Annotated in this window: 25 protein-coding genes and 1 riboswitch (2 of these 26 cut by a window edge); of the genes, 14 read left to right on the top strand and 11 right to left on the bottom strand. The window is 67.6% G+C overall.

Annotation, left to right across the window (positions count from 1 at the left end; all coding sequences use genetic code 11):
• A protein-coding gene (locus AC07V5_RS24130) for a hypothetical protein (protein WP_495118267.1) crosses the window boundary here: on the top strand, positions 1-1,048 show its 3' portion. It extends 203 nt beyond the left edge of the window; only the last 1,048 of its 1,251 coding nucleotides appear in the window; its start codon lies off the left edge, out of view; it ends in the stop codon at positions 1,046-1,048.
• A 27-nt stretch (positions 1,049-1,075) separates the two neighbouring features.
• Here AC07V5_RS24130 and AC07V5_RS24125 read toward each other — a convergent pair whose 3' ends face one another.
• Positions 1,076-3,163, bottom strand: a complete 2,088-nt coding sequence (locus AC07V5_RS24125) for an ATP-binding protein (RefSeq protein WP_495118266.1) — start codon at positions 3,161-3,163, stop codon at positions 1,076-1,078.
• A 584-nt stretch (positions 3,164-3,747) separates the two neighbouring features.
• Between AC07V5_RS24125 and AC07V5_RS24120 the strand changes: the two genes are divergently transcribed.
• The 3 genes from AC07V5_RS24120 (at position 3,748) to AC07V5_RS24110 (ending at position 9,188) form a co-directional block, all read left to right on the top strand.
• The gene (locus AC07V5_RS24120; RefSeq protein WP_495118265.1) at positions 3,748-4,515 is read left to right on the top strand and encodes a DUF6602 domain-containing protein; all 768 of its coding nucleotides are present in this window, start codon (positions 3,748-3,750) and stop codon (positions 4,513-4,515) included.
• A 10-nt stretch (positions 4,516-4,525) separates the two neighbouring features.
• The gene (locus AC07V5_RS24115; protein WP_495118264.1) at positions 4,526-7,831 is read left to right on the top strand and encodes a P-loop NTPase; all 3,306 of its coding nucleotides are present in this window, start codon (positions 4,526-4,528) and stop codon (positions 7,829-7,831) included.
• Positions 7,832-8,060: 229 nt separating this feature from the next.
• On the top strand, positions 8,061-9,188 hold the full coding sequence (locus tag AC07V5_RS24110; protein ID WP_495118263.1) for an ABC transporter substrate-binding protein: 1,128 nt from the start codon (positions 8,061-8,063) through the stop codon (positions 9,186-9,188).
• Between the two features lie 345 nt (positions 9,189-9,533).
• Here the strand turns inward: AC07V5_RS24110 and AC07V5_RS24105 are convergent, their stop codons facing one another.
• A complete protein-coding gene (locus tag AC07V5_RS24105; protein WP_495118262.1) occupies positions 9,534-9,716 on the bottom strand; it encodes a hypothetical protein in 183 nt (60 codons plus the stop codon).
• A 238-nt stretch (positions 9,717-9,954) separates the two neighbouring features.
• On the opposite strand from AC07V5_RS24105, the gene AC07V5_RS24100 reads away from it, so the two are divergent.
• A complete protein-coding gene (locus AC07V5_RS24100) occupies positions 9,955-11,145 on the top strand; it encodes a hypothetical protein (RefSeq protein ID WP_495118261.1) in 1,191 nt (396 codons plus the stop codon).
• Positions 11,142-12,272, top strand: coding sequence for a HupE/UreJ family protein (locus AC07V5_RS24095; protein ID WP_495118260.1), 1,131 nt, complete (start codon positions 11,142-11,144; stop codon positions 12,270-12,272). The genes AC07V5_RS24100 and AC07V5_RS24095 overlap by 4 nt, the downstream gene beginning before the upstream one ends.
• Here AC07V5_RS24095 and AC07V5_RS24090 read toward each other — a convergent pair.
• On the bottom strand, positions 12,170-13,018 hold the full coding sequence (locus AC07V5_RS24090; RefSeq protein ID WP_495118259.1) for a DUF4198 domain-containing protein: 849 nt from the start codon (positions 13,016-13,018) through the stop codon (positions 12,170-12,172). The two genes, AC07V5_RS24095 and AC07V5_RS24090, sit on opposite strands and share 103 nt — an antisense overlap.
• A 99-nt stretch (positions 13,019-13,117) precedes the next feature.
• Between AC07V5_RS24090 and kynB the strand changes: the two genes are divergently transcribed.
• The 3 genes from kynB to kynA all read left to right on the top strand — a co-directional run bounded on the left by kynB (position 13,118) and on the right by kynA (position 16,120).
• Positions 13,118-13,786, top strand: a complete 669-nt coding sequence (gene kynB, locus AC07V5_RS24085; RefSeq protein ID WP_495118258.1) for an arylformamidase — start codon at positions 13,118-13,120, stop codon at positions 13,784-13,786.
• Between the two features lie 250 nt (positions 13,787-14,036).
• The gene (gene kynU / locus AC07V5_RS24080) at positions 14,037-15,290 is read left to right on the top strand and encodes a kynureninase (RefSeq protein WP_495118257.1); all 1,254 of its coding nucleotides are present in this window, start codon (positions 14,037-14,039) and stop codon (positions 15,288-15,290) included.
• A complete protein-coding gene (kynA, locus tag AC07V5_RS24075; RefSeq protein ID WP_495118791.1) occupies positions 15,287-16,120 on the top strand; it encodes a tryptophan 2,3-dioxygenase in 834 nt (277 codons plus the stop codon). Before kynU ends, kynA begins: the two co-directional genes overlap by 4 nt.
• A 1-nt stretch (position 16,121) precedes the next feature.
• Here kynA and AC07V5_RS24070 read toward each other — a convergent pair whose 3' ends face one another.
• Positions 16,122-17,246 carry a PEP-CTERM sorting domain-containing protein gene (locus AC07V5_RS24070; protein WP_495118256.1) on the bottom strand — a complete coding sequence of 375 codons (1,125 nt, stop codon included), beginning with the start codon at positions 17,244-17,246 and terminating at the stop codon, positions 16,122-16,124.
• Positions 17,247-17,670: 424 nt separating this feature from the next.
• Here AC07V5_RS24070 and AC07V5_RS24065 point away from each other — a divergent pair, with 424 nt between their 5' ends.
• From AC07V5_RS24065 to AC07V5_RS24045, 5 genes are read left to right on the top strand one after another with little or no spacing between them, the layout of a single operon-like run.
• Positions 17,671-18,312, top strand: a complete 642-nt coding sequence (locus tag AC07V5_RS24065; protein WP_495118255.1) for a PEP-CTERM sorting domain-containing protein — start codon at positions 17,671-17,673, stop codon at positions 18,310-18,312.
• Between the two features lie 14 nt (positions 18,313-18,326).
• Entirely contained in the window at positions 18,327-18,902 is a 576-nt protein-coding gene (locus tag AC07V5_RS24060) for a sigma-70 family RNA polymerase sigma factor (protein WP_495118254.1), read from the top strand.
• Positions 18,899-19,636, top strand: coding sequence for an anti-sigma factor (locus tag AC07V5_RS24055; RefSeq protein WP_495118253.1), 738 nt, complete (start codon positions 18,899-18,901; stop codon positions 19,634-19,636). The genes AC07V5_RS24060 and AC07V5_RS24055 overlap by 4 nt, the downstream gene beginning before the upstream one ends.
• Before the next feature lie 37 nt (positions 19,637-19,673).
• Entirely contained in the window at positions 19,674-21,491 is a 1,818-nt protein-coding gene (locus tag AC07V5_RS24050) for an aminopeptidase P family protein (protein WP_495118252.1), read from the top strand.
• A complete protein-coding gene (locus tag AC07V5_RS24045; protein ID WP_495118251.1) occupies positions 21,491-22,414 on the top strand; it encodes a DUF3616 domain-containing protein in 924 nt (307 codons plus the stop codon). The genes AC07V5_RS24050 and AC07V5_RS24045 overlap by 1 nt, the downstream gene beginning before the upstream one ends.
• On the opposite strand, the gene AC07V5_RS24040 is transcribed toward AC07V5_RS24045, so the two are convergent.
• The 7 genes from AC07V5_RS24040 to AC07V5_RS24010 all read right to left on the bottom strand — a co-directional run.
• Entirely contained in the window at positions 22,404-23,588 is a 1,185-nt protein-coding gene (locus AC07V5_RS24040) for an MFS transporter (protein ID WP_495118250.1), read from the bottom strand. The two genes, AC07V5_RS24045 and AC07V5_RS24040, sit on opposite strands and share 11 nt — an antisense overlap.
• A gap of 13 nt (positions 23,589-23,601) precedes the next feature.
• Positions 23,602-23,676, bottom strand: a riboswitch (S-adenosyl-L-homocysteine riboswitch).
• Between the two features lie 62 nt (positions 23,677-23,738).
• Positions 23,739-24,572, bottom strand: coding sequence for an efflux RND transporter periplasmic adaptor subunit (locus AC07V5_RS24035; RefSeq protein ID WP_495118249.1), 834 nt, complete (start codon positions 24,570-24,572; stop codon positions 23,739-23,741).
• Positions 24,569-26,557, bottom strand: a complete 1,989-nt coding sequence (locus tag AC07V5_RS24030; protein WP_495118248.1) for a preprotein translocase subunit SecA — start codon at positions 26,555-26,557, stop codon at positions 24,569-24,571. Before AC07V5_RS24030 ends, AC07V5_RS24035 begins: the two co-directional genes overlap by 4 nt.
• Before the next feature lie 661 nt (positions 26,558-27,218).
• Positions 27,219-29,402, bottom strand: coding sequence for a PqqD family peptide modification chaperone (locus tag AC07V5_RS24025; protein ID WP_495118247.1), 2,184 nt, complete (start codon positions 29,400-29,402; stop codon positions 27,219-27,221).
• On the bottom strand, positions 29,390-31,231 hold the full coding sequence (locus AC07V5_RS24020) for a hypothetical protein (RefSeq protein WP_495118246.1): 1,842 nt from the start codon (positions 31,229-31,231) through the stop codon (positions 29,390-29,392). Before AC07V5_RS24020 ends, AC07V5_RS24025 begins: the two co-directional genes overlap by 13 nt.
• 57 nt (positions 31,232-31,288) lie before the next feature.
• Positions 31,289-31,885 carry a PEP-CTERM sorting domain-containing protein gene (locus tag AC07V5_RS24015; RefSeq protein ID WP_495118245.1) on the bottom strand — a complete coding sequence of 199 codons (597 nt, stop codon included), beginning with the start codon at positions 31,883-31,885 and terminating at the stop codon, positions 31,289-31,291.
• 29 nt (positions 31,886-31,914) lie between these two features.
• Positions 31,915-57,671, bottom strand: partial view of an Ig-like domain-containing protein gene (locus tag AC07V5_RS24010; RefSeq protein WP_495118244.1) — the 3' portion only. Its footprint extends 15,709 nt past the window's final position; 25,757 of the gene's 41,466 nt are visible here — the last part of the coding sequence; its start codon lies off the right edge, out of view — the gene reads right to left on this strand; its stop codon occupies positions 31,915-31,917.

The raw sequence follows: 57,671 nt of genomic DNA, 5'->3' as shown, positions 1-57,671 counted from the left end.
TGCGCCACAGATCGGCGGCTGCGACGTCTTTCCGGCCACCGCCGTGTTCAACACCCGCATCGACGACGCACAGCGCTTCCCCGTGCACGCCAGCAGCGCGACGTGGATCAACAGCATCGGCACCACCCGGGCCTTCCACCCCGACTGGGGGACCAGCGAAAACCAGCAACAACCCGCCGACTACTACGGCATTCCGTACAACGTGGTGGACGGCAGCACCGCGGCCACGGCCACCACCGGCTGGCCAACGGTCTCGTTCAACCCCACCGACCCGCGTGCCGGCAATGGCGCCGGCGCGCCCGACGAGAGCGACTGCGCCGCACCGGTAGGTGGAGGCTACGGCCTCGTGCGCGACTGCACGACGCTTACCGCGCCTAACCGCCGCTTCCCCTTCCCGCTCGACAACCTGCTCAAGGCCGAGGGCGGCGCCTGCAATGACGCGCAGCAGTGCGGCGACCGCCACGTGCTGGTGCTGGAACAAGGCAGCTGCCGGCTGTGGGAGAGCTACGCCAGTTACAAGCTCAACGCGCAGTGGTACAGCTATTCAACCGCCGCGTGGGACATGAAGAGCAACGCGATGCGGCCCGACACCTGGACCTCGGGCGACGCTGCCGGCCTGCCCATCCTGCCGCTGCTGGCCAAGGCTGCTGAAGCCAACGCGGGCGAGATCCACCATGCCTTGCGCGTCACGCTGCGCGACAGCGTGCTCGCACGCAGCTACGCGTGGCCCGCCCGCCACCGTGCCGGCGGCGAAACGGCGGGCGGCGTTCCCTTTGGCGCCCTGCTGCGCCTGAAGGCCAGCTTCGTGCCGCCGTCGGCGTGGAGCGCCCAGGCCAAGGCCGTCGCCGTGGCGATGCAGCGCTACGGCCTGTACGTGGCCGACATCGGCTCGGACCTCTACGTGCAGGGCGAACCCAGCGCGCAGTGGCAGGACGCCACGATCTCCAACCTCAAGACCCTGCAGGCGTCAGACTTCGAGTTCGTCGACCTGCGCGCCATCACCGGCGACAGCCGCTTCAACGGCAACTCCTTCCAGGGCAGTTGGTAACGCCTGGCGGCGCGGCGCCTCAACGGGTCAGCCGCGCGCCTTGCCCGCCAGCAGCGCATCCACCGTGGCGTAGTCCACCGGCTTGACGAGATGGTGGTCGAAGCCGGCCTCCATCGATCGCTGCCGATCGTCCTGCTGACCCCAGCCGGTGGCGGCAATCATCAGCACATCGCGCCCCCAAGGCAGCGCGCGCACCTTGCGGCACAGCTCGTGGCCATTCAGCCCAGGCATGGCAATGTCCACCAGCATGACTTGAGGCAGGAACTCCTGCGCAATCGCAAACGCCGCGATGCCGTCCGCGGCCGTTCGCACCTCGTTGCCGTACAAGGCCAGCAGCTCCGACAGGCTTTCCGCGGCGTCCACGTTGTCATCGGCCACCAGCACCCGCAGGCCCCCAGCCGCAAAACCGGTGTGCGCCGAATCAGCAGGTTGGGCCGACGAAGCCGCCTGCCCGGCCAGCGGCAGCCTCACGACGAACTCGCTGCCCTGGCCCTCGCCGGCGCTGTGGGCTTCAACGCTGCCGCCATGCCGCTCCACCAGCTGCCGCACCAGCGTGAGCCCAATGCCCAGGCCGCCGCCAACGTAGTCGTGCGAGCGCTGCACCTGCGCGAACATGTCGAACACGCGGTCCAGCATGTCGGGCGCGATGCCGATGCCGTCGTCCCGCACCGACAGCACCGCCACCCCGGCCTCGCACTGCAAGCCCACCTCGATGTGGCCGCCGCGCGGCGTGAACTTGGTGGCGTTGTTGATCAGGTTGGACAGCACCTGGATCAGCCGCGTCTCGTCGGCCTCCACCACGCAGTCGCTCTCGGGCAGGTGCGCCACCAGGGTGTGGCCGGCCTGCTCCACGCCCGGGAGGCTGGTGTCCACCGCATGGCGCACGATGCCGATCAGCGACAGCGGCTCGCGCTTGAGCTCCACGATGCCGCGCGTCAGGCGCGACAGGTCCAGCAGGTCGTCGATGAGCCGCACCATCTGCGCCATCTGGCGCTCGATGATGTCGCCGCTGGATTCCAGGATGCGCTCGTCGTGCCGCGCGCGGCGCTGCAGCGTCAACGCATTGCGGATGGCCGCCAGCGGGTTGCGCAGCTCATGCGCCAGCGTCGCCAGGAACTCGTCCTTGGCGCGGTTCGACTCGGCCAGCGCCTGCGCCAGCTCGCGGTACTTCGCCTCGCTGGCGCGCAGCGCCACGTCGGCCATCTCGCGGTCCGTCACGTCCGCACCCTCCACGAAGATGCCCGTCACGCTGCCGTCGCTGCCCTTGATCGGCTGGTACACAAAGTCCACAAAGCGCTCGGCCCCCGGCGTGCCCGGGCTGCCTTGGTAGCTGAACTTCGCACCCTTGGCGATGTAGGCCTCGCCACTCGCGTAGACGCTGTCCAGCAGGAGCTGATAGCCCTGCTCGACCGCTTCCGGCAGCGCCTCCGCCAGTGTCTTGCCCACCACGTCGCGGTTGCCCACCAGCTTCAGGTAGCTCGGGTTGGCAATCTCGAAGCGGTGGTTGGCGCCGCTCAGCAGCGTCATGAACGACGGCGCCTGCTCGAACAGCTGCCCCAGCTGGTCGCGCTCCGCGGTCATGCGTTTGTTGGCCAGCACCTGTTCCGTCGTCTCGGTGCACACCACCAGCACGCCGCCGATGCCGTGCGGGCTGTGCTCGTCGTCGATGGGGCTGTAGCTGTAGGTCCAGTACACGTCCTCACGCCGGCCATGCCGCGTGATGGGCACCAGGTGGTTGACGTTCCACGTCGCGCCGCGGCCATCGCGCACCTGCTCGATCTGCGGGCCGATGATGGGCCAGATCTCCTCCCACACCTCCCGCGCCGGCCGGCCCAGCGAGCAGGGGTGGCGCTCCGGGCCAATGCATTCGCGGTAGGCGTCGTTGTAGAGACAGGCGTTTTCAGCGCCCCACCAGATGTACATCGGGTGGCCGGTGTTCAGGATCAACCTCACCATCGCCCGCAAGGCCTGCGGCCAGGACTGCGGCGGGCCGAGCGGCGACGAGGCCCAGTCGTGCGCCCGCATCAACGCACCCATCTCGCCGCCGCCGGAGAGGAAGGCGGGGGAAGCCGAGGGGGCGTCCTGCGTCAGGCCTGGGGTCGAAGGGGGCTGCATCGTCCTGCTTTGGTCAGCGTAGGGCGATTGTCAGGGGAGTCGCGAAGGCAGTGGCAGCGCCGCTGGCGCAGGCCCTTCGGCGCCGTCCACGCTTGAAGTCCCGCTTCGTGCCGCCGGCCTCCTGGAGCGCTCGGGCCAAGGCCGTCGCGGTGGGCGATGCAGCGCTATGGCCTTTACGTGGCAGGACGCCGCGATCTCGAATCACAAGACGTTAAGGGGGCGGGTTGCCATGTGTGCGGTCACGGGCGACAGCCGGTTCAGCAGGGCCTCGTTTCAGGCGAGTTGGTAGCTGCGCTCTCTCAGAGGACGCACGGAGGCGCTCACTCAAAACGAGCACGCTCGATATCGCTCCGTGCCCCACTTGCCATCGCATCGTTCATGTCGAACTCCCGCACTGCAGCCACTGCTAGCGCGCAATAGCGCGACTTGAACAGAGCCTTCATTTTGGCGCTGACGTGCTGAAACCACGGTCAAACGCCCCCCTCGGAACTACGGTATGTGAAGTGACGCCCTTCTCTCATCATCCGCCACGATGCACGATGCAGCCTTCCACCGTCCAATCCACAACGGTTCGTAGAGATCTCATGCAACACAACTCAAAAGCCAGCGTATCCGCTTATCTAGAAAGTTGGGGGGCGGAACTGTCTGCAAGACAAAACCGGGTGCGGCAGCTAATTGGGTCTGCACACTGGCTTTCAGATGGCCATCATAAGGAGGCAATTCTCGGAGAGTTTATTACGAGATACCTACCCAGATCCATTGATTGCTCAACAGGCTTCATTCGCGGTGTAACTGCAACGGCGGAGTGTTCGCCAGAGGTTGACATCTTGCTTTTCAATAGGCAACTGCACCTCCCCTACTTTTCCGAAGGCGGAATAAGCATCGTAGATCCCGCCAGCGTAGTCGCAACAATCGAAGTCAAATCCAGCTTTTCCACGACATCTATCGACGATGCCGTTAACAATATAAGGCGTGTCAGACAACTCACGCTTCCGAGCAAAGAATCTTCTGCAAGCTTATGGAGCGGCGTGTTTTTTTACGACATTTCGGAAAGTAGAACACTCGAAAGCGCTAGCGAGACCTTCGCAGAACGATTGCTGCAAATTCACTCGGAAAAAAACCATTCATTGCTCCCTACTTGCGCTGCACTGGGACAAAACTACGTGATATTCCCTAGATTTGAAAGCGAGAAGCTCAGAATTCGGGGCTTCGAAGCCGCTGGCTATTCTTTCGCAAGTGCTCTCTGCGACCTTTTAGGGACGATAAGCAGCACTACGGAGAAAGGGAGCCTATCTGGGTTCGATGAATGGGGGGTATCGACCAATTTCCGTTTGATTGACAAAATTTACTGAGGGGAGATTCATGAAAATCCTGGATGGCGCCGCCCTAAAAGACGAACTATCAAGCTTATCTCAACGTCCTGGATTGTTATTCGGACCAGGAGTTACAAGATCGCCTCGCGAGCTGGCCGAGAGGTTTCAAGAGGTCCTGAGTCGACTGGCCATACCAGACTTGAAAGCAGACTCTTCAGATGAAGAATCGTTGCTGGCGGCAGATGCCGCATTTGATGCTCGCCCGGAAAAGCAAGAAATCATCAGGGCAGCTCTAGTCGAGTCGATTCAGAAAATTCCGCCAAATCTTGATATTCAACATCTAATCAGAGCTGGCTGGTCCGCCTATATTTCACTAACAGAAGATCTACTGCTTGAAGAGGCTCTTCGGAATCTTGCGGACAGCATCCCCTCTTCTAAGACGGTCACTATCGTAGATCATCAAACAGTTCAGCCGCCAGCCCGCTCCTACCCAGTCTATAAGCTTCTAGGAAGTCTAAATGACCTAACGGAGGATAGGCGCGTTTGCGTATCTGAATCCGAGTATCTAACCCGTAAGCAATCGTGGGGCATGATCATACGCGGGCTAACCGCGTACTTAAGAGATGCGCCTCTCTACGTCGTAGGATTTGATGCTTCAATTCAGCGTCTTAGAGATATTTTAGGCTTAATTTCCACCCAAGCAAGCCCAAGAGTAACAAAACTAAGATTTTTACGGGGCGACAACTCCCTAAATGACGCCACCCTCAAAGCGCTGCTAAAGAAATTCGATGTAGCATTAGTTGACGTAAGCATTCGAGAACTGAGCGAGCACGTATGCCAACTAAAAATCCATCCATCTCGAGCGCTAGAAAACGCGCCTGAGAAGAGTGCACGCCGCTTCATCGTTGACCTATCGAGTCACTATGATTGCCCAGTATCGCTGGTGCCGCCATTTTCTCCCACGACAATAGCAATATCCGAAATTGAGCTTCGCGGCTGCACAGACAGTTTATTTCGTCCGGCATCGAATGACTGGCGACCGTTTCAAGCGAATCTAGACTTAAGGCGAGATTGCACAGACGACATCGTCGAGACAATTATGGCGCAGGCGATGCAAGCAACAGCTCACAAGCCGAGGGTACTAATATTAGTCGGAGAGGCGGGAACGGGTAAGACAACAATCGCGAAGCGCTCAGCCATTGAAAGTTCCAGCAATGAAACCCTAGTCATTTGGGCGCGACGGATATCAAGCAATAGTTGGCTAAAGTCATTCAGAAAGTGGCTTGAAGATCTGTCGGATGGCCTGAAGAAAAATTCCGCAAATTCACCAACCAGGTTAATTCTGATTTGCGATGATCCCTGGGGGCTTCGCATGGACGTGTCAGACGCTCTCGCTGCGCTTGAGAAGTCGCCGCTTCCATCTGTATTGGTTGGCGTTCTTCGAAATTCGGACCGATATGTTGTCGAACTGCGGTCCACCGCGGCAATATCGGCGGCCCACAAAGAAATTGATATTTCCCATATTCTCTCAGAAAACGAACTTAAAAGCCTGCCAAAGATGCTCCATGGCATTGGCGCGGTGACCAGCATTGAGCGCGGCGAAGCCCTTGTCAATTCGCTTCCAACAAAATACGCAAGAGACATTCTTTGTTCACTTTGGTATCTTGTTCCAGAAACCAAATCCCAATTAGCCGAATCACTCAAAGACGAATATCTTCGCTTAGGTGACAGCTCCGCAATTTCTGATATTGCCCAGTCGTCCGCAATAAGCAGTAAGACAGCGCACAAAGCATACGAATACGTCACGGTCAGCAGCAGACTTGGAATTGGATTGCCGATCGAGATATTAGTCCAAGCGCTAGGGATTGATTATGACGTATGGATTCAATCGTTGGAACGGGGGCGCCCGCTTTGGGGACTTCTGTACGACGAGATGTCAGACGGCGCCGAAACAATTCACTATTTCACGCGAAATGACGTTGTTACGCGCGTACTAATAGACCTAGTGAATGGCGGCCTAGCCGGTCATATGGGTGAAATCAGAGTGCTCAAAGAGCTGATCGAGGCGTGCAATGGGGAGGCGCCAGCTTACAGAAATTTTCTCGCCGATCTCTTGATCAGAGCACGGTCAAAAATGGAAGAAATATTTACATACGAACAAGGGAGCGAGCTATATGAATTGGCATTAAACGTGCTCCCCTGCGAGGACCGTCTTTTTGAGCATCACTACGGGATATGGATTCAAGATAAAGGCCCAAAGGATGGGACGGCGTATCGGCAACTAGAAAAGGCCTTACGCACCGGCATGCCGCTAAACTCTGACCGAGATGCTCCGCGGGAGCATATCCACGCGTCTATGGCGGCCTCATTACTTCAGCAAATCCGATCAGGGGCTATTGACTGGAAGAACGGGTCAGAAGCCGTAAACGAACATTTGAGACTGGCGGCGAATGCGCGCTTTTTCAATGCTCACGGCGCTCATGTGGCAGCCAACCTGTTGTTTGAAACAGCTCAGTTAGCATTCCAACGGCAGGATAAAGAGGCGGCCGACAGATTTACCGTCGCCGCCTTTGAGGAAATCGAAAAGGCGTTTCAGACTGTCGGCGCCAAAGCCCATGCTTCCTTTCAATACAACAAGACGTTGGGCATGCTTGGAGATTTGCAAAAAAAGATTCTGTCGCTAATCCCTGATTTTGAAGGATTGAAAGCTGTAGCACTGCAATTGTTCGAAAAAAGCGGCAAACAGAGTGGTTTCGAATTGGCAGCCCGACGTTTACTTGTTCAAGCAATAACAACTGGAAAGGGCAAGGATTTCAATCTTGTCAACGACTATTTAAATGAATGCATGACTATTCTCGAAGCGGCGGACGACTATCCCACTGCTGAGCTATTGGCAGTTCGTGTAGACCTCATGATTCGTTGGCGTCTTCACGGTTTTCGGGAGAATGATTGGGATATATTTAGAGATGATCTCTTAGACATCCTAAAAGAGCCAAAATTTGCTGACAACGCATTAAAGCGCTTCTATTTGGGTGTCGCATATTTTCATCTGGGCCAAACGAGTGAAGCGAACGCGACCTTTGCTCAGTTAAGGCGCGAGAATGCCACAAACCATCGTCCGAACGACATACGAACAGTCTTTCAAGACACAAGCGGCCACCCAAGAAGATTCCAAGGCACAGCACGCCAAGTAAACAATCGCGGCATGGTTTCGATTCCAGAGCTACAGGTGGATGCACCTTTGCGATCCGGAGGCGGTCCCTTGGGAACAATTCATGTTTATGTGGGCTTTTCATTCAACGGGCTAATTGCCACATCCGACGTTCCTGCACAAAGTGATCTAAGCCTGCACTAATTCCCACGGATCGCGGTCAGGTCTCAAATTTGTAGTGCTGGGTGGGTCGTCCGTGGAGGTGAACTGCCCGCTGAATCTCAGGTAAGCACGAGCGTCACGCATACGTGAAGTCCACACGCCGGCGACGCCCTGCCGACACACGCCGCATGCTTGAATTGCACACCCGCGCGCAGGCCGCCCCGAGCACCAAGAGCCGCCGCACCCAGGGGCCTCTTGGAGACGAACCCACATGAAGACCTCACTCCGGCATCTCGCCCGCCGCAGCTTCCTGCTCGCCGCCACCGCGTCGGCCTTCGCGGCCACCACCGCACACGCCGACTTCACCATCGGCCAGACCGCCGGCCACACCGGCCAGGTGGCGGCCAGCGTGGGTGAGGCAACGCGGGGCGCCAAGCTCTACCTGGACATCGTGAACGCCGGCGGCGGCGTCAATGGGCAGAAGATCACGCTGGTGTCGCTGGACGACAAGTTCGACCCCAAGATCGCCGCGGCCAATGCCAAGCAGCTGATCGACCAGGGGGTCATCTCGCTGTTCCTGAACCGAGGCACGCCCCACACCCAGGCCATCATGCCGCTGCTGACCGAGCACAAGGTGCCGCTGGTGGGGCCGTCGACGGGCGCCATGGTGCTGCACAAGCCGGTGCACCCGTGGCTGTTCAATGTGCGCGCCACCTACCAGCGCGAGGCCGAGCGGGCCATCGAGCACCTGAGCCTGATCGGCATGGAGCGCATCGCCATCGTGCAGGTGGATGACTCTTTCGGCGACGACGCCGTGCAGGGCGCTATGGCCGGCCTGAACAAGACCAACAAGAAGCCCGTGGCCCACGAGAAGTACGACCGCGCCAAGCCCGACTTCGCCCCCATCGTGCCCAAGCTGCTGGAGAAGCAACCGCAGGCGGTGATGTTCATCGGCTCGGGTACGGCGGTCGTGGCGGGCATGAAGGCGGTGCGCGCGGCGGGCTCGTCGGCGCAGTTGGTGACCCTGTCCAACAACGCCTCGATGGGCTTCATCAAGGACCTGGGCGACATCGGCTACGGCGTCATCGTCAGCCAGGTGTTCCCCTACGAGCGCTCCATCGCCAAGCCCATCATCAAGGAGATCTCCGAGGCCGCGCAGAAAGCCGGCGTGGACCTGACCCCCACGGTCGTCGAAGGCTATGTGTCGGCCAAGGTGCTGGTGGAAGGCCTGAAGCGGGCTGGCAAGAACCCCACGCGCCAGAGCCTGCGCGATGCGCTGGAGAACATGGGCCGCTTCGACGTGGGTGGCATCGAGGTGGGCTATGGCCCCAAGGACCACAGCGGCCTGGACTACGTGGACCTGGCGATCATTGACCAATCGGGCAAGTTCCGCCGCTAAGGTGGAACGACCCCTCGCCCGCTCTTGCCGCTGAACGCGGGAAAGCCCGGTCGGCCTTGCAGGCCGCGCTGCGGCGAGTGCCGCAGCCCTTCGGCAGGCACATCGCGCCCACTGGGCGCAATGTGTCCGGCCTCAGCCCCCGAGGGGACGGCGATGCTTGCCGGATTGACCGGCAAGCACATCGCCGGTGCGGGCCGGCTTGGGAGCGGCCCGGCGCTCGGCCCGCGGATTGCGGCGCGGTACGTGAATGGACGGACAGCTGAGATGCCGTCCTCCTTCAATGCGCCGCACCAATGAAAAAGGGCAGGTATCGCACCTGCCCTTGTCACATCGGAAAAACGAAGATTACTTCTTCGCTTCTTCCTTCTTCGCTTCAACCTTCTTCTCTTCCTTCTTCATTTCCTTCTTGGCGGCGCTGGCGGCCGGCGCGGCGGCACTGGCGGCCATCGGCGCACCACCCGCATGCGATGCCGCTTGGGCGGAGAAGGCGAAAGCAGTCAGGATCAGGGCGCTGAGGATCTTGGTCATGTTGGCACTTTCGAGGTTGGGCAATGCAGGGTGCATCCGCTCGGCTTCCAGGGAGGATGCCCCGTCGGCTGGCGCCCGAGTTTGTCGCCATGGTTGAACGGCTCTCACTCGGGCATACCCTCAACACGCCACGCCGCAAGTTGGTTGACAGGGCCGCGCACGGAAGCTTGCGCGAGCCTGCGCCGCCGCCCAAAAGCACCCGGCCCAGGTACCTGCGCGCCGATAACATCCGCGCCGCATGCGCCACCCTTTGCGTGCAGCCTTGGGCTGCCTCTCCCTCGTCCTTTCAGCCTTTGCACCGGCGGTAGACGCGGCGCCGTTTCGCCCCAAGTCGGACGGCCAGGTGCTGGCCACCGTGCCGGCCCGCGCCAGCGACCCGCATGCGCGCGAACTGGCCGAGCTGCGGGCCGCCTGGCGCGCCGCGCCGCAGGATGTGGAGCGGGCCACGGCGCTGGCCCGCCGCTACTTCGAGCAGGTGGCCGCCGAGGGCGACCCGCGCTACATCGGCTACGCGCAGTCTGCCTTGCAACCCTGGTGGGACCTGCCGCAGCCGCCCGCAGCCGTTCGCGTGTTGCGCGCCATGCTGATGCAGTTCGATCACCGCTTCGAACCCGCCCTGGCCGACCTGGCGGCGGCGCTGCAGGAGCAGCCTGACGACGGTGTGGCCTGGTCGTGGCAGACCGCCATCCTGATGGTGCGGGCTGACTACGACGCCGCCCGCCGCAGCTGCGAGGGTCTGGCCTTGCGCGCCACGCCGCTGGTGGCCACAGCCTGCCGCGCGCAGGTGGACGCCGTGACCGGGCGGGCCACGCAGGCCGCCGCGGCGCTTCGCACGGCCCTGCAAAAGCCTGCCGGCCAAGGCCCCGAGGAACGCCTGTGGGCCCTGACCCGCCTGGCCGAAACCGAGGAGCGGCTGGGCCAGTACGCGGCCGCCGAAAAGGCCTTCAACGAGGCCACCAAGCTCGGCCTGGCGGACGTCTATCTGCAGGCCGCCTTCGCCGATTTCCTGCTCGACCGCGGCCGCGCGCCCGAGGTGCTGCAACTGCTGGCCGACGGCCGCCGCGCCGATGTGCTGCTGCTGCGCCTGGCCCTGGCCGCCAAAGCCACTCGCGACGCCCAGGCCCCCGTGCTGGCAGCTGAGCTGGCGGCCCGTTTCGACGCTGCACGGCAGCGCGGCGACACCACCCACCGCAAGGAGGAGTCGCGCTTCGTGCTGGCCCTGCAAGGCGATGTGCCGCGTGCGCTGGCCCTGGCGCAGCAGAACTGGCGCGAGCAGCGCGAGCCTGCCGATGCACGCATCCTGCTGGAGGCGGCGCTGGCAGTGCGTGACCGTGCGGCAGCCCAGCCCGTGCTCGACTGGATGAAGGCCTGGGGCGTGCAGAGCGTGGCGCTGCAGGGCCTGGCCACCCAACTGAAGGCGCTGCCATGAGGACGTGGCTGCTTGGCGCGCTGTTGATGCTGCTGGCCGCCACCGCGCAGGCCCACAAGCCCTCGGACAGCTACCTGGGCCTGAGCCTGCAGGCCGGCCAGCTGTCAGGCCGCTGGGACGTCGCCCTGCGCGACCTCGACTTCGCCATCGGCCTGGACGCCGACGGCGACGGCAAGATCACTTGGGGCGAGGTGCGCAGCCGCCACGCGGACATCGCCGCCTACGCATCGGCCCGGCTGATCGTGCAGGCTGACGGCCAGCCCTGCACGTTGACCATCGGCGAGCAACTCGTGGACGAGCACACCGACGGCGCCTACACGGTGATGCCGCTGGCGCTGGCCTGCAAGAGCGCCACGCCCCACACGCTGACGCTGGACTACCGGCTGTTCGCCGACCTCGACCCCAAGCACCGCGGGCTGCTGAACCTGACGGTGGACGGCAGCACCAGCACGGCGGTGCTGGGCCCGCAGGCGCCTGTGCAGCGCTTCGAGATCGCGGCGCCAGCCAGCGGCTGGCAACAGCTGCTGGACTACGGCCGCGAGGGCGTGTGGCACATCTGGATCGGCTTCGATCACATCCTGTTCCTGCTATCGCTGCTGCTGCCAGCTGTCGGCATTTGGGTGCGCCGCCGCTGGACGCCGGTGGAGCGCTTCGGCACCGCCTTCCTCGACGTGCTGCGCATCGTCACCGCGTTCACGGTGGCGCACTCGATCACGCTGTCGCTGGCCGTGCTGGGCTGGGTGACGCTGCCCTCGCGGCTGGTGGAGAGCTGCATTGCCGCCAGCGTCGTGCTGGCCGCGCTGAACAACGTGTGGCCGGTGTTCCACGGGCGGCGCTGGATGGTGGCGTTCGCCTTCGGGCTCATCCACGGCTTCGGTTTCGCCAGCGTGCTGGTGGACCTCGGCCTGCCGCCGGGCTCGCTGGCGCTGGCGCTGGTGGGGTTCAACCTCGGGGTGGAGGCCGGGCAGCTGGCCATCGTAGCGGCCTTCCTGCCCACGGCCTACCTGCTGCGGCGCAGCGGGTTCTACCGCCGCGTCGTCATGACTGGCTGCTCGCTGCTCATCGCACTGTTGGCGGCGGTTTGGCTGGCCGAGCGGGCGCTGGATTTGAAGCTGCTGCCGGGCTGAACCTCAAACGCCAGGGTCGCAAATCGGCTCTCCCACACATCGGGCGACGTGAGCGATAGGCGCAGGTCGATGGCACGCAGCAGCCAGTGGCCCGCCGTGGGCGCCGTCACCTGAAAGCGGCCCTGCGCATCGCTGCGGCGCCAGATGCCCAGCGGCAGCACCTCCCCGCGCAGCTCGACGGCCTGGCCCGCCAGCGGTGCGCCGTCGCGCAGCACACGCACGGTGATGCGCTCTCCGGGCTGGATGGCGCCATCGTGCTCGACAACCAAGTCCATGCCCAGCGGCGCGGGCTGCGCTGACGGAGCCCCCAGCTCGATGCGCGCATGCTTGGTGTAGCGCTCGCGCCAGGGCAGGCCGCGCGCGGCCATCGCCGCCCAGGTGGCGCGCAACTCGGGGCTGGCGCCCACCTCGCGCAGGTAGAGGGGAATCTTGTCGGCTTCCAGCGTCACCTCGAAGGGCGCCAGCTGCGCCCAGCAGGTGGCCGCCTGCGCCAGGCCGCGCAGCTGCAGCGAGGCGGGCTCGTTGCCCGCGGGCCGCAGGGCGGTGGCGAGCTGGCCGGCGCGGCAGCCGCTTTCCACGAGGTAGCGGGCGTCGATGCCGCTGTCGAAGACCGGAAACTGGTTGCCCGTACCCAGCGCCAGGCTCAGCGCGCCGTCCACCGCGGGCTGGCGCTTGAACCAGGTGTCGTGGGCCTGCGCCGGCAGGGTGGCCAGGGCAAGGAGGAGAAGCAGGGTCGGGCGCGACATCGCCCGTTTATAGCGGCGGCCGGGCGGGGGCCCGAGTTGACAGGCAGTTGGAATTAACCGACACCACAGCTCCCAGCCTGCCGCTATGGTGCCGCCGCCATGAGCAGTTCCAACGCCCCTCCCCGCGCCCAGCTCCAGATCTGGGACATCTCGCCCACCGTCGCGCCCGACGCGCCCATCTTCCCGGGTGACGAGCCCTACAGCCTGCGCTGGACGGCGCAGCTGTCGCCCGGCTGCCCGGTGAACCTCAGCGCGATCACGATGTCGCCCCACGTGGGCGCGCATGCCGATGCACCGCTGCACTACGCCAACGACGCGCCTGCGATCGCCGAGGTGCCGCTGGACACCTACCTTGGCCGCTGCCGCGTCATCCACGCCATTGGCGCCGCGCCGCTGATCACGGTCGAGCATCTGCAGCACGCTGAAAACAACCTGCCGCCGCGCGTGCTGGTGCGCTGCTGTGACAAGGCCGACACGGCGTGGAACCCCGCCTTCACCGCCTACGCGCCCGAGGCCGTCGAGTGGCTGGCCGCGCGTGGCGTGCGGCTCATCGGCATCGACACGCCGAGCGTGGACCCGGCCGACTCCAAGGTGCTGGACAGCCACCAGCTGCTGCGCCGCCACGACCTGCGCGTGCTGGAAAACCTCGTGCTCGACGACGTGCCCGCAGGCGACTATGAATTGATCGCCCTGCCACTCAAACTACAAGGCGCCTGCGCTTCGCCCGTGCGCGCCATCCTGAGGGAACTAGGGCCTATTGAGGTATGAATCACCCCCACGTGAGGCCCCGCAACGGGCCAAATCTAGGCGCAAGGCGGAGCCGGGTTGCACACCCGGCGAGCACTTGCAACAACGAGTTGGCCCGTTGCGGGGCCTCACCCTTCGGGCTGGGCGGCGGCAGGGCGCAGTGCGTTGTTGCAGCCCTTGCCCAGGCGAATAGCCTGGGCTGCAGACTGCGCCTAGCCCTGCACCCTGTCGCCACCCAGCGTGGGGGCGATTCATACCTCAATAGGCCCTTATGAATCTCGACGATGCCAAGCGGCTCGATGCCGCCGACCCCCTGCGCTCGCTGCGCGAGCTGTTCACGCTGCCTGATGGCATCACCTACCTGGACGGCAATTCCCTCGGCGCCCTGCCCCGCGCCACGCCTGAGCGCATCCAGCGCGCGGTGGAGCAGGAATGGGGCCAGGGCCTGATCAAGAGCTGGAACACCGCCGGCTGGATCGACCTGCCGCGCCGCCTGGGCGACCGGCTGGCGCCCTGGCTGGGCGCGCGGCCGGGCGAGGTACTGGTGGCGGACTCGACCTCCGTCAACCTCTACAAGGTGCTGCACGCGGCGCTGCAGTTGCAGCAGGGCAAGCGCAAGATCGTCGTCAGCGAGCGCAGCAACTTCCCGACCGACAACTACATCGCGCAGAGCGTGGTGCGGGCGCATGGCGGCGAGCTGATCCTGACCGAGACGCCGGAAGACATTCCGCCGCTGCTGGACGAGCACTGCGCGGTGCTGATGCTGACGCACGTGAACTACCGCACCGGCCGCATGCACGACATGGCCCTGCTGACGCGCTGGGCCCACCAAGCCGGCGCGCTGGCCGTGTGGGACCTGGCGCACAGCGCCGGCGCAGTGCCCATCGACCTGCTGGGCAGCGCGGCGGACTTCGCCATCGGCTGCGGCTACAAGTACCTGAACGGCGGCCCCGGCGCGCCGGCCTTCGTGTGGATGCACCCGCGCCACGAGGGCCAGGTGTGGCAGCCGCTGACGGGCTGGCTGGGGCACGCCAACCCCTTCGACTTCGACAGCGAATACCAGCCCGCCCCGGGCATCCAGCAGTACCAGTGCGGCACGCCCGCCGTGCTGGCGATGACGGGCCTGGACACGGCACTGGACGTGTACGACGCCGCGCAGAAGCTCGGCGGCATCAAGGCGTTGCGCAACAAGTCGCTGGCGCTGACCGAGGCCTTCATCGGCGGCGTGGAGGCGCGCGTGCCTGGCGCCGTCATCGCCACGCCGCGCGATTCGGCGCTGCGCGGCTCGCAGGTGTCGTTCTCGCTGCCCCAGGGCATCGACGGCTACGCGGTGATGCAGGCGCTGATCCACCACGGCGTCATCGGCGACTTCCGCGCCGGCGACCCCGAGCTGCTGCGCTTCGGCTTTGCGCCGCTGTACAACGGCTTTGCCGACGTTGCTCGGGCCGTGGATGTGCTGGGCCAGATCCTCGACTCGCGCTCCTGGGATGCGCCCCAGTTCACCAGCCGCTCGAAAGTGACCTGACCGTGAGCACCACCGAACACCACGGCGCGCAGCTCGATTTCTCGCGCGACATGAGCTATGGGGACTATCTCCAGCTCGACGCCATCCTGAACGCCCAGAAGCCGCTCTCGCCCGACCACAACGAGATGCTCTTCATCGTGCAGCACCAGACCTCGGAGCTGTGGATGAAGCTGATGCTGCACGAGCTGCATGCCGCCGTGGCCAACGTGGCGGCGGACCGCCTGCCCGAGGCCTTCAAGATGCTGGCCCGGGTGTCGCGCATCATGGAGCAGCTGGTGCACGCCTGGGACGTGCTGGCCACGATGACGCCGCCGGAGTACAGCGCCATCCGGCCGTACCTGGCCAAGAGCAGCGGCTTCCAGAGCGCGCAGTACCGGCGCATCGAGTTCATGCTGGGCAACAAGAACGCGGCCATGCTCAAGCCGCACGAGCACCGGCCCGACCTGCTGGCCCAGGTGAAGGAAGCCTACGAGGCGCCGTCGCTGTACGACGAGGCGCTGAAGCTGATGGCCCGGCGCGGCATCCCCGTGCCGGCCGCCAACTTGCAGCGCGACTGGACCCAGCCCCACGTGGCCGACGAGGGCGTGAAGGAGGCCTGGCTGACCGTCTACCGCACGCCTCAGAACCACTGGGACCTGTACCAGATGGGCGAGGAGCTGGTGGACCTGGAGGACGCCTTCCGCCTCTGGCGCTTCCGCCATGTGACGACCGTGGAGCGCGTCATCGGCTTCAAGCGCGGCACGGGCGGCACGGGCGGCGTGAGCTACCTGCGCAAGATGCTGGACGTGGTGCTGTTCCCGGAGCTTTGGATGCTGCGCACCGAGCTGTAGGTCAGGCCGCGCGGCGGCGCCACAGCCCCAGCGAAGCCAGCCCTGCCAGCAGCAGCAGCACCTGCGACGGCTCGGGCACGGAGGCCACGAGCGGCGTCATGCTGCCGTTGAACTGGCCGTCGGCCACGAAAGTCAGGCCGGTGACGAAGTTCAGCGCCACGGGGTTGAGCCCCGCCGAGGCTTCGATGCCGGTCACGCGGAACTGCGACACGCCGCCCGCCGCGAAGCTGAACGAGTCGCCGCCCGTCAGCTCCTGGCCGGCATCCACCCACTGCGTGCCATCCCACAGCCACAGCGCGTACTTGTCGTCGCCCACGCCGGTGGGCAGCATCACCGAGGCGAAGTTGGGGTCGCCGGCCTTCGTGCGGTAGTCGAAACCGACGGCCACGATGGGGTCGATGAAGATCTGCTGCCCGGCCTGCACGGGTACCCCGGAGAACTGGTAGACCGGCACCTGGTTGGCGTAGTTCGCCATCGGCAAGTACAGCGGCCCCGGCAGCGCCGTATTGCTCAGCGTGAAATCCAGGAACGTGCGGGACTGGCTGAGCACCTGGGCGAAGCCCGTGGCCGGTGCATTCGTGCGGGTGTCCTGCAACTGGATTTCAAGGGCGTAGTGATGCCCGAGCACGAAGCTGGCGCCGGCCAGGAAATGCGAATCGCCGGGCGCAATCGTCAGCGAGGTCGTGCTGCCTGCCAGGGCTCTGTTGCTGTAGATGATGGCTGCTGTGCCCAGGCCGCCGACGCCGACGTTGCCCCGGAAGTCGGTCAGGTCGCGCACGTTGATGCTGACCGAGTCGACGCTCGCGCTGCCGCTCAGGCTGGGCAGGGCCCAGGTGAAGGTGGGGGCGATGCCGCTGGCGGTCAGCGCCGTTCCGCCCGCGAAGCCGACCACCTGCGCCCCCGTCAGCGTGGGCGTCGTGGCCGTCGTGACGTTGCCGCCGTTGCTCATGCTGAGGGTCCATGCGCCATCGGCCAAGGCCGCGGAGCCCGCGTAGAACCAGTGGTTGGACGTCTGGTCGGCCGCCGAGAAGCTCAGGTTCAACACCTGGGCGCCCTGCGTCGCGGTGCCCGAGGTGCCCTGGGCGTTGGCGAGGTTTTGCGGCCCGCAAGGGTTGCCAACCAACACCACGCAGGTTGAACCCAGTTGCTGGCGCAACCCGGGGCCTAGCCCTGCGGAATTCGGCGACACGTTGTCCAGCAATTGGTAGGGGCTGAGGACAGTCAGGGGCGCGGCTGCAGCGAGACCTGAACAGACACAAGCCAGGCTCGCCAACAGCCGGCTGATTCCACCGTTCGACACCAACGAACCTTTGGACATAGCGAACCCTCCCGAGTGCGAATCGAACGAGATCACTCTATGGGCGCCTACCGCCGCCGGCATCAGCAATGCTGAGGAGGCATGTAGAGCCGCCAACGGCCCGTCACGCACGGACCCGTGAGGCACCAATCCCCCACAGCGCGTAGGGGATTCCACATCCAAAGTCCGCGCACCTCCGTTCCTGCCGGCTGAGACACATGTCGTGCCTCGCATGCAACGAACTGGAGATCCCATGAAGCTCATCGCCCGCACCCTGCTGGCCCTCGGCGTGGCCGCCACCGCCCAAGCCCACGCCGCCGACAACCTGTTCAACACGGCGCCCTTCGCCGGCTCCGCAGCCGACCCGGCCGACGGCGTGCGCACCGTGTTTGCGGGCCAGCAACGCAGCCTGGCCACGTTCGACACCAGCAGCGACCGATTCGTGTTCGACCTCAGCAAGTTCAACGCGGGTGGCTCGCTGAGCTTTGCCAGCGCCAGCCTGGCCACACCGGCACCGGCAGGCAGCAACGTCATCGTGCTGCTGGAGACGGACAACGACGCCAACCCGGCCACGGCCTTCGGCGCCGGCAACGCGGCCAACCTGATCGCCAACATGGTGACGACGGACGGCGCCGGCTTCTTCATCTATTCCAACAGCGCGCTGGGCGTGAACCGGCTGGTCTATTCGAGCAACCTCAACCTCGCCACGGCCGACCTGTCGGTCCTCGCCCGCATCGAGAGCCCGAGTGCCGCCGCCGCCCCGGGCGCGCTGGCTGGCTTCAACGCCGGCAACTTCGCCGTCGCCGCCGTGCCGGAACCCAGCAGCTACGCGCTGATGCTGGCCGGCCTGGCTGCCGTGGGAGGGTTGGCCCGCCGTCGCGGCCTGCAGAAGTAGTCGAAACTGGCGCGATGCCCGCCACGTCCACCGCCACCGACCGCCTGGCCTTCTGGCTCGGCCAGGTGGCGCTGGGCGACCAGCCCGCCTTCGAGCAGCTCTACCAGGCCACCAGCGCGCATCTGCTGGGCGTGGCGATGCTGGTGCTGCGGCGCCGCGAGCGCGCGGAAGAAGTGCTGCAGGAGGCCTTCGTCAACATCTGGCACAACGCCGGCGGCTACGCGCAGACCGGCGCGTCACCCATGAGCTGGCTCATCACCATCGTGCGCAACAAGGCGCTGGACCATCTGCGCAGCAGCCGCCAGGCCGACACGCACGAGCCGCTGGACGAGCACGAAGCGCTGGCCAGCGACCGCCCCGACCCGCTGGCGCTGCTGACCCAGGCCAGCGGCGAGCTGGGCTTGCGCGCCTGCCTGGACAGCCTGGACGCGCCGCTGCGCCAGTCCCTCGCCCTGGCCTATTACGAAGGCCAGACGCACGACGAGGTGGCCCGCCACCTGGGCGCGCCGCTGGGCACCGTCAAGACCTGGCTGCGGCGCGGCCTGGAGCGGCTGCGCGCCTGCCTGGACGGACTGGGGCACCGCGCATGAACTATCTGCGCCCCGAGCTGCTCGACAGGTTGGCCGCCGCCCACGCGCTGGGCACGCTGAGCCCGCGCGCGGCGCGCCGCTTCGAGGCCGTGCTGCGCAGCGCACACGAGGCCCGCGCGGCCCTGACGGCCTGGCAGGAGCGCCTCAACCAGTTGGCCGTCAGCGTGCCGGCCGTGCAGCCCAGCCCCATCGTCTGGCAGGCCATCCAGAAACGTATCGCGCCAGCGTCGCAGCGCCGCAGACAGCCTTGGTGGTGGCCGCTGCTGGGCACGGCCTTCGGCGTGGTGATGGCCGTGGGCGTCGTGCGCCAGCAGCCGGAGTGGGTAGGCATCACGCCCACGTCCACCGAAGCCGTGGCGCCGGCCTATGTCGGCATCCTGACCAACGCGGCCAACGAGCCGGTGGTGCTGGCCTCGTCGCTGCGCCAGGGCCGCGTGCTGACGCTGAAGATGCTCAAGCCCGTGACGCCGCCCGAAGGCCAGGTGGCGCGGCTGTGGGCCCTGCCGGCCGACGGCAGCCCGCCGTTTGCGCTGGGCCTGGTGCCCGCCGGCAACAAGGCCAAGCTGGCGCTGAGCGACACCAGCGAGGCCTTGTTCGCCAAGGTCGGCCGCCTGGCCGTCAGCTTCGAGCCCGCCGGCGGTGGCAGCCAGCCCGGCGGCCCGTTCGTGCTGAGCGGGCACTGCGTCAAGGTCTGGGAGCCCGTCCCGCCGCCGGCCAAACCGGCCGGCTCCTAAAATCCCGCCACCGTTCCAGCCCACAAGGTCCGCCACCATGGACACCCGCACCCACGAAACCCGCCTGCGCATCGAGCGCCTGCGCGACGCCATGACCACCCAGGGCGTGCACGCCGTGCTCGTACCCTCCAGCGACCCGCACCTCTCCGAATACCTGCCCGGCCGCTGGCAGGGCCGGGAATGGCTGTCGGGCTTCACCGGCTCCGTCGGCAGCCTCGTCGTCACGCGCGAGGGCGCAGCGCTGTTTGCCGACAGCCGCTACTGGGCCCAGGCCGAGGCGCAGATCGCCGGCAGCGGCATCGCGCTGGAGAAGATGGCCACCGGCGCGTCCACGCAGTACATCGACTGGATTGCCAAGACCCTGCAGCCCGGCCAGGTGCTGGCCGTGGATGGCCAGGTGCTGGGCCTGTCGCTCGCGAACGCGCTGCGCGCCGCGATGCAACGTGCCGGGATCAAGCTGCGCACCGACGCTGACCTGCTGAAAGCAGCCTGGGATGGCCGCCCCGGCCTGCCCACCGAGCCCGTCTACGAGCACCAGTTGCCCCACGCCGCCGTGGCGCGCGCCGACAAGCTGGCCCGCGTACGCAAGGCGATGGCCAGCGTGGGCGCCAGCCACCATCTCGTGTCCACCGTGGACGACGTTGCCTGGCTGCTGAACCTGCGCGGCAGCGACGTGGAGTGCAACCCCGTCTTCATCGCCCACCTGCTGCTGGATGACAAGGCGGGCCGCCTCTTCATCGGCGACGGCAAGGTGCCGGCCGACGTGGCTGAGCGCCTGGCTGCCGACGGCGTCCAGCTCGCGCCGTACGACCAGGCCGCCAAGGCACTGGCCGCCCTGCCCCCCACGGCCAAGCTGCTGATCGACCCGCGCCGCGTGACGCTGGGCCTGCGCGAAGCCGTGCCGGCCACGGTGGCCGTCGTCGAGCAGATCAACCCGAGCACGCTGCTGAAGAGCCGCAAGACCGAGGCTGAGGCGGCCTTCATCCGCGAAGCCATGGCCGAGGACGGTGCGGCGATGTGCGAGTTCTATGCCGAGTTCGAGGCGTCGCTGGCCCGCGGCGAGCGCTGGAGCGAGCTGGATGTCGACACCAAGCTCAGTGCCGCGCGCCGCAAGCGCCCGGGCTTTGTCGGCCTCTCGTTCAGCACCATTGCCGGCTGGATGGCCAACGGCGCCCTGCCCCACTACCGCGCCACGCCCGAATCGTTCTCTCAGATCGAGGGCGACGGCCTGCTGCTGATCGACTCCGGCGGCCAGTACCACGGCGGCACGACGGACATCACGCGCGTCTGGCCCATCGGCACCGTGAGCGCCGAGCAAAAGCGCGACTACACGCTGGTGCTCAAGGGCACGCTGGCCTTGTCGCGCACGCGCTTCCCGCGCGGCACGCTCAGCCCCATGCTGGACGCCATTGCCCGCGCACCGCTGTGGGAGCACGGCCTGGACTACGGCCACGGCACCGGCCACGGCGTGGGCTATTTCCTGAACGTGCACGAAGGCCCGCAGAGCATCAGCAAGGCGATTGCCGAGCCGGCCATGGCGATGGAGCCCGGCATGATCACGTCCATCGAGCCGGGCCTGTACCGGCCGGGGCTGTGGGGCGTGCGCATCGAGAACCTCGTCATGAACGTGGCCATCGACACGCCAGAGAACAACGCCTTCGGCGAGATGCTGGCCTTCGAGACGCTGACGATCTGCCCCATCGCCACGAGCTGCATCGACAAGAGCCTGCTGCGCGCCGATGAGATTGCGTGGCTGAACGGCTATCACGCCACCGTGCGCGAGCGGTTGGCGCCCAAGGTGAGCGGCGCGGCCCTGGCCTGGCTGCTGGAACGCACCGAGCCGCTGGCCGCCTGATGCGGGCCCTAGCCGCGCTGCTGCTCTGTGCGGTTGGCGCGGCCGGAGCGCAGACGCGCTACGAAGGCCTGTGCGACGCCTCGGCCGCCGTCGCCCTGGATGCGCAGCACTTCATCGTTGCGGATGACGAGCACAACCGGCTGACCATCTACAGGCGGGGCGAGACCGGCCGGGTTGGCCAGGTTGATCTCGACAAATTCCTGAAGGCCGACAAGGAGGCCGACCTCGAAGGCGCGGCCCAGGTGGGCAACCGCATCTACTGGATCGGCTCGCATGCGCGCAACAGCGCCGGCAAGGTGCGCGAGGACCGCCAGCGCTTCTTCGCCACCGAGATCCGCGGCACGACCGTCGAGCCCGTTGGCAAGCCCTACGCCGGCCTGCTGGCCGACCTGCTGGCCACGCCGGCGCTCGGCCACCTGAAGCTGGCCGACGCCGCCGGCCGGGCGGCCGAGGCGGATGGCGGCTTCAACATCGAAGGCCTGGCCGCCGCGCCCGACGGCAACCTGCTGATCGGCCTGCGCAACCCCATCCCGCAGGGCAAGGCCATCCTCATCCCGCTGCTGAACCCGGTCGAGCTGATAGCCGGCAAAGGCCCGGCCCGCTTCGGCGCGGCCCTCCGCCTGGACCTGGGTGGCCGCGGCGTGCGCTCCATCGACCGCGTGGGCACCGGCTACCTGATCGCTGCCGGCCCACCGGCCGACGCGGGCGGCTTCGCCCTCTACCGCTGGAGCGGCAAGGTGGGCGATGCGCCCAAGCCAGTCGCCGTCGACCTGGGCACACTGCGCCCCGAGGCGCTGTTCGCCTGGCCCGACGGACAGCTGACGCTGCTCAGCGACGACGGCGGCGTCATGGTGGGCAAGAAGGCCTGCAAGGATGCCGACAAGGCCAAGCGCAGCTTCCGGGCAATGGACGTCAGGCCTTGACGGGATAACGCCACACCAGCGCCGCGCTGGCCAGCAGCATCAGCAGCACGCCGCCGAACAGCGGTGCCGCGCTGTCGGCATGACCCATGAAGGGCGCCACGACCTGCGTGCCCAAGGCGCCGGCGCCCAGCAGGGCCAGGATCAGCATGGCGGTGGCCCGGCCCATCTGAGCGGGCGGCAGGGCGAGTGCGTCGCCAAAGGTGACGGGCCCGCGGATGGCCAGCGCGCCGCAGAAGCAGAACCAGAAGGCCACCACGGCGGGGTAAGGAAGCTGGCCCAACGCGAGCGATGCGACGAGCGCGAGCGAACAGGCCACCACCTGCAAGGCGCTGCCCAGCCGCACCACCCGCGCATGGCCCAGCCGCGCGGCGAGCCGGCCCGACTGCGTCGCGAACAGCATGAAGGCGCTGACGCCGATGACCTGCTGCATGGCGAAGGCGCCCGAGCCCAGGCCCAGCGTGTGCTGCAGCAGCTGGGGCGAACTGGCCAGGAAGGTCAGCAAGGCGCCGATGCACAGCGCATGTGACAGCGCCAGGCGCAGGAAGCGCGGGTTGCGCGCGATGCCCAGATAGCTGGCGTGGTGAGCCATGTCCAGCCCGGGCAGCCGGCGCGGCGCGATCTTGACCACCCAGGGCAGCACGACCAGCGCCAGCACCATCAGCACCCAGAACGTGCCGCGCCAGTCCGTCACGCGCAGCAGCAGCGCACCAACGACCGGCGCAGCCGCCGGCACGATGGACTCGACCATCGCGATCGCGGCAATGCCGCGCACAACGTCCGCATCGGCCAGCGTGGCCCGCACGACGCTGGGCGCCACGATGGTGGCCGCCGCAGCTGCCACGCCCTGCAGCAGGCGCAGCACCAGCAGCGTCTCGATGTTGGGCGCCAGCGCGCAGCCCAGGCTGGTCAGTGCCAGCAGCGCCAGGCCCACCTCCATGCACAGGCGCGGGCCGAGGCGATTCAACAGCTCGCCCCACAGCAACTGGGCGCCGGCCAGCCCGGCGAGGTAGACGGCCACGGTGGCCTGGGCGAGCGGCACGCTGATGCCCAGCGCCGACTGCAGCGCCGGCACGGCAGGCAGATAGAGATCCAACGCGGCCATGCTGACGCCGGTGACGAAGGCCAACGGCAGGATGGTGCGTATGGATGCGGAGGATGCGGGGGCGGAATGCAAAAGGGCCTCTTCTTCACAGAGGGCGCCCTTGTCCTGTCGTCAGCACCGAGCGTGGCGGAGATCCTCCGTCGCAGCACCCCTCGGCGTGACGGCGCCGTCGAGCGGCGCGAGACCGGATTCTAAGGAACGGTCAAAGCCGCAGTGACTCGCTCAGAGAAAGCGCACCTTGCAGCGCACGCCGGCCGGGATGTCGCCGTTCGGGTTGGGCAGCTCCAGCCGCACGCCGAACGAGCCGCTGGCCGAGTCCATGACGCCGTCGACGACCTTGATCTGTGCCTTCCACTGCCCCTTGAGCGGTGCCTCCGGTGTGATCTCGGCCGTGCGCCCGGCCTTGAGCTGGCCCACCAGCGACACGGGCAGCACGACCTCGACACGCAGTGGATTGGTCTGCGCCATCTTCAGGATGGGGCGCGAGCCCTCGCCGGTGAAGGCCAGCTCGCCGGGGTTCTGGAGCCGGTCGGTGACGACGCCATTGAACGGCGCGCGCAGGGCCCGCTGCTTCATGACGGCGCCCAGGCGCTGGGCTTCGATGCCGGCCAGGCGGCGGTTGTCCACGGCCAGCGCCAGTTCGGCCTCGGCCACGCGCAGTTCGGCCTGAGCTTCGTCGCGGTCCTGGGCGGTGATGTAGTTCTGCTCACGCAGGTCCTCGCGGCGGCGGAACTTCTCGCGAGCGTAGTCGGCGCGGGCGCGGGCCACGCGCAGCTCGGCCTCGGATTCGGCGCGCTGCTGCGCACCGGCCAGGGCTTCGCGCTCGACGCTGCCGTCCAGCAGCACCAGCGTGTCGCCAGCGCGCACCTGGCTGCCGCGCTCCACCAGCACCTTGTCGATGAGGGCATTGGCGGGGCTGCGGATCTCGATGCGCTGGTTGGGTTCGATGAGGCAGTCGTAGCCCGCTGGCGCGGCAGGAGCGACGGGAGCGGAAGCAGGCTTGGGCGCCTGCGCGAGCGCGGCCGAGGACAACAGCAGAAGAGGCAGGGCTTTCATATCTGGTTTCCGGCGAATCCAAGCAGGTTGTCGAGTTGGCGGTCGGCCTTGAGCGTGCGGCGGCGCATGGCGGCGTGCAGGCGGCCGGCATGGCCTTGCGCCGTGCGGCGCAGCAGCTCCAGCGCCCAGGTGGGGAGTTCGTCGCGGCCGGTGAAGAGCCGGCCTAGCAGCGCCTGCAGCGTGGCGGCATGGGCCGTGAAGATCTCGTCGTCGAGCGCCACGATGGCCAGCGCCACGCCGGGGTCGCCCTGGCGCGCGCCGCGGCCGACGAGCTGGCGGTCGATGCGGGCCGAGTCGTGGAACTCCGTCAGCAACACGGCCAGGCCGCCCTTGGCCGTCACGCTGGGCTCGAGGTGGATGTCGGTGCCGCGCCCGGCCATGTTGGTGGCCACCGTCACGGCACCGGGCTCGCCGGCGGTGGAGACGATGTCGGCCTCCTCCTTGTCCTGGCGCGCGTTCAGCACGCGGTGGACCTGGCGCGGGCCGAGTTCTTCGGACAACGCGACCGAGGCTCGCACCGAACGCGTGCCAACCAGCACAGGCCGGCCGCAGGCGAGCTGCCCGCCGATGGCTTCGCGCACGGCCGTCCACTTGGCGGCCTGCGTGCGCAGCAGGCGGGCCGGGAGCGTGACGCGCTGGTCGGGCTTGTGCGTGGGCAGCCGAACGACGTCCAGGCGGTAGACGGTGTTCAGCTCGGGTGCCACCTCCGCGGCCGTGCCCGTCATGCCGGCCAGGCGCAGGTAGCGGCAGAAGAAGCGCTGGAAGGTGATGCGGGCCAGGGTGCGTGCGGGCTCCGTCAGGTCGAGTGCCTCCTTGGCTTCGATCATCTGATGCAGGCCGCCTTCCCAACTGCGGCCCTCCAGCACGCGGCCGGTGTACTCGTCGACGATCTGCACGGCGCCGTCGATGACGACGTAGTGCTGGTCACGATGGAAGAGATGCAGCGCGCGCAGCGCCTGGCCAACGAGGTGTTCGCGCCCGCGAGCCACGCCCCAGATGCCGCCCATGCCTTCAGTGGCCTCGCGCACCGCAGGCAGGCCGGCGGCTTCGAAGTGCAGGCTGTGGCGGGCGGCGTCGATGCCGAAGTGCTCACCGAGCTTCAGCGTCGCAGCGATCTTCAGCGCCTGCTGGTAGTCCGTCGCGTCGGGCGGGTCGCCCTGGCGCTCGGACAGGATCAGCGGCGTGCGGGCTTCGTCGATGAGGATGGAATCGGCCTCGTCGACGATGGCGAAGTGCAGGCCGCGCAGCAGCAGCGGCTGGGGCAGGCGCCCGTGCAGCTGGCGTGCCTGCATCTGCGCCGGGCTGACGCGGCCACCGGCGGCGACGCGGTCGCGCAGGTAGTCGAACACCAGGCTCTGGTTGGTGCAGTAGGTGATGGGCCGCTGGTAGGCCTCGCGCTTGGCCTCGTGTTCCAGGCTTGCCCAGACGACACCGGCAGTGAGGCCGAAGAAGTTGAACAGCGGCTGCATCAGTTCGCAGTCGCGGCGGGCGAGGTAGTCGTTGACGGTGACGACGTGGGTTGGGAGTCCTGCAGCGCCGGCGATGGCGGCGGCGAGCCCGGCGGTGAGGGTCTTGCCTTCACCCGTCTGCATCTCGGCCAGGCGGCCTTCGAGCAGGACGGCGGCGCCCATGAGTTGGGTGTCGAAGGGGCGTTTGTCGAGGCTTCGGCGGGCGCCCTCGCGGACGAGGGCCATGACCTCGGCAAGACCTGAGGCGCGGCCGGCTTGGACGGCGGCGGGGGCTGACTTGAAGAGGCGGCGGCGGAGTTCTGTGTCCGTCTGTTGCTGGATCTCGGCTTCGAGGTCGCCGGCGGCTTTGGCCATCGCTCGGAGGGTGGGGACGGCGGGGATGAGGCGGCGCTTGAGGCGCCACAGGATGCCGCGGGCGAAGCGGTCGTGGAGGGGCTCGTCGATGTCCCGGCGCTCGGGGAAGATGCCGTGGGCGAGGGATTCGCCGATGTCGAGGGGGAGCGTGGCGGCGGTCATGGTTGCCGCCTTTGGAACTCAGTGAGACACGCCTCGGTACTCTTGCGTCTTGCCGAGTGTGGTGCCGGGAGTCCGCCCCGGCGGGCGGGTAACTTTCTTCTGCGGGGCCAGAAGAAAGTCACCAAAGAAGAGGCCCTGAACCGCACCTCAGCATCACTCGCGCTCACTGCGCATGCCAACGAACGCTCGTCGTGTGGGCAGACGCGAACCGCTGCGCTCTCGCTGCTGTCCCTATCGCCACTGTCACTCATCGCACCTTCAGGCCGCCTAACGCGCGGCTGCACGCCGGGCTCACCAGAAATGCGAAGAGCGTCGCTCGGGCGACGCGACCCGTGCGCAGCATCCATCTGGCGTCGCCCCAGCGACGCGGTATTCCCGGTATTCCCTGGTGAGTCCGGCGTGCAGCCGACGTTAGGCGGCGTGCAGTGGCCCTCACGGTGCTCGTCATAAGGACAGCAGCGAGAGCGAAGCGGGTCGCGTCTGGGCGCAATGTCGGTGGGTGTTTTCGCGCGACGCTCTAGGCGTCGTCGCGATCGTGTGCGGTTCAGCGCCTCTTCTTTGGTGACTTTCTTCTGGCGCCGCAGAAGAAAGTTACCGCGCTGCCGGGCGCGGCACCCGGCACCACATTCGGCAAGACACAGGAGTACCGAGGCGTGTCTCGTCATAGCTGAAAGTGCGACAAGAACAACCGCCGCAGACCATCCCAAACCCGCACCGCCACCGGCTGCGACTCATGCTCCAACCGCACCAAAACGCGCGCACCGATCTGCCGATACGGCATCTCCTGCCCCAGCTGCAGCTCATGCTCGAACAGCGTCTGCAGCGCCTGCAACCCCTTGGGATCATGCGGATCCAACGGAATATCCCCACCCGCCGCCGTCCCCAACGCTGGGCTCGGTAGCTCACGAGCCGCCGCCGGCACGCTCCGAGTCAACCGGGCGTCGTAGCTGACGCTGGGCTGCTGCGGCAGCCTCACCTCGAAGCCTCTCACCGCCGCGCTCTGCCACTGCGGCAGCACGAGGCGCACGCGCGCCGGGCCGGCTGTGTCGATGTGGCCCAGCACCTCGCCGCGCTTGAGGAAGCGGCCTGGCAGGTCATCCGGCCGCGTCAGCAGCAGCACACCGGAAACCTCGGCCCGCACGATGAGTTTGGCAGCCTCGCCTTCCAACGAAGCCAGCGCCGCCTGTTCGCGCTTCACCTCCTCGGCCAGCAGCGCCGCCCGTGCCGGCGCGATGCCAATGACGCCGAAGGCCGCGTCGTGCTTGGCCTGGGCCAGCTCGAGCCGGCCGCGCTGCTCGCCCACGCGGGCGTCCAGCGCCGGGTCGACGAGTTCGGCCACCGGCTGGCCTTCCAGCACCACCGTGCCCGGCCGCACCAGCAGCCTGGAGAAGAAGCCCCCGCCCTGCGCGCGCAGCACCGCGTTGTCGCTGGGCCAGACTACCCCGGTTGCCACCGAGTGATGAGGCATGGGGATGACGAAGAGCAGCAGAGCGATCACCGCGCCCGACACCCACAGCACGCGGCGCACGCGGCCGGACTGCGGCTCCAGCGCCGGGTCGCCCGCCAGCTTCTTCAGGCCGCGCACCCAGGGCAGGATGACGCTGGCGACGATGCCCCAGGCGGCGATCAGCACGCCGATGAAAAAGTAGCGGCTCGCGATGAAGACCGCGATGCTGAACATGACGAAGAGGCGATACGCCAGCGCCAGCGGCGCGTAGACGAGGAACCAGCGGCGCTCGCCCGGTGTGCTCAGCGGCGGCTCGGCCTGGTGCTGGCCGAACAGGTGGTAGCGCAGCAGCCAGCCCCAGTAGTCGGTGGCGCGCTGGCCGAGGTTGGGGCTCTCGATGGCGTCCGCAAAGATGTAGTAACCGTCGTAGCGCAGCAGCGGGTTGGCGTTGAACATCAGCGTCGTCATGCTGGCCAGCACGATGACGTTGAAGGCCAGCGACCGCACGAAGCCCGGCTCCAGCGCCAGCCACAGGTAGAAGGCGATGGCCCCGATGAAGAGCTCGGTCAGCATGCCCGCCGCGCCCACCAGCATGCGCGGCCAGCGGCTCTCGAAGGCCGCCGAGCTGCTGGCGTCTACGTACGGCACGGGGAAGAAGACGAGCAGCATGACGCCCATCTCGTGCACCTCGCCGCCAAAGCGCTTGGCGGCCAGGCCGTGGCCGATCTCGTGTGCGGCTTTCAGCAGCGGGAAGAGGATGGCCAGCAGCAGCAGGTTGTCTACCGCCAGCAGGCGCTCGTTGATGTTGCCGGTCAACTCGCCCCAGTGGCTGGGCGCCAGCAGCACGGCGGGCAGCACGACGGCCAGCCACAGCGCGACGCCCACCCAGCCCTTCAGCGGGCCGGCTGAGGCGATGACGCGGCCGAGCCAGGCATCGGGGTCCACCAGCGGGAAGCGCAGCGACACCGGGTTGGCAAAGCGCTGCAGCAGCTTGGAGCGCCGCTGCTTGCCGCCGCGCTCGAAGAGTTCGGCCACGTCGGGCGTCACGTCGCACTGGATCAGGTCAGCTGCATACAGCTGGCCGAAGAGCTGCACCAGTTCGTCCTGGCTGGGCGTGTGCTCGTCCATCGCGGCACTCAGCCGGTCCCAGACCTGCTGCAGCGTGCGCTCTCCGTCCAGCAGGCCGATGACGCGGTAGCTGCTGGGGTTGAAGCGGTGGTATTTGCCGGCAACGCGGTCCTCGACGACGTACCAGATCTCGCCGCGGTAGACATGGCGGTGGATGCGCACATGGCCGCGCAGCCGTGGCTTCAGCGTGGCGACGCGGTACCAGTTGGCGGAGAACAGCGCGTCGCCAAGTGGCCGGTCCGGCCGCGGGGGTGGGGTTACGGCGTCCATTGCCACAGCGCCAGACGGAGCCAGTCCGTGAAGCGGTGCGTCCACACCCACAGCAGGCTGCGTTCGCCCACCACCACCTTGGCCACGCCCTCCATGTTCGGCTTGAGCTTGACGCCTTCCTGGCCCACCAGCTCGGCCTCGGCCCGGAAGTAGTTGCGGCCCTCCTCGACGACCGAGACCGGCGTGACGGACTTCAGCTTGAAGTGCCAGCGCTGGCCGGGCGCGCCGGTCAACACCAGCTCGCCGCCCTGCCCTGGCTGCATGCGCGCGATATCGCGTTCGTCGATCTTGAGCATCACTCGCCAGCTCGCCAGCGGCGCCAGCTCGAACAGCGTCTTGCCCATCTCCAGCGGCGCACCGAGCTGTTGCGACAAATCGCCCTTGACGACGATGGCGTCGAACGGCGCGGCCAGCTCCACGCGCGACAGCTTGGACAGCGTCAGGTCCAGCTGCGCGCGGGCCTGGTTGGCCTGGGCGGCGGACAGGCGCTGGTTGACGCGGTCGGACAGCGACATGGCCTCGCGCTCCTTGCGCTGCGCCATCTCCAGCTCCGTTTCCCAGCGCACTTTTTCGAGCTGCAGGTCGCGGTCGTCCATGCGGGCGAGCACTTGGCCGGCCTTGACGGTATCGCCGGCACGGGCCGGCGCGTCGCGCAGGAAGCCATCGAAAGGCACGACCGCCGCACGCTGCACGGCACCCTCGACGATGGCCGGCGCCGACACGCGGTGATCGACCGGCACGAGGGCGGCAATCAACACCAGCAGCGCCAGCACGCCGGCACCGAGCTTGATGCCGGGGTGGGAGGCATCCGTCAGCCGCGCGGAGGCATGGCGCAGGCTGCGGCGGGCGTGGTGGGCCAGGCCTTCGTCGCGCGCGTGCTTGTGCTCCAGCACGGGCGCCAGCACGCCAGCCAGCAGCTCCATGCCCTTGAGTTCGGCTGGTTGAAAGACCGTGTTGCGCTCGAACAGCAGCACCGCGAACGGCGGCGCGGCGCCGATGGCCAGCGGTTGGGACGCGAGGGCCAGGCTGCCGGAGTCGGCGGCGTAGCGGCCGTGGGCCATGCGCAGCGTGTTCAGGTCCGGGGCCTCGCTGGCTTCGGGCCAGACGACGGGGCTGCGCTGGTCGAAGGCCTCGGTCATCGCGGCGCGGGCCAGGGCGGTGAGGTTGGCGCGTTCGTCGAACCAGGCAGAGTGCGACACAGCCGCCGTCTCCAGCTTGGGGCCATCGGCCAGCGCAAGCTGGACCTGATGGCAGCCGAAGCGCGCGGCCAGCTTGTTGACGAGGGTGAGGCCGGCCTGGCGGAAGTCGGGTTCGGCCAGGGCCGCTAGCGACACCTCGAACAGGAAGGCCGATTCATCCAACCGTTGGCGGGCCTGCCCCAGCTCGCGCTGGGCGAACAGGTCGGCCATCCAGCCGGCGCCCCAGTGCGTGAGGCGGGCCGTGAGCCGCGTGGCCTCGGGCGTGGCGTCCAGCAACTCCAGCACGACGGCGCCGTGCAGGGCCTCGCCGGCAGCCAGCGGGTAGGCGAGCTGCACCGGGTGGCCGGCATGCTCGCGGCGCACGCCCTGGCGGGTGCCCAGGCATTCGCGGGCGATGTCGGCCAGGCGTTGCAGCTCGGTGCCCTCGGGCCAGGCGGCGGCGGGCACGTAGGAGCCACCAGCGTCCTGCAGCAGCAGCAGGCCCACCTGCACGCCGGGCACCAGGCTGCACAGCACGGCCAGCCAGGCCCGGCACAGCGCCTCGGCGGAGCTGGCCTCGGCGAGCGAGGCCCAGGCGGCGTCTGCGCCCAGCGAAGGGGTCGTCGAGGGGATGTCGTGGCGGGCGTTCATCGGCATCAGCTCAGGTTGCCCGCCGCCCTGCCCGTTGGGAGCGGCGGATGCACGGGCTCAACGGAACTTGCGTCGCGCCAGCAGACCCAACACGGCGATGCCGGCAGCCAGCATCGCTGCAGGGCTGGGCTCGGGCACGGCGGTCACGGTGATGGTCGCGTCGAACGAGGTGTTGGCCGGCAGCGGGAAGGGCTCGGCCAGCACGCTGGGGTCGGTCAGTTCGACGAAGAACTGCACCGTCTGCGCGCCCACCAGCAGGCCCGTGAAGCTGAGCTGGATCGTCGACGGGCCGGCGGGCAGGCTGAACGGCGCCACCAGCGCGCCCACGGCAACGCCGAGGTGGTGGTCGTCGCTGCTGACTTCGCTGATGTCGGTGTAGAGCGCTGCAAAGCTGGCCAGGCTGCCACCAAACGCCTGGGCCGAGCTGGTGTCGACGGAGAGCGCACCGGTGCCCCAGTCGGCCGTCAACGTCAGCCCGAGCAGGGCGATGGGATCGGAGACATCGAGCGTCAGCGTCAGCGTGGTGCTGCCGCCCTGGACGACGCTGGCGGACGTCGCGCTGCCCGTGACGGTGACGGCCTGGGCCGGCAAGGCCAGGCACAGGGCCGCTGCAAACGCCAGTGGCGCGAGCAGGTGTCGAGTGGATGTCTTCATGGTGTGCCCCTCAGAGGTTTCGTATTTGTTCACAGCGTCAATTTCCAGTTATTGGGCGCCGTCTGGCGCGATCCTGCAACCCAGTCATTCACCCATGTGCCACTGGCCAGCGGCGCGTTCAGGCCGAAGTCCAGCGCGCCACCGATCTTGACGACCGGCGCCGGTGCCGCAGTGCCATTCGCGGCGCCGTTCACCACCACCGGCACGGGTGCCGGCTGCAGGGCAGCCGCCTTGGCGGTGGGCTGGGCAGCCGACTCCGCTGCCGTGTTGGCGCTGGCCGCCACGGGTGCGGGCGCCGGTGCCTGCGACTGCTGCAGCACGATGAGCGCGTCGGTCGCGGTGACGCGGGTGTCGCGGTTCATGTCGGCAATGCGCACCGGGTCGATGAGGCGGTAGGCCGCAAAGCCGGTGTCGGTCTTGGCAGCAACGCGCTGGACCAGCGTGACGTCGGCTTGCGCCAGCCCGCGGCTGGCATCGGCGTCGCCCAGGTTGGCCACCACATGCAGGCCATCGTCACCGCGCAGCGTGCCGGCATTGCCGCTCATGTTGGCCAGGTGCAGCACCTCGGCCGCGCCGTAGCCGGCGGCCACGGGCACCGTTGCCTGCACGAGCACGATGTTGCGCAGTGCTGCATCTGGAATCGCACTGCCCAACGTGACCTGCACATGCAGCAGGCCCGGTTGCACGACGTTGCTGGTGATGCTGCTGCCGGCCGGCAGCCCGGCGGCCAGCGTGGCACCGGTCACCGTCAGCAGGGCCGGGTCGTAGCTGAGGTCGAAGCTCAGGATCTGGAAGCCCGTGCCACCCCTCAGGCTGACCGCGAAGGCGCCCAGCGCCGGGTCGTAGCTGGCGACCTGGCCCGGGCCGCGGGCGAACTCCTGCACCGCCAGCACGGCACCGCTGTAGGCGGCCACCGTGAAGCTGCGGCTGTAGGCGTCGCCGGTCGTGCCGTCGCCGTTGCCGTCCAGCCGCAGGCCGGCGAGGCTGACGAAGCCGTCTGCGCCTGGGTTGAGCGTCAGCGTGTAGTTGCCTGCGGCGAGCAGGCCGCCGGTCTGCACGAAGCTCAGGCCCCGGCCATCGGCATCGAAGACGATGCTGCCGGCCACGCGACCGCTCGGGCCGGTGAAGTCGACGTCAGGGACGAGATTGCCCGCACCGTACTGCTGGATGAGGCTGGCGTTGACGACCTGGTCGAAGTGCAGGTGGAAGCCGGTGTCGGTGGCCTGGAAGGCGTCGACATGCAGGGCCGGCGCAGCCTGCACGGTGATGTCGACCTGGCCAGTGGCCGTGGCCCCAAGGCCGTCGCCGACGATATAGGTGAAGCTCGTCGCGCCCGTGAAGCCAGCCGTGGGTGTGAAGCGCATGCGGCCATCGGCAAACACCTGCACCGTGCCTTGCGTGCCGGTCACGTTGACGGACTGGATGCTCAGCGGGTCGCCGTCGGGGTCGCTGTCGTTGGTCAGCAGGCCCGGTGCGGGAATGTCCAGCACCTGGCCGACCGTGACGGTGTAGCTGTCGTTGGCCGCCACCGGGGCGGCATTGCCGACGGTGATGCGCACGATGCCGGTGGCCTGGCCACCGAAGCCGTCGCTGACCTTGTAGCTGAACTGCGTGTTGCCGGTGAAGCCGGCCGTGGGCGTGAAGCGCATGCGGCCGTCGGCAAACACCTGCACCGTGCCCTGCGTGCCGGTGACGTCGATGGAGCTGATGCTCAGCGGGTCGCTGTCGGCATCGGTGTCGTTGGTCAGCAGGCCCGGAGCCGGGATGTCCAGCACCTGGCCGGCGTGCACGTTGTAGCTGTCGTCGTTGGCCACGGGCGCGGCGTTGGTGACGGAGATACGCACGATGCCGGTGGCCTGGCCGCCGAAGCCGTCGCTGACCTTGTAGCTGAACTGCGTGTTGCCCGTGAAGCCGGCCGTGGGCGTGAAGCGCATACGGCCGTCAGCAAAGACCTGCACCGTGCCCTGGGTGCCGGTGACGTCAATGGACTGGATGCTCAGCGGGTCGCTGTCGGCGTCGGTGTCATTGGCCAGCAGGCCCGGGGCCGGGATGTCGATGACCTGGCCAGGGCGCGTGGTGTAGCTGTCGTCCAGCGCCACCGGTGCCGAGTTGGCCACCGTGATGCGCACGATGCCAGTGGCCGTGCCACCGAGACCATCGCTGACCCGGTAGCTGAACTGCGTGTTGCCGGTGAAGCCCGCCGTGGGCGTGAAGCGCATGCGGCCATCGGCAAACACCTGCACCGTGCCCTGCGTGCCGGTCACGTCGATGGACTGGATGGTCAGCGCGTCGCCATCGGCGTCGGTGTCGTTGGTCAGCAGGCCCGGCGCCGGGATGTCAATGACCTGGCCGGGACGCGTGGTGTAGCTGTCGTCCACCGCCACCGGCGCGGCGTTGTCCACCGTGATACGGACGATGCCGGTCGACGTGCCGCCCAGGCCGTCGCTGACCTTGTAGCTGAACTGCGTGTTGCCGGTGAAGCCCGCCGTGGCCGTGAACCTCATGCGGCCATCGGCGAAGACCTGCACCGTGCCTTGCGTGCCGGTCACGTCGATGGACTGGATGGTCAGCGCGTCGGCGTCGGCGTCGGTGTCGTTGGTCAGCAGGCCCGGCGCAGGGATGTCCAGCACCTGGCCGCTGTGGACGTTGTAGCTGTCGTCGTTGGCCACGGGCGCGGCGTTGGTGACGGCAATGCGCACGATGCCGGTGGCCTGGCCACCCTGTCCGTCGCTCAGCTTGTAGCTGAACTGCGTGTTGCCGACGAAGCCTGTCATGGGCGTGAAGGTCATACGGCCATCCGCGAAGACCTGCACCGTGCCCTGCGTGCCGGTCACGTCGATGGACTGGACGGACAGCGTGCCGCCATCGGGGTCGCTGTCGTTGGCCAGCAGGCCTGGTGCCGCGATGTTGAGCACCTTTCCGGCGTGGACGGTGTAGCTGTCGTCCTGCGCCGTCGGTGCGCCATTGAAGGCCATGTGCAGCGAAAGCAGGCTCGGCGGATGGGCGCCGTCCTCGTCGGTGGGCGTGACGCTGACGGTGTAGTTGGCGGCCACGCCGGCATAGGTGTGGGTCAGGCTGCCCGGGTTGCCGGCCACTGTCTGGGTGTTGCCGTCACCCCAGTCGACGAAGAGCGAGCTGATGGTGTCGGTGCCGGGGTCGGTGACCGTGTAGGTGAAGGTGTACGCCTGGCCACCGGTGCCGTTGCCCACGCCGCCGACGGAACCCGGTGCCGTGAAGACCAGCGTGGGAGCGACGTCCTTGACGTTGATCTTGAAGCTTGCGTCGGCCGTGCGGTTGGGGTTGCCGCCGTCGCTGACGCGCACGAGGATGTCGATGCTGGCGTCGCCGTCGGCAGGCGTCCACTTGAAGAGGCCGGTGTTGGCGTCGAGCGTCGCGCCCACCGGGCCGCTGAGCAGCGTCCAGGTCTTGCCCGGGCCGTCGGGGTCGGTGGCGGTGAGCTGGACCTGGATCTGGCTGCCTTCGTTGACCTGCTGCACGGGCACGGGCGTGATGACCGGCGGATCGTTCACGTTGACGACCGTGAGGCTGAAGGTGGCCGTGGCCGAGGTCGCGACGTTGCCGGCGGTGCCGTCGGGGTCGCCGCCGTCCTTGACGCGCCAGGTGAAGCTGTCGGCACCGATGTAGCCGGCGGTTGGCGTGTAGACCCAGGCGCCGCCGGCGCCCTGCGTGATGCTGCCGTGCAGCGGGCCGGTGACGAGTTCGAAGTTCAGGTTGGCGCGCGCGGTCTCGACGTCGGTCGCGTCCAGCAGCAGGTTGAGGCTGCCGTTCTCGTTGACGTTGGCGGACTGGTTCAGCACCGCGGGTGCGGTGTTGACCGGCGTCACAGTGATGCTGACCTGGGCCGAGGAGACCCCGGTCTTGCCGTCGTCGACCTTGAAGATGAAGCTGTCCGGGCCGTTGTAGTTGGCGTCGGGCGTGTAGGTCAGTTGGTGGGTGACGGGGTCGATGGCCGACAGCGTGCCGTGCTGGACGTCGGTCGGGATGGAATAGCCCAGCGTGTCGCCGTCGGAATCGGTGGCGGTCAGTGTGATGACGAGGCTGCCGTTCTCGGCGAGGCTGACGGTGGCCGGTGCGGCCACGGGTGCGTGGTTGGTGGTGCGGTCGATGGTGAAGGTGCGCACGTAGTCGCCACCCGCGGTGCCGTTGGCATCGCCGTCCAGCGGGTTGCCGGCGGTGTCGAAGATGGCCTTGGTGCCAGACAGCGTCAGGCGGTACTTGCCTTCGGCCAGCACGCCGCCGAAGTTCAGCGTCAGCTTGGTTTCGGGGAAGGAATAGAACGGCGTGACCTTGACGATGACGTCGTCACCGGTATCGAAGCTGCCGTCGGCGCCAGCGCCGCGCAGCTCGTAGTTGGCCGGGCTGCGGGCGGACACGCCGTTGAGGGACTCGCTGAACTCGACCTGCACGGCCGAGAAGGCCAGTGCCGTCTTGCCGCCGTTGGCCGGCAGCTGCGAGATGCTGACGACCTGCGGGCCGGTGGTGTCGCCGGACGAGCCCTGGAACTCGTAGGCGCCGATGTCGTAGTAGACGAGGCCGGGCGTGGGTGTCCACAGCAGCGAGTTGGCGCTGGCGAGGCTGGACTGGCCGTCGTAGCCGGCCAGCACGTAGGCGGTGCCATTGCCCGCCGACACGCCGACGGTGGGCGTGAGCCCGGTGTTGCCGGCGCCGTAGTCGAAGCGGATCTTGCCGTCGGAGAACAGCGTCATCGCCACGTTGACGTCGGTCGTCGTGCCCTGCAGCTTGGCGGCCCAGCGCACGGTGATGCTGTTGGCCGTCTGGGTGACGAAGATGTCCTTGCCGGCGGGGCCGGTGTCGAGGTCGTCCCACAACGCCGCGATGCGGGCGTTGCTCAGCAGCACGTTGGTCGTGTTGGCGTTGCCGTAGTAGTAGGCCGAATCCGCGGTGTCGAACTGCACGAAGCCGTTCACGTTGACCCACATCTTGGTGTAGGTCTTGCCGTAAAACGTGAAGCTGAAGCCGAGGGCCTGCTCGAAGGCACCGTCGGAGGTGCGGAAGTTCTTGGCCGTGCCGCCGGCCGTGAAGAGGCTGGCGCCCTGGTCGGCCGGCACGAAGAGATCCCAGCCCGTGCCCTTGTTGGTCACGTCGGGGTCGTCGCGGCGGTCGCGGCCCTCGATGTCCTTGGGCGGCGACAGGTAGGCGTTGCCCGCGTCGATGGCCGGCGAGTAGGCATCGAGCTCGAAGTTGTCGTCGAAGCCGTTGCCGGTGGAGACGCCTTGCTCGCCCAGGATGTTGTCGGCGCCGTCGACGTCCAGCAGCAGCGGGTTGCCGGTCTGGGAGTTGGCGTCCTTGCCGCTGGCGGCCTGCCAGGCAGCCAGCGTGGCTTGCGTGGCACCGTTCCACAGGCCGATGTAGGCGTTGGCGGCCGGGCCGCGGTAGAGCAGGTTGTTGTTGCTCTGGAAGCCGGCCTGGCTGTTGGCATCCACGCTGATGCCGTAGCCGGCATCGACGCGCAGGATGTTGTTGACGAGCAGCACGTTGGAGGCGCTGCCGGTCAGGCGGATGCCCTCGCCCACGGTCTGCAGGATGGTGTTGTTGTAGAGGCCGTCACCGCTGTCGATGGTATGGCCGCCCTGCACTCTCACGCCCTGGTTGGTGTTGGCGTAGATGACGTTGTTGAAGAGGCGGCTGTAGCCGGTGTCGATGACGCCGACGGAGTTGCTGTAGATGCGGTTGCCTTCCAGCGTGCCGTCGTAGACCTGCACGCCGGTCGTGTTGGCATAGATGGAGTTGCCGCGCAGCGTGGTGCCGTACTGGCCGTCGACGCCATAGCCGTTGTGGTGGATGAGGTTGCCCTCGATCAGCAGGCTGCCGTAATAGAACTGGATGCCGTAGCTGGCCTGGTTGTAGACCTCGTTGCCACGCAGGACCGTGTTGGTACCCGAGTAGACATACATGCCGATCGAGCTGTTGTCATGGACCCTGTTGTCCACGGCCAGGTTGTTGGTGCCGGCGTAGAAGTAGAGGCCGGTCGCGTTGTTGCGGATGTCGTTGCCCTGGACGGTGTTGTTTGTGCCGCTTTCGATGTAGATGCCGCGCGCCGTGTTGTTGCGCAGCACGTTGTCGATGAAGAGGTTGCCGTCGTCGGTATTGCCGACCCAGATGCCGTCGTTCGCGTTGCTACTGACGTCGTTGGCGCGCAGCGTGTTGTTGTCGCTGTCGACGCCGTTGTCCAGCACGACACCATAGGCACCGCCCGTGATGTTGAGGTGGTCGATGGTGACGTTGTCGGCACCGGTGAAGTGGACGGTGTAGGCCGCGGTGTTGGTGTTGCCGCGGGTGATGGTGGCGGTGTGGCCGACTGCAGTCGGGCCGCTGATCTGCACGCCGGAGTCGCTCGCGTCCAGCGGCGCGTTCGTGTAGAGCCGGTAGTTGCCGGTGTCGACGTGGACGACGTCGCCGGCGTCCAGGTTGTAGGCGCGCAGCAGGGCCGCGAGGCTGGCCATCGGGTGGGCCGCGTCCTTGCCGCTGTTGAGGTTGTCGCCGATGGCCGTGCTGCGCTCGTCGCCGACGAGGCTGCCGTCGTTGATGAAGAACTCGGTGCCGCCGTTGGCGACCAGGAAGGGTTCGTTGGAATCGTCCTGCGCCGCAACGCTGCCGTCACCGTGCCGCAGCACGGCACGCACCAGTGCGGTGTTGCCGTTGGTGGTCTGGTCCGGTATCCAGCTGTAGTGGCCGTTGCCGAAGCGGTCCATGCCCAAGCCGGTGGCCAGCGTCTGCCAGCTGGCGCCGTTGTCCAGGCTGGTCTGCAGGTCGACAGTGGCTTGCAGGTCGGCCGCCGGCACGACGCGCAGCACCTCGATGCCGCTGATCTCGGCACCCCAGCCGCTGGTCTTGGTGATGAGGTCGAGGTCGATGCCATTGCCGCCGCTGGCGACGACGTTGAACTCGCGGATGACGGCCTTGTGGTTGGCCCCCGCGGCGCCGCGGATGTCGAAGTTGGCCTGGACGGTATTGCCGTTGAGCTTGATGTCGAACTGGCGGTAGCCCGGCTGGGTGTAGATGTAGTCCTCGGCAAAGTGCAGGCGCACGATGTACTGGCCATCGTCCACCGGCAGTTCGTAGCTCAGGCCTTGGCCGATGGTGCCGTTGGCGTAGACGGAGCTTTGGTAGACGGCGGTGGGCGCCGGGTTGGTCACGCCGGTGAGGTCCACCACATCGGTGTTGCTGGTGTAGCTGTAGCTCTGGGTCTGGTAGGCATTGCGCTGCCAGTAGCCGTTCAACGCGTCGCCCACGGGGCCGGCGTTGCCGGTGTTGATGAGCAGGGCCGGCTCGGTGACGTTGATGCCGGCCGTGTGCCAGTTGATGCCGGTGGCCGTGCCAACCTCGAGCTTGGCGTAGCCGTCCGGGCCGGTGACCTGGATCATCGGCACCGGGTTGTGCGTGGCCCCGGCGGTGTTGCCGTAGGCGCCCATGTCGATGCGGGCGCCGTTGTTGAGCGGCTCGCGGCTGTAGTCGAAGCTCGGGTCGCCGGCATCGACGCCGGCCGTGCCCACGGGCAGGTGGAAGTCGTCGTCCGTACCGGCATTGCCCTGCACGCGCTGCAGGCGGATGGCGTCGGCGCTGAACTTGCCGTAGGCGCCGGCGTCGCTGACGCGCACGGTCAACGTCGTGCCGCTGACGACGACGGTCGAGATCTCGCGCCACTTGGCGCTGTCGGCCGTGAAGTCGTTGGGCAGCGTGTTCTGGCCGGTCCGCTGGAAGCTGATCAGGTTGTCGGGGTCGATGAGGCCGTCGTAGATCTCGTACGGCGTGTTGCTCGCATAGCCGCCGTTGACGTTGTGGTTCCAGGTCGCGGCGATCTGGTAGGTGCCCGGCTGCAGGCCGGTGAAGGTGTAGGTGGCGTAGTTGGCGCCGGTGCCATAGAGGTTGCCGCCAGCCTCGCGGCGGTCGCCGGCATAGCCCGGCGAGTTGGTGGTGACGGTGGTGAAGCTGCCCGTCAGGCTGACGCCGATGTCGCCGTCGTCCAGGATGATCGAGTTGCCGATGGCCGCCTGCGACCAGCCGTAGGCGTTGTCGGCACCGTTGGCGTCGGTGAACTGCACCGGGGCGACCTGGCTGTGCACGTCGTTGCCGGTCTCGAAGCGCCAGGTCAGCAGGTTGGTGAAGTCGACGCCTTCCCAGTTCATGCCCAGGAAGTCCAGCGGGTTGCTGCCGCCGAAGAGGTTGTAGTCGCTGTCGAAGCCGCGTTCGGCGTTCGCCGGCACGTAGATGGCCGTGCCGCCGGTCAGGTCGAAGATGTTGTTGCGCAGCCTGACGTTGGTGGCATTGGCCTCGACTTCGATCGCACGGCCGCCGGTCTGGCGGATGGTGTTGTTGTAGAAGCCTTGCAGGTCGTTGCCGCTGCGGCCGCCGCCGATGCGTGCGGCGGTGGTGTTGGCCCAGAAGAGGTTGTTGCGGATCAGGTCGGAGCCGCCGTCGTGCAGGCCGGTGGTGTTGCTGTAGATGCGGTTGCCGGTGATGTTGCTGCTGGACGATTCGATACCCAGGGTGTTGCCGAACACCTGGTTGTCGAGGATCTCGGCGCTGCCGGCATTGATGCCGGTGGTGTTCTGGCGCAGCACGTTGTGCTCGCCGCGGGCGCTGTAGAGGTACAGGCCGGTGCCGGATTCCCAGACCTCGTTGTTGCGCGCCACGCCCTCGTAATAGACCTGGATGCCCGTGCTGGCACCGTGCACGCGGTTGCCGCTGACGACGGGCGCGTCGTTGGCCTCGTCGCCGGCGGAGTAGGTGTAGATGCCGGTGGACTGGCTGTAGACCTCGTTGTTGAGGATCTGCAGCCGCGTCGTGTACTGGCCGTAGATGCCGGTGCCGCCGTTGTCGTGCACGGTGTTGCCGGTGACGAGGCCGTCGTCGACGTTCTGCCCGACCCAGATGCCGCCCGAGGTGTTGCCGGTGACTTCCAGGTTCCTCAGCACGAAGCGGTGGGAGCCGCTGTTGTCGCCGATGACGATGCCGTACTGCCCGCCGCTGAGCTTGAGGTTCTCGATCGTCACGTCGGTGGCGCCGGCGACGTTGATGGCGTATTGGCTGCCGTTGGTGTTGCCGCGGTTGAGTTCGCTGACGCCATGCAGCGCGCCAACGATGTGCACGCCGGAGTCCTTGGCCGTCAACGTGAAGTTGGTGATGAGGTTGTAGCGGCCGCTGTCGACGAAGACGGTGTCGCCCGCGCCGAGGTCGTAGGCGCGCAGCAGGGCCGACAGGCTGGCCATCGGGTGGGCCGCATCCTTGCCGCTGTTGGCGTTGTCGCCGACGGCGGTCGTGTACTCGTCGTTGGCGACCGAGCCGTCGTTGACGTAGTAGACCTTGCCGCCGTTGGCGATCAGGAAGGGCTCGTCGGACGTGTCGATGGCGGCCGTGCTGCCGTCGCCGTGCACGGCGATGGCGCGGATCAGCGCCGTATTGCCGCTGGTGGCGAAATCAGGCGTCCAGGTCGTGCGGCCGTTGCCGAAACGGTCCATCGAGAGCCCGTTGGCGATGTTGGTCCACGACAGGCCGTTGTCCAGGCTGACTTGCAGGTTGACCTTGGCCGCCGCATCGCCGCCAGCGACGACGCGCTGGACCTCGATGCCACTGATCTCGGCGCCCCAGCCGCTGGTCTTGGTGATGAGGTCGAGGTTGATGCCCGTGCCACCGCTGGCCGTGACGGTGTATTCCTTGACGACGGCCTTGTGGTTGGCGCCCGCGGCGGCGCGGATGTCGAAGTTGGTCTCGACGGTCGTGCCGCCCAGCTTGATGTCGAACTGGCGGTAGCCCGGCTGGGTGTAGATGTAGTCCTCGGCGAAGTGCAGGCGGATGACGTAGCTGCCGTCCGCAACCGGCAACGCATAGCTCAGGCCCTGGCCAATGGTGCCGTTGGCGTAGACGGAGCTCTGGTAGACGGCCGTGGGCGCCGGGTTGGTCACGCCAGTCAGGTCCACCGCGTCGGTGTTGCTGGTGTAGCTGTAGCTCTGGGTCTGGTAGGCGTTGCGCTGCCAGTTGCCCAGCTCGCCGCCGGCCACGGGGCCGGCATTGCCGGCGTTGATGGCCAGCACGGGTTCGGTGGGCAGCAGGCCGGCCGTGTGCCACTCGATGGTGGCGGGCTCGCCGACGGTCAGCTTGGCGTAGCCGGTGGGGCCGTTGACCTGGATCATCGGCGCGGGGCTCTGCGTTGCGCCCACGGTGTTGCCGTAGGCGCCCTGGTCGATACGGGCGCCGTTGTTCAGCGGCTCGATGAAGTACGGTGAGGTAGGGTCGCCGCCGTCCACGCCGGGCGAGCCGGCCAGCAGGTGGAAGTCGTCGTCCGCGCCGCTGTCACCGGCGATGCGCTGCACGCGGATGGCGTCGGCAACGATCTTGCCGTAGGACGCCGCGTCGCTGACACGCACGGTCAGCGTGTTGCCGGTGATGACGATGGTGGCCAGGTCGCGCCAGTTGGCGCCGCCCGCCGCGTAATCGGCCGGCAGCGTGGCCTGGTTGGTGCGCATGTTGCGCAACAGGTTGGCGGCCGTGGCCGTGCCGTCGTAGAAGTAGTACGGCGCATTGCCGGTGTTGCCGGAGGTGCTGTTCCAGGTGGCTGCAACGACATAGGTGCCGGGCTGCAGGCCGGTGAAGGTGTAGGTGGCTTCGTTGCTGCCGGTGCCGTACTGGTTGCCGTTGGCCTCGCGGCGGTCAGCGCCATAGCCCGGCGTGCCGGTCGTGACGGTCGCCCAGCTGCCGGAGAAGCTGACGCCGGCATCGCCGTCGTCCAGCACGATTGCGCTGCCGATGGCCGTGGCATCCCAGCCGAAGCGGTTGTCAGCGCCGTTCTCGTCGACATAGCTGGGGGCGGCGACGCGGCTGTGCACGTCGTAGCCGGTCTCGTAGACCCAGTCGGGGCGGCTCGCGAAGTCGCGGCCTTCCCAGCGGGTCAGGATGGCGCCGCCCTGCTGCCTGAACAGGTTGTAGTCGCTGGCGTAGCCGGACTCGCTGTTCGGGTTGACCGCGATGCCGGTCGCGCCGGCGCGCAGGTCGAGGATGTTGTTGATGATGCGGGCGTTGCTGGCGTTCTCGACGAGAACAGCCGTGCCACCGCTTTGCACGATGGTGTTGTTGGTAACGCCTTGCTGCTCGTTGCCGGTGTAGCCGCCGGCCATGCGCACGCCGGTGGTGTTGTCCCAGATCAGGTTGTTGGTCAGCAGCGCGCTGCCGTTGATGTTGACGCCCAGCGAGTTGTCGTAGACGCGGTTGCTGCTGGCAACCAGGCTGGAGATGGTCAGGCCGGTGGTGTTGGCGTAGAGGGTGTTGCCCGTGACCGAGACGCTGGACGCGTCGATACCGGTGGTGTTGCCCCAGGCCGTGTTGCCGCTGACGTCGTAGTTGCTGTAGGCGCCGATGCCGGTGCTGGCGGCCCAGACGATGTTGTTCTTGATCCAGCCTTCGTAGTACTGCTGGATGCCGGTGCTGACATCGTGCACCTGGTTGCCGATGATGGTCGCACCGTCGCTGGCCTCGTCGCCCGCCGAGTAGGTGTAGATGCCGGTGCTCTGGTTGTAGACCTCGTTGCCGCTGATGAGCAGGCGGGTCGTGTACTGGCCGTAGATGCCGGTGTTGTTGCCGTTGTCGTGGACGATGTTGTTGAGGACCTTGCCGTCGTCGACGTTCTGGCCGACCCAGATGCCGCCCGAGCTGTTGCCCAGGATTTCGCTGTTGCTCAGCACGAAGCGGTGGGCCGTCGAGTTGTCGCCGACGACGAAGCCGTACTGGCCGCCGGTCAGCGTCACGCGGTCCAGCGTCACGTCCGTCGCGCCGGTACCCAGGATGAAGGCGTACTGGCCGCTGTTGGTGTTGCCGCGGTTCAGAATGGAGGCGTGGCCGACCGCGCCGCGGATGACGACGCCGCTGTCTTGTGCGTCGACGAGCAGGTTGGTCGACGAGTTGTAGAGGCCGGTATCGATGAGGATGAGGTCACCCGGCTTGAAGTCGTAGGCGTTCAGCAGGGCCTGCAGGGAGGCCTTGGGCTTGGACGCGCTGCGGCCGTCGTTGGCGTCGTCGCCGATGGCCGTCGTGTACTCGTCGCCGGTGGTCGAGCTGTCGTTGACGTAGAAGACGGTGACGGTGGAGGCGAGGTGGAAGGTCGCGTCCGACCGGTCGTTGACGGCCGGCTGGGTGGCGGAGCTGACGCGCAGGTAGTAGTCGCCGCCCGGGAACTGGCCGGTGGCCGGCGTCCAGTCGTAGATGCCGTCGTTGGCCTCGCCCGCGGCCAGGGACTGCCAGGTGATGCCGTCCAGGCTGAGGTCGAGGTTGACGTTGCCGGTGAAGCCGTCCGAGCGCCAGCGCACGGTGAACTTCTCGCCTTCGGCCACGGTTTCGCCGCCGTTGGGCGTCATGACGCGCACGTAGACGGCCGGGCTGAGCGAGGCGTAGATGGTGTCGCCATCCGAACCGATGTTGACGTAGCCACCGCGCGGAGCGGGCTCCTGGGCAAAGGGTTGGTCCAGCGCGCCGCGGTCGATGCCGGGGCTGTCCTGGGCGTCGTTGGTCAGCGTGCCGGTCAGCAGCGTGGGCAGGCCGCCCGCGCCGACGACGGGCGCCAGCGACGCACCGTGGAAGCTGCCCTGCGTGCTCTGCAGGTGGAAGTCGTCGTCGCGGCCATCGCTGGCCACGCTGAAGTAGCCGAGCTTGGCATCGGCGCCGTCGATGTCGACGAACAACGGGTTGGTGGCCTGGCTGTCCAGGTCCTGGAAGTTGGCCTGGCGCCAGGCGGTCAGCGTCGGGCGCTGCGTGCCCTGCCAGATGCCGACGGCACCCTGGAAGATGTTGAAGTTGGACGTGAAGCCGATCTGGGAATTCGAGTCGACGTTGAGGGCCACGCCCCCAGCACCGGCCCACAGGATGTTGTCGACGAACTTGGCGCTGCTGGCCGAGCCGTACAGCTGAATGGCGTCGCCCGTGGTCTGGTAGACCGTGTTGCCGATGACCTGGGGCGCGCTGCCGTTGAGCTGCACGCCGACCAGGTTGTTGGCATAGGTCAGGTTGCTGCGCAGGACGCTGTTGCCCTGGCTGTAGATGCCCACGCCGTTGCTGTAGACGGTGTTGCCCGCGGCCGTGGCGCTGGACAGCCACAGGCCGTAGCCCGTGTTGTTGGCGAAGTTGACGTTGTTGTAGATGCGGTTGTTCGTGGCCGTGCCGCTGTACATGTACAGGCCGTTGGCATTGCCGTAGATGACGTTCTCTCGCGCCTCGCCGCCGCTCATGCCGATGCCGTAGTTGCCGGCGCCCAGGTTGCCGCTGGCCACGTTGCCCTGCACCAGCGCATTGCCGCTGAAGGTGGCGCCGCCGTTGACGTTGTTCAGGAAGCGGTTGCCCAGGCCCGAGCCGATGGCGCCGCCCACCAGGGCCTGCGTGCTGCCACCGATGTTGTCTACCAGGCCGGTGCTGCTGTTGCCCTGGAAGAGGTTGCCCTGGATACGCGTGGCGCCGGGGTAGTAGAGGTAGGCGCCGTAGCCGGTGTTGTCGATCAGCTGCGAGTTGGTCAGGAAGCCGAGGCTGGTGTCGGCAAAGAGGCCGCCGTAGCCACGGTTGTGCGTGGAGGTGAGCTTATCGATGCCGCCCAGCGTGCCGGAGACATACAGGCCGGTCTGGCCGTTGTCGTGCACGTTGAGGCCCGTCCAGGTCGCCAGCGGTGCATTGATCTGGCTGCCGTAGATGCCTTCGTTCACATGGCCGAAGGCCTCGATGTTGTCCAGCTCCACGGCCTCCGCGCCGCCGGTGATCAGCAACCCTCGGTTGGCATCACGCAGCTGCAGGTTGCTGACGGTGACGAAGTCGGTGTCGGACAGGTCCAGCAGCGCCCAGGTGCGCTCGTTGGGCACGATGGGGAACAGCGACGCGGTGTGGCCGGCCTGGGTCGGGCCGGTCATGACGAAGCCCTCGTCGATGCCGAAGCCGCGCGTGGCGGTGCCCGACAGCGTCAGCGATTCCAGGAAGGCGTAGTTGCCGGTGTCGACGTAGAGCGTCGCGCCGGCCTGCAGGTCGTAGGCGCGGAACAGGTTGGTGAGGTTGGGCTTGGCCGAGCCGGCCGACTTGCCGGTATTGCGGTTGTCGCCAGCGGCGGTGGCGTACTCGTCACCGGTGGTGGAGCCGTCGTTGACCCAGTAGGTCAGCCCGTCCTCGGGCACCGTGAAGGTTTCCTGACTGCGGTCCAGCACGGCCGCGTTCGTCACCAGGCTGATCTGGATGCGCAGGCCGTGGGTGTTGTAGTCGATGCCGCTGTTGCCCGGGATCCAGGTGAACTGGCCGGAGTCCGGCGTCGCGCTGACGACGTTGGCAACCCACTTCGGGCCGTCCGCCGTGTCCTGGTAGACGTCGATGCGCACCGGCGAGTCGTCGGCGTTGCCGAAGGTCTCCCAGGTGATGTTCAACGGCTTGAACTTTTCCCAGTCGATGTAGAGGTCGGGGCTGCGCAGGTTGATGCGCGGCGAACCCGTCAGCGGCACGTCGGTGGCGGCATGGCCGTAGCCGCCGATGTCGCTGGCCTGGTTCTCGGTGATCTTGTAGAGGAAGGCCTGGTCGAAATAGCCGTCGGCGTTGCCGCCAGTGAGGCGGTTGGTCTTGTAGACGTATTCCACCGAGCGCGTGCCGAACGGCACCTCGGCGCGTTGGCCGACGAGCTCCCAACGGTTGGTCGTGCCGCTGGCCTTGGCCGAGGCCGTTGCGATGACGTCGCCCACGGCGTTGCGGAAGGTCAGCTGCACCTCGCCGCTGTCCACCGGGCTTTCGATGCCCATGCGGATGCGGCCGCCGAACAGCAGCTCGATGTCCTGGCTGTCGGCCTGCGCGGCCGTGATGCCGAGCTGCGCCAGCGTGAAGGTCTGGCGCGCGAAGCCACCGGCCACACTGCCGGCGAAATAGAAGTTGCTGCCCTCGTAGGACTGGGTTGCATTGGCGGCCGGCGTGTAGGCCTGCGAGCCGGCGTTGACGTCCCAGCCGGTCAGGCCGGCCTCGAAGCCGGCGTTGGCGATGAGGTTCTGGTCGGCAGGGTTGCGGCCGTTGTCCACCAGCACATTGCCCATGTCGATGCCGGGCGAGCTGAAGCGCTGCAGCGCCACCGGCTCACGCAGGCGGAAGTCGTCGCCCAGCAGGCTGACGAACTCGGGCTGCGCCCAGGTCGGGTTGACGACCGTGGCGCCGATGGAGTGCAGGTCGAACTTGGCGATGTCGGCCTGCCAGTCGACGATGTCGGTGAAGTCCTTGGTCCAGAAGCCGACCTTGCCGGTGCCGGAGGCGAACAGGTTGTTGTAGTCCGAGTAGAAGCCGTAGCGGCTGTCGTTGGCCACGAACAGGTCGTAGCCGCCCATGGCCCACATCAGGTTGTTCTGCACCTCGACTTCGGTGCTGCCGCCTTCCGAGCGCAGGTTGTCGCCGGTGACGGCGTAGAAGGTGTTGTTGAACACCCGCACGTCGCTCTTGCCGTTGATCTCGATGCCGACCTGCGTGTTGCGATAGAACAGGTTGTGCAGGATGCGCTGCTCGTTGGCCGCGTTGATCGCGGTCCAGTTGGCCGAGAAGCGGTTGAACTGGATGGTGCCGGTGAAGGCATTCACGCCGGTGGTGTTGGCCTCGATGAGGTTGGCGTGCTCCAGCGTCTCGCCGCCGATCTGGCCGGCGCCGGTGACGCCCACCGTGTTGCCGCGCACGACCTGGCCTTGCATCAGCGCGCCGCTCAGCAGCTGCACGCCGGTGGCATTGGTCTCGAAGGTGTTGGGGCGGTCGACGGACGCACCGACCCAGCCCAGGGCCGCATTGCCCGTCAGGCTGCTCTTCAGTCCGACGGTGGCGCCGCTGACAGTGTTGCCGGCCAGTTGGTTGGCCGCCGCGTAGTTGATGCCCAGCGCGCCGCCCTGGACGCGGTTGGTCTCGATGAGGCCCGTGAACGTGGCCAGCAGATCGAGGCCGGTTGCGGTGCCGGTGGCAACCAAGGTGTTGCCCGCGATGCGGCCGCTGGCCGCGGAGCCGCTGACGATGCGCAGCGCGGCCGTACTGCCGCTGATGGCGTTGTCGCGGATCTGCACGCCGGTGGCGCTGTCCAGCAGCAGGCCGACGGCGCCCGAGATGGTGTTGAAGCGCAGGCTGGTGTCCTGCACGCCGGCGGCAATGCTGACGCCGCCGCTGAACTTGTTGCCGAACAAGCGGGCGCCTTGGCCCCCCGCCACGCTGACCGCGCCGGTCACGCTGGAGTCGCTGACGCCGGCGTCGTTGCCATTGATCGTCAGCGTGGACTGCAGCTTGAGGTTCTGCAGCGTCACGCCTGAGCCGTTGACCGTCACGGCGCCGGTGATGGCACTGCCGGCCGCGCCCCAGATCGTCACGCCGGCATCCAGCGCCGACACCGTGAAGCCACCCAGGCTGCCGTTGACGACGATGACGTCGCCCGCCCCCAGGGTCTGCGCGTCGAGGATGTTCTGTACCGTGTTGCCACTGGTGGCCGTGAACACACGGCTGACCGGTGCCGCATCGGCACGCACGAGGATTTCAGGAGACCCGACGCTGGCATCCGCCCAGGCCAGCACGGCCTTGCCGCTGCCGTCCACCGCGAGCGCGAGCTGCTGGGGCTCGCCACCGGTCTGGCTGATACCGCTGCCGGCGCCTACGCCACTGGCCTGGCCTGGCAACACTTCCTCGAAGTGCTGCGTCGTGGCATTCCATTGGCGCTCGAACAGGCTGCTGGCCGCGTCGGCCAATGGGGTGTTGACCCACACCAGGCGCAGCGACGTACCGCCGGCCGCGAGCTGCGGCAGGCCGGGTCGGCTCTGGTCCTTGATGACGTCGCGCACGGTGACGCCACCGGCGCCGAGCTGGGCCGTGACGACAGTGGCGCCCTGGTCGGCCCAGGCCTGCCAGGCAACGAAGAGGCTGCCGCCAAAGTAGGCGACGCTGGGTTGGGCGTGCCAGGTCGTGTCGAGGCCGAGGGCCGCCTTGACCACCGCGCCACCGCTGACGCCCGTGCCGGTGTTGGAGCCGGCCAGGCCCGCCCAGGTGCCCGTGCTCGGCGTGCCGCCGGGCGTGAACTCGGTGACGTAGACCTGGCGCAGCGTGCCGCCGGTCTGCACGGCCGAGTAGGCAATGGCAACCTTGTTGCCGCTGGCCGTGACGCTGAAGTCGCGCAACTCGGTGCCCGTGGCCAGGCCGTTGGCCGCTTGCGTGCCCAGCGTGACCCAGCTGCCGCCGGTGTAGATCTTGGCGAACAACTCGGGGTTGGCTGCCGTGCCGCCGGTGAAGACGAGGACCGGGCCGTTGTTGGTAGCCACCAGCTTGGCCTGCAGGGCCGTGCCGGTGCCGGTCGCGTTGCCCAGGCTCACCCAGGCGCTGCCGTCCCAGCGCCTGACGACGATGTCGTGGCTGCCGTTGGCCAGCGTCTCCGTCCAGGCGACGATGGGCGCACCTGTGCCGTCAACCATCAGCGTCGGCTTGGCGGATGCCGCCGAGGTGCTGGCCGACACGCCGCCCTGCGCGGCACTGCCACCCAGCATGACCCACTGCGTGCCGTCATGCTTGGCCACGTAGATCTCGAGATTGCCGTTGCGGCTGTCGCTCCAGGCAACGTAGCGTTCGCCGCTGGCGCCCACCGCGACGGCCGGGTCTTGCGACAGGCCGATATCGCCGGCCAGGCCACGCAGGGCCGCGGAGTCTGCCGAGCTGCCGTTCAGGTCGGCCCAGCGGCCGCTGCCCACGACGCCATCCGGCAGCGTGCCGGCCGCGCGCGGGCTGGTGTCGTCCACCGGCACGACGGCAGGCGCCGGCGTGGCGGTGACGGTGCCGGTGAAGGCCGAGTCGTCGCCCGCGCCGCCGAAGTCGATCAGGTTGGTCGTGCCGCCACCTGTTTCGGGCACGGCCATGCCGGCGTTGCCCTCGATGAGGTCGTCGCCGCCTTCGCCGAAGAGCAGGTCGTTGCCGCCCTGGCCATAGAGCTTGTCGCGGCCCGAGCCGGGCTCGTTGCCGTTGCTGCCGAAGTCGCCGTAGAGGTAGTCGGCCGCCGTGTCGTCGCCGCTGCCGCTGACCGAGTGGCCGTAGAGCGCGTCGTTGCCGGCGCCGCCCGTCATCAGGTCGGCACCCGCGCCGCCTTCGAGCAGGTCGTCGCCCTCCCCGCCTTCCATGATGTCGGCACCCGTGCCGCCGTTCAGCGAGTCGTTGCCGGCCAGGCCTTGCAGGCGGTCCTCGCCGTCGCCGCCCAGCAGCGTGTCGTCGCCGTCGTTGGAGCCGACGAGCAGGTCGTTGCCCGCGCCGCCGTCGATGCTGCCGCCCTGGCCATAGCCCTGGTTGAGTTCGTCGTCGCCGGCCTCGCCGAAGAGGCGGTCGGCACCGAAGCCACCGTCGACGATGTCTTCGCCGCCGTTGCCGTGCAACTCGTCGTCGCCCTGCTCTCCGTAGATGCGGTCGCTGGCGCTGTCGTCGGCCGGGCCGTTGGGGCCATGGCCCAGGATGAGGTCGTTGCCGCGGCCGCCGTAGAGGGTGTCCTTGCCGCTGTTGCCGTAGATCGTGTCGTCGCCCGAGCCACCGTCGACGAAGTCGTCGCCCGCACCAGCGTCGACGCTGTCGGCGCCGCCCAGCGCCCAGATCTGGTCGTTGCCGTCGCCACCCAGGATGGTGTCGCCCTGGGCGCCGCCGTCGTCGCTGCCGTAGATGCGGTCATTGCCGGTGCCGCCGTCCAGCGTGCCGCCCGCGCCGCTGCCGGCGTCGATGAAGTCGTCGCCGCCGGAGCCGGCGATGTTGTCGACGCCAGCGCCACCGTAGAGGTCGTCGGCGCCGGAGCCCCCGTTGAGGTTGTCGTTGCCGCCGCGGCCGTAGACCGTCCAGCCCTGGGACTGGGCGGAGACGTCGAGGACGTCGTCCTGGTCGTCACCTGCGAGTTCAGGCCGGTCGCCCGTCACCGTGCCGCCAATCGTGGCCACGCCGCCAGCCGCATCAGCGCTGTGATAGTCGACGTTCAGGAACAGGCGGTCACCCGCCGTCACCGTGCCGTTGATCGTCAGGTCATCGCCCGCCGCGAGCGTCACGCTCCTGCCGGCCTGCACCGTGCGGCCGGCACCGATGATGATGTCCTCGCCACTGGCCTGGCTGTCGCGCGAGGCCAGGCGCACCTGGCCGGCACTGCTGATGATGCTGCCCACATACAGCGCCTGCACGACCTCGGTCAGCTGCACGCCGGTGTTGCCGCTGGCCGTGACGAAGCCGCCGGCCGCGCTGAAGCGGCTGTCGATCTCGACGTCGTTGTAGTAGCTGCCGATGCTGCCGCTGACGGTCAGCGTGAGGTTGTTGCCCTCGATGTCGGCGGCCAGGTCGGACAGGTCGTCCAGCAAGTCGCCCGCCAGCACCTTGAGCTCGACGTCGGCACTGGTGGAGCGCACGCGGTCGAGGTTGAGGTCGCCAGTGACCTCGGTCATGTAGATGGAGCCATCCGCCAGCGCCCAGACATTGCCGTGGCTGGGGCGCGAGGAGTCGATCTCGAGCGCATTCGCGCCGCTGCCGATACCGCCACCGCCGGCCGTCAGGCGCAGGTTGATGCCCAGCACGTCGGCTGCCGCATCGCTGCCGATCTCCTGGATGCCACCCTGGGCGGCGGAGATGGTGACGTCGTTGTTGTCCGCCTGCACCTGCGCCAGCAGCACGCTGCCGCCCGTGGAGGTGATGCTGATCGGGCCGGCCAGGGCCAGCACGAGCCGGGGCAGCGTGATGTCGCCGCCGGCCAGCATGGTGATGCTGTCACCCGCCGTGACGAGGTTGTTCGGGAAGGCGTTGATGCGCGTGCCGGCCATGCCGCCGGTCACGTTGGAGATCGTGCCCTGGGTGGCCGTGATGCTCACGTCGCTGCCCGCGATGACGTGGTCGACCTGCACCGACCCGTTGGAGCTGGTGATGCTCACGTCGGCGTACTGGGACCAGATCGATGCCGGCGCCAGCACCTGCTGGCCGGCCTGGATGCCGACGTTGCCGGAGGCCTGGACGATGCGCGGCAGCGTGATGTCGCGGCCCGCCGTCAGCTGCGCCGCGCCACCCGCGGTCAGCAGGTTGTCGGTGTAGAGGGCGATCCAGGTGTGGGCGTAGGCAGCCAGCACGTGGGAGATGTCCAGCGCGGCCGTCACCGTGGCGTTGCCACCGGCGATCAGGTGGTCGGCGTAGACGGAGTTGTCCAGGCTCTGCACCGACAGATTGCCGGTACCGGTCTGCACGGTGCTGGGCAGCGTGACGTCGCCATTGCTGCGGATGGTGGCGTTGGCGCCTGCAATCCAGGTGTTGCGCTGGAACAGGTCCATGCGCTGCGAAGGCGTCTGGGCGATGACGGACAGGTCCGTGCCCGCATCGAGCTTGCCGATGGAGGTCGTGGACGAGATCGCCGTGTTGCCGGTGCCGAAGTAGCCGACGGGGAAGTCGACGATGGCATTGCCGGCCTGGTCGGGGCGGAAGTGGCGGATCCAGTTCGTCGTGCCCAGGTCAGTGCCGGTGCTGACCTGGTCGATGTTGACCTGGACCTGGTAAGTCGGCGGCACGCCGTTGACGGTGACCTGCTTCTTGGCTTCGCGCAGCAGCAGGTTCAGCTCGCCACCCGCCGACATATTGCCGAGGCTGAGCGTGAAGTTGCCGGCCGCCGGGTCGCGCAGCAGGCCGCGGATGCCAAGGAAGGTGCTGCCGCCAGAGGTGCTGGTCAGCGTCGCGTCCTTGCCGGCGCTTTGCACCAGCTCCAGCTCCAGGCGCTGGTTGCTCAGGCCGATGGTGCCGCCCGCGCTCAGTGCTGCAGTGTTGGTGCGCACCAGGGCGCCGGGGCTGAAGGGCACGACGCTGCCGCCAACAGCGGCGATGAGCGTGGAGCCGAGCGGGTTGTCGATGACGCCGTTGAGCTGGATGTCGGCACCCGGGTTGGTGCTGGTGTTGCGGATCAGCAGCTCGGTCGCGCCATAGCTGTGGCGGATGCTGAACTCGAACGGCGTCGGGTCGCCGGCAGGGCCGCTCACGTTGTCGACGTCGATGTGCACCTGCGGCACCGCCGTCGTGTTGACCGGCGCGATGTTGTTGATGCGCAGGTCCTTGGCCGACTGGTTGGTCAGCGTGATGCGGTTGAAGGTGTGGACGAAGGTGAAGGTCGACTGCGTGCCGGCGATGGTGCCGGGCTGCACGTCGGGGTGGTTGGGGTCGGTGTCCAGCACGCCGTCGGCGCGGAAGTTGGCCGTGCCGACGCTGGTGTTGGCGATGTCGTTGACGATGACGACGCCGGCCGTGTTGTTGACCGTCACGTTCTGCGCCGTGACGACATTGCCGGCCGGGTCGACCAGCAGCACCGGGTTGGGCCCGGAAGCCAGGCGGGCATCGGCGTTGAAGTCGATGTGCTGGTTGTAGGTGTGCGGCGTACCGACGTTGACGTCACCGTCGTCCACCCAGGCGCCGTCCTTCACGTAGCGGTAGCTGGTGGAGTAGCTGCCGAGGTCGGCGTTGACGTCCAGGGCATGAGTCTCGAAGGTGGCGCCCGCCTCGGCGTTGATGAGGGAATTGAGGCGGTGCTCGATCTGCAGGTCGACGTCGGTGTCGCCACCGGCCGCGTCGGCCTCGCCTTCGGAGTAGGAGTAGGCGTTCAGGCCACCGTGCGAGGCCCCGAGGTTGATGTTCTCCAGCGAGCTGACGAGAGCGCCCGCGCGGACGTTGACCGTCGCGTCGGAGAACATCCGCGTGTAGGCATGCGAGTCGGGGTTGGCACCCACCGCGGCCGAGTAGGCATCGGCGCTGACGCGGCTCTTGGCGTGCGTCATGGCTGCGTCGAGGGTGATGTCGTCGCCCGCCTTGACCACAGCGTTGTTGCCGACGTTGACCGCCGTCTGCTGCTGGCTGCCGCTGCTGCCGACGCGCCAGTAGACATCCGTGTCCGACCCCGCGCCGAAGCCGCCGCTGGAGGCCTTGCCGTAGACGTCGCCGTCGAACCGCGACTCGGCCTCGATGCTGACATTGTGCGCGGCGACGATGCTGCCGCCGTCGCCGATGCCCGATGTCGTGCTGTGGTTGAGCTGGACGCCACCCGACACGTCGGAGCTGTTGATGAAGCCGCCGCCCTTGGAGTTGGCGTCGATGGTGCCGTTCTGCGTGCTCTTGGACAGCAGGTTGACCGAGCCGCCGGATGTCAGCTGCGCGCCGGTGCCGGCGTTGGCCTGCACGGTCTGCGTCGCATTGACATAGGCCTCGGAGTAGCCGACGGCGATGAAGGCGCCGCCCGACGAACCGGCCGTGCCCGCGCCGTTGGCGGCGGAGAAGGCATCCAGCGTGATGTCACCGCCGGCCTGCACGACCGCGTTGTCGCCCACATTGGCGTGCACGCTGGTGACCACGTCGACGTGGGAGTCCGAGCCCTTCAGGCCGAAGAACAGCGAGCCCGCCGCGCCCGTGGTCTTGCCGCTGGACACGCCGTTGTCGATGACGCTGTTGACGAGCTGCAGCGCGCCGCCCGCGCCCAGCAGCTGGTGGCCGTTGCCGGTACCGGTGCTGGTGATGTCGACCTCGAGCTGGTGCATGCCCGTGGTGGAAGCGCCCGAAAGCTCGATGCCCTCGACGCCGATGGTGTGCTTGCCGCCGCCCGCGCCGATGTTGATGGCCGCGCCGCCCGCCGTCGCGGCGAGCTGGAAGGTGTTGGCGTCGACGAACTTGACGTAGTAGGTGTTGCCGCTGACGAGGCCGGACAAGGGCGCCGCGCCGATGCGCGTCAGCACATGGCCGCTGGCCGCGGACTCGGCCGTGTTGCTGATGTCGATGGCCGTGCCGTTGGTCGCGTTCGTCGAGGTGGTGGCCAGCTTGATGTGGTTGGCGTCGACGCGGATGACGTAGTAGGTGCCATCGCCCGCCAGGCCGGTGATGGCGGCGGGCGGCTTGTTGGGGCTCTCGATGACGATGTCGCGCAGCGTGTACTTGACCTGGTCGCCGGTGTTGAAGCCGTGGCTGTTGACCGTGATCAGGTCGGCGCCGTCAGCCTCGACGGCCGAGCCTTCGAACTGCTCGGCGCCCGCCGTGCGGTAGGTGACGGCTTGGCCGTCGGCGAAGCCGTGGCTGTTGACGGTGATGCGGTCGTTCGTCGCGTCCACCGCGCCGCTGAGGAAGCTCTTGGGCGCCAACGTGGCCGCACCCAGGCTGGTGGCCAGCTTGATGGTCTGCGGGTCGATGACACGCACGAAGTAGGTTTGGCCGTCCGCCAGGCCGCTGATGGCCGGGTTGCCGGCCGAGTGGTAGATGACGCGCTGGCCATCGACGAAGCCATGCTCGACGTCGAACTTGATCTCGTCGCGCGCCGCGTCGACCGTCGTCGACTTGAACACCGAGCCCAGCTTGACGGCGGTGTCCGACTGCACGATGACCTGGTAGTTGCGCCCGTCCACCAAGCCACCGACGGCGCCATTGCCGTTCAGGCCGATGCTGTAGGTGACCGTGTCGCCGGTGGTCAGGCCGTGGTCGCCGTTGAGCGTGATGACATTGCTGCCGGTGTTGACGCTGCCGGCGCCGAAGGTCGTGTCGCCGGTGCCGACGGTCTGGCCCTGGTCGGCCTTGACCTGCACGCTGCCACCGGCCTTCACATGCGCGCCGGCCGCGATGTCGGCATGCACGGTCGGGTTGATGTTGATGTCGGCCGTGGAGATGCTGGCCGTGCCCAGGCCGGCGAAGGAGGAGCCGTCGGCCACGCCATCGCCCTCGGCATTGCCGTGGGCGCGGATGGCGACATTGCCGCCGACGTCGACATTGGCGCCGCCGGTCAGCTCGGCCTTGATGTTCGGGTTGACGTTGACGACCGGTGCCGCGCCGTTGCCCGACACCAGCAGGCCGCCCGTCGTGGCCACCGAGGTGGCCGCGCCGCGGCCGCCGCCGGCGGCGTCGACGGTCAGGCTGGCGCCGGTGACCTGCGCATTGCCCACCGTTGCGCGGCTGCTGGACGTGGCGTCGGCGCGGGCATCGGTCGTGCCGATGGCGACGCCGAAGGAATACGCCTCACCGTCGGCGCGCGAACTGGCCTTGTCGGACACCGCGGACAGCACCTCGGTGCCGCCGTCGGCATTCACCGACGCGCCGTTGCGGATCTCGGCGCTGACCGCGGCGGCCGTGGCCGCTGCCGTGTCGGCACCATTGATGCTGGCAAAGCCGCTGCCGCCAGCCGCCTCGCCCTTGGCGACGGCGCCCTGGGAGCCGTCGTGCTGGGCACGGATGGTGATGCGACCGCCGGCGTCGAGCACGCCGCCGGCCGTCGTCGCGACCGTCGGCGTGACGCGCGCGTTGGCCACCGCCTTGCCCACCGATACCAGGCCGAAGGACGTGGCATCCGACGTGGCACGGGCCCCGCCGCTGGTGGCGCCGCCGAGCAGGATGTTGCCGCCGGCCGTGATGCCGCTGCCGAGCATGGATGTCGTCAGGTTGCGCGCGACGATGGCGTTGGAATCGTTGGCTGCAACGCCGATCAGGCCGCCGGCCGGGGCCGTCGTGTCGGTCGCCGCGCCCTGGTCGCTGATGTTGTCGACGGCGACATTGCCGCCGGCCGCGATGCCGGTGCCGGCCGCGATGGTCGTCGTCTGGTTGTCGTTGGTGTAGGTGTTGTTCTGGGCGCTGGTCAGCGTGCCGCCGGCGATGCTGTCAGCGCGGGCGTTGCCCTTGCCCAGCAGGCCGCCGATGGACAGGCCGTAGCCCTCGGCATCGGCGACGTTGCCGGAGCGGGTCGTCACCGTGAAGTCGCCGGTGCCGGCGGTCAGGTCGGAGCCGGCGCCGCCCAGCGTCGTCGTCATGTCGGCCGAGGCCTGGGCCAGGCTGTCGGCGCCCACGCCGCTGAAGCCGAAGGAGCCGCCGGAGGCGTTGGCATAGGCACGCGCATCCTGGCCGCTGGCGCCGCCGCCGTTGTGGTTGTGGCTGGCCAGCACGTTGAAGTTGCGGCCGGCACCGACGTCGCCGCCGACGGTGGTGTCCATGTCGGGCCGCACACGGGCGGTGGCGGCCGAGCCGGCGAAGGAGCCGAGGCCGGCGACGGATACGCCGTCGGTGCGCGCATCGGCGTCACCCGTCGAGACGTTCTGGATGATGACGTCGCGGCCGGCGTCGATGTTGGCGGCCGAGCCGATGCCGACGTTGATCGTCGGCGTGACGATGGCGTTGGACGTGTTCGAGCCACCCGAGCCCAGCAGGCCGAAGGCCGAGCCGTCGGTGTTGGAGACCGCGGCGTAGTTGCTGCTGGCGTTGATGACGAGATCGCCGCCCACGTTGCCGGAGATGCCACCGGTCAGCGCGTTCGTCGTGCCGCCGATGGTGGCGCTGGACTTGGCGATGCCGCCCGCGCCGACCAGGCCCAGGTTGAGGCTGTCGCCGAGCGCATCGGCCGTCAGGCCCGACAGCGTGTCGAAGCGGACATTGCCCGAGGTGTTGAAGACGACACCCGAGCCGGTGTTGTTGGTCAGGTTGGCTGTCGCATCGGCCGTCGAGCTGCTGCCCGACACCGAGATCGCGCCCGCGCCGCCGCTGGCGCTGGAGCGCGCCGTGGCCTTGCCCGCATTGACGTCGCCATTGTTCAGGCGCAACGCCATCTGCACATTGCCGTTGCCGCCATGCGTCGTGATGCGGGCGTTGTTGCCGATGTTGACCGTCATCGTCGGATTGATGTCGACGTCGGCGACCGAGCCGCCCGCGCCGATACCGCCGGTGAACTGCACGCCATCAGCCGTGCCGGTGGACGTGGTGTTCGCATTCGCACCCACACTGACCGCGCCGTTCACGTCGATGACCGCGCCGG

It is taken from the genome of Roseateles sp. GW821-FHT02E12, from assembly GCF_059421665.1.
The sequence above is the reverse complement of the archived record's forward strand: the minus strand, read 5'-3'. Positions and strand labels throughout refer to the sequence as shown.

Excerpts from the sequence above, each read along its gene's own strand:
- AC07V5_RS24055 (WP_495118253.1), top strand. The coding sequence starts at position 18,899 with ATGAACTATCTGCGCCCCGAGCTGCTCGACAGGTTGGCCGCCGCCCAC.
- AC07V5_RS24020 (WP_495118246.1), bottom strand. The coding sequence starts at position 31,231 with ATGAACGCCCGCCACGACATCCCCTCGACGACCCCTTCGCTGGGCGCA.
- AC07V5_RS24015 (WP_495118245.1), bottom strand. The coding sequence starts at position 31,885 with ATGAAGACATCCACTCGACACCTGCTCGCGCCACTGGCGTTTGCAGCG.
- AC07V5_RS24120 (WP_495118265.1), top strand. The coding sequence starts at position 3,748 with ATGCAACACAACTCAAAAGCCAGCGTATCCGCTTATCTAGAAAGTTGG.
- AC07V5_RS24060 (WP_495118254.1), top strand. The coding sequence starts at position 18,327 with ATGCCCGCCACGTCCACCGCCACCGACCGCCTGGCCTTCTGGCTCGGC.
- AC07V5_RS24105 (WP_495118262.1), bottom strand. The coding sequence starts at position 9,716 with ATGACCAAGATCCTCAGCGCCCTGATCCTGACTGCTTTCGCCTTCTCC.
- AC07V5_RS24110 (WP_495118263.1), top strand. The coding sequence starts at position 8,061 with ATGAAGACCTCACTCCGGCATCTCGCCCGCCGCAGCTTCCTGCTCGCC.
- AC07V5_RS24095 (WP_495118260.1), top strand. The coding sequence starts at position 11,142 with ATGAGGACGTGGCTGCTTGGCGCGCTGTTGATGCTGCTGGCCGCCACC.
- AC07V5_RS24035 (WP_495118249.1), bottom strand. The coding sequence starts at position 24,572 with ATGAAAGCCCTGCCTCTTCTGCTGTTGTCCTCGGCCGCGCTCGCGCAG.
- AC07V5_RS24045 (WP_495118251.1), top strand. The coding sequence starts at position 21,491 with ATGCGGGCCCTAGCCGCGCTGCTGCTCTGTGCGGTTGGCGCGGCCGGA.
- AC07V5_RS24125 (WP_495118266.1), bottom strand. The coding sequence starts at position 3,163 with ATGCAGCCCCCTTCGACCCCAGGCCTGACGCAGGACGCCCCCTCGGCT.
- AC07V5_RS24030 (WP_495118248.1), bottom strand. The coding sequence starts at position 26,557 with ATGACCGCCGCCACGCTCCCCCTCGACATCGGCGAATCCCTCGCCCAC.
- AC07V5_RS24065 (WP_495118255.1), top strand. The coding sequence starts at position 17,671 with ATGAAGCTCATCGCCCGCACCCTGCTGGCCCTCGGCGTGGCCGCCACC.
- kynU (WP_495118257.1), top strand. The coding sequence starts at position 14,037 with ATGAATCTCGACGATGCCAAGCGGCTCGATGCCGCCGACCCCCTGCGC.
- AC07V5_RS24090 (WP_495118259.1), bottom strand. The coding sequence starts at position 13,018 with ATGTCGCGCCCGACCCTGCTTCTCCTCCTTGCCCTGGCCACCCTGCCG.
- AC07V5_RS24050 (WP_495118252.1), top strand. The coding sequence starts at position 19,674 with ATGGACACCCGCACCCACGAAACCCGCCTGCGCATCGAGCGCCTGCGC.
- kynB (WP_495118258.1), top strand. The coding sequence starts at position 13,118 with ATGAGCAGTTCCAACGCCCCTCCCCGCGCCCAGCTCCAGATCTGGGAC.
- AC07V5_RS24100 (WP_495118261.1), top strand. The coding sequence starts at position 9,955 with ATGCGCCACCCTTTGCGTGCAGCCTTGGGCTGCCTCTCCCTCGTCCTT.
- AC07V5_RS24025 (WP_495118247.1), bottom strand. The coding sequence starts at position 29,402 with ATGGACGCCGTAACCCCACCCCCGCGGCCGGACCGGCCACTTGGCGAC.
- AC07V5_RS24115 (WP_495118264.1), top strand. The coding sequence starts at position 4,526 with ATGAAAATCCTGGATGGCGCCGCCCTAAAAGACGAACTATCAAGCTTA.